This window comes from Ruminococcus sp. YE71, assembly GCF_900119155.1.
Lineage (GTDB): Bacteria > Bacillota > Clostridia > Oscillospirales > Ruminococcaceae > YE71.
In genome coordinates this window covers 1-57671 of the sequence record NZ_FPIR01000011.1, presented here as the reverse complement: position 1 = coordinate 57671, position 57671 = coordinate 1, and the positions used below count along the sequence as shown (strand labels likewise).

General features: G+C 52.2%; 47 protein-coding genes and 1 pseudogene (1 of these 48 running past the window's edge). 30 read left to right on the top strand and 18 right to left on the bottom strand.

Annotation, left to right across the window (positions count from 1 at the left end; translation table 11 throughout):
* The 10 genes from BT142_RS11215 to BT142_RS11170 all read left to right on the top strand — a co-directional run.
* A protein-coding gene (locus BT142_RS11215; RefSeq protein WP_072418288.1) for an ABC transporter ATP-binding protein crosses the window boundary here: on the top strand, positions 1–84 show its end. The gene continues 867 nt to the left of window position 1, outside the view; the window shows 84 of its 951 coding nt (coding positions 868–951); its start codon lies off the left edge, out of view; its stop codon occupies positions 82–84.
* On the top strand, positions 84–788 hold the full coding sequence (locus BT142_RS11210; RefSeq protein ID WP_072418287.1) for an ABC transporter permease subunit: 705 nt from the start codon (positions 84–86) through the stop codon (positions 786–788). The genes BT142_RS11215 and BT142_RS11210 overlap by 1 nt, the downstream gene beginning before the upstream one ends.
* Positions 789–809: 21 nt before the next feature.
* Positions 810–2459: a GldG family protein gene (locus BT142_RS11205; RefSeq protein WP_072418286.1), complete on the top strand. Its 1650-nt coding sequence runs from the start codon at positions 810–812 to the stop codon at positions 2457–2459.
* A 7-nt stretch (positions 2460–2466) separates the two neighbouring features.
* Positions 2467–3969, top strand: coding sequence for a DUF4340 domain-containing protein (locus BT142_RS11200; protein ID WP_072418285.1), 1503 nt, complete (start codon positions 2467–2469; stop codon positions 3967–3969).
* Between the two features lie 238 nt (positions 3970–4207).
* Positions 4208–4471 (top strand): hypothetical protein, encoded by a 264-nt coding sequence (locus tag BT142_RS11195; RefSeq protein ID WP_072418284.1) that lies wholly within the window; start codon positions 4208–4210, stop codon positions 4469–4471.
* A gap of 177 nt (positions 4472–4648) precedes the next feature.
* Positions 4649–5227: a GNAT family N-acetyltransferase gene (locus BT142_RS11190; protein ID WP_072418283.1), complete on the top strand. Its 579-nt coding sequence runs from the start codon at positions 4649–4651 to the stop codon at positions 5225–5227.
* A 307-nt stretch (positions 5228–5534) separates the two neighbouring features.
* On the top strand, positions 5535–6869 hold the full coding sequence (locus BT142_RS11185; protein WP_278277308.1) for an MBOAT family O-acyltransferase: 1335 nt from the start codon (positions 5535–5537) through the stop codon (positions 6867–6869).
* Positions 6870–6881: 12 nt separating this feature from the next.
* On the top strand, positions 6882–9644 hold the full coding sequence (locus BT142_RS11180) for a DHHW family protein (protein ID WP_072418281.1): 2763 nt from the start codon (positions 6882–6884) through the stop codon (positions 9642–9644).
* Between the two features lie 89 nt (positions 9645–9733).
* Positions 9734–11503 (top strand): HAD-IIIC family phosphatase, encoded by a 1770-nt coding sequence (locus tag BT142_RS11175; RefSeq protein WP_072418280.1) that lies wholly within the window; start codon positions 9734–9736, stop codon positions 11501–11503.
* A 9-nt stretch (positions 11504–11512) separates the two neighbouring features.
* Positions 11513–11758 (top strand): acyl carrier protein, encoded by a 246-nt coding sequence (locus BT142_RS11170; protein ID WP_072418356.1) that lies wholly within the window; start codon positions 11513–11515, stop codon positions 11756–11758.
* Between the two features lie 76 nt (positions 11759–11834).
* Here BT142_RS11170 and BT142_RS11165 read toward each other — a convergent pair whose 3' ends face one another.
* The 4 genes from BT142_RS11165 to BT142_RS11150 form a co-directional block, all read right to left on the bottom strand.
* Positions 11835–12182 (bottom strand): hypothetical protein, encoded by a 348-nt coding sequence (locus BT142_RS11165; protein WP_072418279.1) that lies wholly within the window; start codon positions 12180–12182, stop codon positions 11835–11837.
* A gap of 20 nt (positions 12183–12202) precedes the next feature.
* On the bottom strand, positions 12203–15991 hold the full coding sequence (locus tag BT142_RS11160) for a hypothetical protein (protein ID WP_072418278.1): 3789 nt from the start codon (positions 15989–15991) through the stop codon (positions 12203–12205).
* A gap of 150 nt (positions 15992–16141) precedes the next feature.
* A complete protein-coding gene (locus tag BT142_RS11155) occupies positions 16142–17005 on the bottom strand; it encodes an SPL family radical SAM protein (protein ID WP_072418277.1) in 864 nt (287 codons plus the stop codon).
* A 39-nt stretch (positions 17006–17044) separates the two neighbouring features.
* A complete protein-coding gene (locus BT142_RS11150; protein WP_242871966.1) occupies positions 17045–18817 on the bottom strand; it encodes a glycoside hydrolase family 44 protein in 1773 nt (590 codons plus the stop codon).
* Positions 18818–18977: 160 nt separating this feature from the next.
* Here BT142_RS11150 and BT142_RS11145 point away from each other — a divergent pair, with 160 nt between their 5' ends.
* The 7 genes from BT142_RS11145 to BT142_RS11115 all read left to right on the top strand — a co-directional run bounded on the left by BT142_RS11145 (position 18978) and on the right by BT142_RS11115 (position 25617).
* Complete coding sequence (locus BT142_RS11145) at positions 18978–19898, top strand: LysR family transcriptional regulator (RefSeq protein WP_072418276.1); 921 nt, start codon at positions 18978–18980, stop codon at positions 19896–19898.
* A gap of 166 nt (positions 19899–20064) precedes the next feature.
* Positions 20065–20811, top strand: coding sequence for a phosphotransferase (locus BT142_RS11140; RefSeq protein ID WP_072418275.1), 747 nt, complete (start codon positions 20065–20067; stop codon positions 20809–20811).
* A gap of 19 nt (positions 20812–20830) precedes the next feature.
* Entirely contained in the window at positions 20831–21076 is a 246-nt protein-coding gene (locus tag BT142_RS11135; RefSeq protein WP_072418274.1) for a (2Fe-2S) ferredoxin domain-containing protein, read from the top strand.
* On the top strand, positions 21073–21333 hold the full coding sequence (locus BT142_RS11130; protein WP_072418273.1) for a (2Fe-2S) ferredoxin domain-containing protein: 261 nt from the start codon (positions 21073–21075) through the stop codon (positions 21331–21333). The genes BT142_RS11135 and BT142_RS11130 overlap by 4 nt, the downstream gene beginning before the upstream one ends.
* Entirely contained in the window at positions 21334–23010 is a 1677-nt protein-coding gene (locus BT142_RS11125; RefSeq protein WP_072418272.1) for a [Fe-Fe] hydrogenase large subunit C-terminal domain-containing protein, read from the top strand.
* Complete coding sequence (locus BT142_RS11120; protein ID WP_072418271.1) at positions 23003–24175, top strand: SpoIIE family protein phosphatase; 1173 nt, start codon at positions 23003–23005, stop codon at positions 24173–24175. Before BT142_RS11125 ends, BT142_RS11120 begins: the two co-directional genes overlap by 8 nt.
* A gap of 5 nt (positions 24176–24180) precedes the next feature.
* Positions 24181–25617 (top strand): 4Fe-4S dicluster domain-containing protein, encoded by a 1437-nt coding sequence (locus tag BT142_RS11115; RefSeq protein ID WP_072418270.1) that lies wholly within the window; start codon positions 24181–24183, stop codon positions 25615–25617.
* Positions 25618–25675: 58 nt separating this feature from the next.
* Here BT142_RS11115 and sigK read toward each other — a convergent pair whose 3' ends face one another.
* A complete protein-coding gene (sigK, locus tag BT142_RS11110; RefSeq protein ID WP_072418269.1) occupies positions 25676–26413 on the bottom strand; it encodes an RNA polymerase sporulation sigma factor SigK in 738 nt (245 codons plus the stop codon).
* 226 nt (positions 26414–26639) lie between these two features.
* Here sigK and cysK point away from each other — a divergent pair, with 226 nt between their 5' ends.
* From cysK to BT142_RS11085, 5 genes are read left to right on the top strand one after another with little or no spacing between them, the layout of a single operon-like run.
* Positions 26640–27617: a cysteine synthase A gene (gene cysK, locus BT142_RS11105; RefSeq protein WP_072418268.1), complete on the top strand. Its 978-nt coding sequence runs from the start codon at positions 26640–26642 to the stop codon at positions 27615–27617.
* 16 nt (positions 27618–27633) lie between these two features.
* Positions 27634–28968, top strand: coding sequence for a nitrogenase component 1 (locus BT142_RS11100; protein WP_072418267.1), 1335 nt, complete (start codon positions 27634–27636; stop codon positions 28966–28968).
* A gap of 15 nt (positions 28969–28983) precedes the next feature.
* Complete coding sequence (locus BT142_RS11095) at positions 28984–30504, top strand: nitrogenase component 1 (protein WP_072418266.1); 1521 nt, start codon at positions 28984–28986, stop codon at positions 30502–30504.
* Between the two features lie 14 nt (positions 30505–30518).
* Positions 30519–30893 carry a NifB/NifX family molybdenum-iron cluster-binding protein gene (locus BT142_RS11090; RefSeq protein ID WP_072418265.1) on the top strand — a complete coding sequence of 125 codons (375 nt, stop codon included), beginning with the start codon at positions 30519–30521 and terminating at the stop codon, positions 30891–30893.
* Between the two features lie 43 nt (positions 30894–30936).
* Positions 30937–32013 carry an ABC transporter substrate-binding protein gene (locus BT142_RS11085; RefSeq protein ID WP_072418264.1) on the top strand — a complete coding sequence of 359 codons (1077 nt, stop codon included), beginning with the start codon at positions 30937–30939 and terminating at the stop codon, positions 32011–32013.
* An 86-nt stretch (positions 32014–32099) separates the two neighbouring features.
* On the opposite strand, the gene metA is transcribed toward BT142_RS11085, so the two are convergent.
* Both metA and BT142_RS11075 read right to left on the bottom strand, forming a co-directional pair.
* Positions 32100–33002, bottom strand: coding sequence for a homoserine O-succinyltransferase (gene metA, locus BT142_RS11080; RefSeq protein WP_072418263.1), 903 nt, complete (start codon positions 33000–33002; stop codon positions 32100–32102).
* Positions 33002–33934 (bottom strand): LysR family transcriptional regulator, encoded by a 933-nt coding sequence (locus BT142_RS11075; protein WP_072418262.1) that lies wholly within the window; start codon positions 33932–33934, stop codon positions 33002–33004. The genes metA and BT142_RS11075 overlap by 1 nt, the downstream gene beginning before the upstream one ends.
* Before the next feature lie 466 nt (positions 33935–34400).
* Here BT142_RS11075 and BT142_RS11070 point away from each other — a divergent pair, with 466 nt between their 5' ends.
* Positions 34401–35441, top strand: a complete 1041-nt coding sequence (locus tag BT142_RS11070) for a GGDEF domain-containing protein (protein WP_072418261.1) — start codon at positions 34401–34403, stop codon at positions 35439–35441.
* A 501-nt stretch (positions 35442–35942) separates the two neighbouring features.
* Here the strand turns inward: BT142_RS11070 and metF are convergent.
* Positions 35943–36800: a methylenetetrahydrofolate reductase [NAD(P)H] gene (gene metF / locus BT142_RS11065; protein WP_072418260.1), complete on the bottom strand. Its 858-nt coding sequence runs from the start codon at positions 36798–36800 to the stop codon at positions 35943–35945.
* Positions 36801–36901: 101 nt separating this feature from the next.
* Positions 36902–37813, bottom strand: coding sequence for a LysR family transcriptional regulator (locus tag BT142_RS11060; RefSeq protein WP_072418259.1), 912 nt, complete (start codon positions 37811–37813; stop codon positions 36902–36904).
* A 453-nt stretch (positions 37814–38266) separates the two neighbouring features.
* On the opposite strand from BT142_RS11060, the gene BT142_RS11055 reads away from it, so the two are divergent.
* Positions 38267–39856 (top strand): LCP family protein, encoded by a 1590-nt coding sequence (locus BT142_RS11055; protein ID WP_072418258.1) that lies wholly within the window; start codon positions 38267–38269, stop codon positions 39854–39856.
* A 45-nt stretch (positions 39857–39901) separates the two neighbouring features.
* Here the strand turns inward: BT142_RS11055 and BT142_RS11050 are convergent, their stop codons facing one another.
* Together BT142_RS11050 and BT142_RS11045 are read right to left on the bottom strand one after the other, a co-directional pair.
* Positions 39902–40345, bottom strand: a complete 444-nt coding sequence (locus BT142_RS11050; RefSeq protein WP_072418257.1) for a nucleoside deaminase — start codon at positions 40343–40345, stop codon at positions 39902–39904.
* 54 nt (positions 40346–40399) lie between these two features.
* Complete coding sequence (locus tag BT142_RS11045; RefSeq protein WP_072418256.1) at positions 40400–41458, bottom strand: cadherin-like beta sandwich domain-containing protein; 1059 nt, start codon at positions 41456–41458, stop codon at positions 40400–40402.
* A 332-nt stretch (positions 41459–41790) separates the two neighbouring features.
* Between BT142_RS11045 and BT142_RS19875 the strand changes: the two genes are divergently transcribed.
* From BT142_RS19875 to BT142_RS11025, 5 genes are all read left to right on the top strand, one after another.
* On the top strand, positions 41791–41916 hold the full coding sequence (locus BT142_RS19875) for a hypothetical protein (protein WP_278277307.1): 126 nt from the start codon (positions 41791–41793) through the stop codon (positions 41914–41916).
* 279 nt (positions 41917–42195) lie between these two features.
* Entirely contained in the window at positions 42196–42390 is a 195-nt protein-coding gene (locus tag BT142_RS19105) for a hypothetical protein (RefSeq protein WP_072418255.1), read from the top strand.
* An 84-nt stretch (positions 42391–42474) separates the two neighbouring features.
* On the top strand, positions 42475–42852 hold the full coding sequence (locus BT142_RS11035; RefSeq protein WP_072418254.1) for a GntR family transcriptional regulator: 378 nt from the start codon (positions 42475–42477) through the stop codon (positions 42850–42852).
* Positions 42849–43790: an ABC transporter ATP-binding protein gene (locus tag BT142_RS11030; protein WP_084659440.1), complete on the top strand. Its 942-nt coding sequence runs from the start codon at positions 42849–42851 to the stop codon at positions 43788–43790. The genes BT142_RS11035 and BT142_RS11030 overlap by 4 nt, the downstream gene beginning before the upstream one ends.
* Positions 43759–45339: a hypothetical protein gene (locus BT142_RS11025; RefSeq protein WP_072418253.1), complete on the top strand. Its 1581-nt coding sequence runs from the start codon at positions 43759–43761 to the stop codon at positions 45337–45339. The genes BT142_RS11030 and BT142_RS11025 overlap by 32 nt, the downstream gene beginning before the upstream one ends.
* 69 nt (positions 45340–45408) lie before the next feature.
* Here BT142_RS11025 and BT142_RS11020 read toward each other — a convergent pair whose 3' ends face one another.
* Positions 45409–47829 carry a glycogen/starch/alpha-glucan phosphorylase gene (locus BT142_RS11020; RefSeq protein WP_072418252.1) on the bottom strand — a complete coding sequence of 807 codons (2421 nt, stop codon included), beginning with the start codon at positions 47827–47829 and terminating at the stop codon, positions 45409–45411.
* Between the two features lie 636 nt (positions 47830–48465).
* Positions 48466–49617, bottom strand: a complete 1152-nt coding sequence (locus tag BT142_RS11010; RefSeq protein WP_072418250.1) for a nucleotidyltransferase family protein — start codon at positions 49615–49617, stop codon at positions 48466–48468.
* Between the two features lie 175 nt (positions 49618–49792).
* Between BT142_RS11010 and BT142_RS11005 the strand changes: the two genes are divergently transcribed.
* Complete coding sequence (locus tag BT142_RS11005; RefSeq protein ID WP_072418249.1) at positions 49793–50989, top strand: acetate/propionate family kinase; 1197 nt, start codon at positions 49793–49795, stop codon at positions 50987–50989.
* Between the two features lie 138 nt (positions 50990–51127).
* Here the strand turns inward: BT142_RS11005 and BT142_RS11000 are convergent, their stop codons facing one another.
* The 5 genes and pseudogenes from BT142_RS11000 to BT142_RS10980 all read right to left on the bottom strand — a co-directional run.
* Positions 51128–51985 carry an S-4TM family putative pore-forming effector gene (locus BT142_RS11000; protein ID WP_072418248.1) on the bottom strand — a complete coding sequence of 286 codons (858 nt, stop codon included), beginning with the start codon at positions 51983–51985 and terminating at the stop codon, positions 51128–51130.
* Positions 51963–52646 (bottom strand): hypothetical protein, encoded by a 684-nt coding sequence (locus BT142_RS10995; protein ID WP_072418247.1) that lies wholly within the window; start codon positions 52644–52646, stop codon positions 51963–51965. Before BT142_RS10995 ends, BT142_RS11000 begins: the two co-directional genes overlap by 23 nt.
* Entirely contained in the window at positions 52643–53854 is a 1212-nt protein-coding gene (locus BT142_RS10990) for a nucleotidyltransferase domain-containing protein (RefSeq protein WP_072418246.1), read from the bottom strand. Before BT142_RS10990 ends, BT142_RS10995 begins: the two co-directional genes overlap by 4 nt.
* 140 nt (positions 53855–53994) lie before the next feature.
* Positions 53995–57267 carry a type ISP restriction/modification enzyme gene (locus BT142_RS10985; protein ID WP_072418245.1) on the bottom strand — a complete coding sequence of 1091 codons (3273 nt, stop codon included), beginning with the start codon at positions 57265–57267 and terminating at the stop codon, positions 53995–53997.
* A gap of 12 nt (positions 57268–57279) precedes the next feature.
* A pseudogene (locus tag BT142_RS10980) lies at positions 57280–57671 on the bottom strand (helicase); the annotation flags it as partial.

Below are 57671 nucleotides of genomic sequence, written 5' to 3'. Positions count from 1 at the left end.
GAACTGAAGAGCGCCGAGCTGAGCCTTGAGGATATATTCCTGAAGCTCACTCTCGGCAGTACGGAACCAGAGGAGGCAAAATAATGGGCGCGATTTTCAGGCGCGAGGTACAGAGCTATTTCACCTCGCCGATAGGTTACATTTTTCTTGCCGCTTTCTATCTGTTCTCGGCATTTTTCTTCACAAGCACATCCATACAGTCGGGCAGCACAGACATGAAAGGTATGTTCGGCAACCTGATGATGATACTCGTCGTGCTCATACCGATACTCACCATGCGCACGATGGCTGACGACAAGCGCACCAAGACCGACCAGTGCCTGCTGACCGCCCCCGTAAGTCTCGGCGGCATCGTTGCGGGCAAATTTCTCGCGGCTCTGCTGGTATTCACCTGCGCAGTCGCAGTGACCGTGGTCTATGCGGTCATCGTTGCAGGCTTCGGCGAAGTCGAGTGGATGGTCATCATCGGAAACATACTCGGACTTGAACTTTACGGCGCGGCGTTCATCGCCATAGGCATCTTTTGCAGCAGCCTTACCGAAAGCCAGGTCGTAGCGGCAGTTGTGAGCTTCATCACGATTCTCGCCGTGAACATCCTTTCCGTTATCGGTTCGCTCCTTCCGTGGGCACCCGTACAGAAGCTGCTGAACACCCTCTCCTTCTACGAGAGATACACGGGCTTCACATACGGCCTGTTCGACCTTTCCAACGTGCTGTTCTTCATCAGCGCGTGTGTAATATTCCTGTTCCTTGCGGTGCGTGTCCTCGACAAACGCCGCTGGGCATAACGCAAAGGAGGCTGATATCCAATGGAAGAAAAGGAAAAGGATAAGCTTTCCGAAGCGGAGGAGACTGTTTCTCCCGACACCCAAAAAGCTAAGAAAGACCACAAGAAGCTCAGGCACGGCACTATGGCGACAGTCACCACCATCATTTTCGTGGCGGCAGTCGTTCTCGTGAACATCATCGCAGGTATCATCTTCAAGAAATACCCCCTGAGCCTTGACCTTACAAAGAACTCGAAGTACAGCATCTCCGAAGAGTCGGAGAAGTATGTAAAAGACATCAGCGCTGACGTTACCATCAAGGTATTCGCGAAGGAAGAGAATTTCACCGCCGTCAACGACTACACCAAGCAGGCGAACGAGGTAATAAAGCGCTACTGCGAGTACAACAGCCGCATCAAGGCAGAGTACATCGACATCGACTCCAACCCCGACATCGTCAGCGAGTACTCCGATTACACCATCGGCAACTACAGCATCATTGTTGAATCGCCCTCTCTCGACGACAACGGCAATCAGATGTATGACGACAATGACAAGCCCCTCAAAAAGATACGTCAGGTATCCCTGCTCGACCTCATCACCCTCACAGATGAATTTGAGCAGCAGACTCAGGGCTACGGCATGAGCGGCAGCGACTACCTCACCCAGTACGCGGGCGGCGACGAGACTACCGCCTTTATGCTGGCAGTGCAGAACAACGTCGTTCAGGCTTCGACCGCAGATCAGGCGTTCGTTTCGGCACTGATGGCAGTTACCGATCCCAACCCTATGACCGTATGCGTCCTCACGGGCAGAAGCGAGCTTGCACCGCTCAGCTACCTTAAAAAGCTGCTCCAGGCTAACGGCTACACGGTCACCGAGATCAACATCACCACCGACGACATCCCCGCAAACGCGGATATGTGCATCATACCCGCTCCGCAGAACGACTACATGGAGTCCGAGATAAAGAAGGTCGATGACTTCGTGGCAAACGACGGAAAGATGGGCAAGCAGCTCATCTACATCGCGAACTACGCTCAGCAGGAGACCCCGAATATCGACGAATTCCTGGAGGAATACTACATCAAATTCGACAAGGGCGTTGCCTTTGAAACAGACCAGAGCCACTTCACCATGAGCGGTTCGGGCCAGATCTACACCATCGCCGACAACATCTCGGGAACATTTGCAGACGGCATCGACACCAAAAAGTCCCAGCTGCTGCTCGCTTATCCGAGACCTATCAAGATAATCTCCGAAGAAAGCGGCAAGCAGAAGGTCGAAGCGCTCGTCACCTCTACCGATCAGGGCTGCATCATGGACACCGAAACGGGCAAGGCGCTCGAAAACGGCAAGCAGACCTTCGCGGCACTTTCCTCGAAGGCGAGCTTTGAGGACGGCGGAGCTGTGTACTCGAACATTCTTGTGCTGGGCTCTTCCGAAATGGTATCCGACCAGTTCCTCATGTTCAACCAGTTCCAGAACCGCACCTACATCCTCAGCCTTATCAACGGCATGACAGGCAAGACCAGCACAGGCATGACCATCGAACCGAAGGTCATCAGCGCCAACATCTTCGACATCACAGCCGAGCAGATACGCAACCTGAAGATCATCTTCATCGGCGTTATCCCTGCGGTGACGCTCATCACGGGTCTTGTTATCTGGCTGAGAAGAAAGAACAGGTGATCGGCGCATGAACGAAAAAGTAAAGGGACTCGTCATCGGCACTGTCGTGCTGGCGGCACTCGGCGGCACCCTCGGCATCCTGAAACTCACGGGTGCAGACAAGGTCCCTGCCGACGACAGCTCCTCGTCCAAGGCGGCAACCACCAGTTCGCACGTTGACGAGAGCGTTCAGCTCATAAACGTGGCAAGCACCGACATAGCCGAGATAGACGTTACCAACACAAACGGCACTTTCACCTACATGGGACCCTCCGAGAGCGGAAAGACCTCGGCTTCGATAACCGAGCTGAAAGGCCTTGAAGCCGCTGCCCGCAAGGTCAGCGATATCGGCGAAGACACCGCTCAGCTCACCGCCTACAAGCTGGTGGAGAGCGGCGCATCCGACCTCGGAAAGTACGGTCTCGCAGAGCCCGAAGCGGAGTTCCTCGTGAAGTTCGCAGACGGCACCGAGCGCACCTTCCTCATCGGCATCAACGCCCACCAGAACCGCTACCGCTATCTCTGCGAGAAGGGTTCGGACGACGTCTACATGGTGATGGAATCCACCATCTCCGCATTCCTCGGCCGCAAGGAAGACCTGCTCAATACTACCCTGCTGGTCAAGCCCGAGGCTTCAAATGAGGAGGACACCTTCGGCAAGCTGACCGTCCACAGAAAAGACCTCGACTACGACATCGTGTTCGAGAACGACGACGGCAAGAGCGAACGCTCCAACAGCAATATGCCTTCGGCTCAGGTCATGACCGAGCCCATCTTCTCCTACCTCAACGGCACCACTTCCACGGATGTCATCTACTCGCTCTACGGTCTGACCGCTATGGAAGCGACCGTGATATTCCCCACCGACGAGCAGAAGGCAGAGTACGGTCTTGACGCCCCCTCCACAGTCGTGACTTTCACGGGCGAGGGCTACGACTACAAGCTCTGCATCGGAAACGAATACCACGACGTGAACGAAGAGGGCAGCGAACAGTCCGCCGCGGCGGCTTACTACTGCACCTTCGAGGGCGTCGAGGGCAAGGACTGCATCTGGAAGATAGACGCGACTGCGCTTCCCTGGGTAGATCTTGACCCCATCAATGTCATCACCACGCTCATGACCTGGAATATGGTCGTTGACGTGAACGAGGTGAAGATAACGGGCGACGGCGGCGCGGACTTCAAACTCACTTCCTCGGGCGAGGGCGACAGCCGGGAACTGACCGCTGTGACCTGCGACGGCAAGGACGTGAGCGTCGATCTGTTCAAGTCGCTGTATCAGTACCTGCTCACCTGCCCGACCAATCAGGAGATATACTTCAAGGATGTCAGCGGCGACCCGTATCTCACCATCGAGATAAACTGCGGAAACTACACCGACAAGATAGAGCTCTTCAAGGATACCGAAAGACGCTCGGTAGTCAAGCTCAACGGCAGAGTTTCCTACCGCATCCAGTCCAAGTGGGCTGACAGACTTATCAAGAACATCGAGGCGGTAAAAACAGGCGGCACCGTAGAAGAGGATTACTGATTTTTTTGAAATGGCACGTCTCATTCCGACATTTTCCGCACAATAAAGGTGTTATAATGAATTTGTTCGGTAAAACACACAAAAAATGAAAATTTAGCGATAATTTATAAAAAAGGCTTTTCAAACGCCAAATAATATGTTATAATTGTTTTATCGGATATTGAACGATCTACGGCGGTGATCGCTGCACTGCCGCTCAGAAGGAATATATATCAGCGAAGAAAAGAGGCATTACACGATGGCAGAAGAAATGAAGTTTTTCACTTACAAGGGCAAGCCCCTCGTAAGAAAGGATAATACCATCTATTTCGGCAATATGTACGATGACTATGTGGTAATGATCGAGATCAAGAGCACATCGAAGCAGGGCAAGCTCGAGGTGGCGGATAAGCTCAAGCTCCGCCGCATGGCGACCACCATGCCCCCCAAGATCGACAAGACCGCTGATGTGACCAGCCTTTACGAGGCTCTCGACATCGCGTGCGCATGGCTCAAGGCATAATTAAAGCAACTGAGAAAAAATTTTCCCTCTCTGTGTTAAAGCCGGTACTCATATAGAAGCATTAAGCCATAGTATTTCTGATTGAAAGTCAGAAGTACTATGGCGTTTCTATTGACAACGCGACAATGGGGTGATATAATTGTTAATAACATAAATAGGAATATGACGGAGGAAACTATGTTAAAAGATTATGAGATAGATAAACCAATTCTTGAAACTGATAGACTGATTATTCGTACACTTAACGAAAACGATGTGCCTGATTTAAAAGAGTGGCTTGGGAGAGATGAGATCTATACATATTGGGGCAGAAAAGCAAGCAAGAATGAGAAAAATCCCGAGCTTATGTTTATTGATGCCCGCCCCTGGGTAAAAAGAAAACCTTCTCCTGATTTTGATTGGGGAATCGTATTGAAGGGATCCAATAAAGTGGTAGGCATGATTGCAGTATTTAATATCCAAAATGCCAGAATGGGTGATATAGGATACAGAGTTAATCCGGAGTACTGGAATATAGGAATTACTACAGAAGCTTTAAAGGAAGTGGTACGGTTTATATTTGAGAACACGGAAATAGACCGTTTGAATGGGCGTGCGGATGTAAGAAACATTGCCTCAAATAAGGTTATGGAAAAATGTGGTTTTATAAAAGAAGGAACCGTTCGCCAAGGAAAAATGGTTTCTGTTTATTGCGATTATAATATTTATGGTATGCTTAGAGAAGATTATGAGGGCTTGCAAGGTATAAATAGTTAGGTAAATTCTGATTTACCTAAGCAGTCAAATAAATACATTGCCCCGAAGCAATTATGAAATGCTTCGGGGCAAAACTTCTGTATGGGTATCAGTCATAAACAGTGAGGGATTTTTTTTGTACAAAAAGTAGATTGACAAAATATGCCCTTAGTGATATACTATATAATGTATCTTTATAGAGAAATATAGGGAAGTATGAATTTTTAATGTAAGGGGCATACTACGAATGGTTTTTGCTGACAACTTATTCTTATATCTGTTTTTACCGTTATGTCTTGCACTGTACTTCATCTGTCCGAAAATACAGATGAAAAACAATGTGCTTATCATATTTTCACTGCTGTTCTACGCATGGGGCGAACAGCTTTATGTACTGCTTCTGCTGGCAAGCTCGCTGATAAACTACGCGGCAGGTCTTGCACTCGCAAAGCACCGCGACACGAAAACGGGCAAGCAATATCTCGCGCTCTCCCTCGTGGTAAACATCGGACTGCTCGCGGCGTTCAAGTATTCGGGATTCATCGCCGAGAACCTGAACCTCATCCCGTTCGTGAACCTCCCCGTGCCGAAAATGCATATGCCGATAGGCATATCCTTCTTCACCTTCCAGAATATATCCTACACTCTCGACTGCTGGTGGGACAAGACCCCCGCCCAGAGGAGCTTCAGAAAATACCTGCTGTACATCTCCATGTTCCCTCAGCTGGTGGCAGGACCTATCGTCCGCTATTCGGTCATCGCGGAGGAGATAGACAACAGACACGCCACCACCGAGGACATCTCGGCAGGCTTCTCGCGCCTTATCCTCGGCATAGCCAAGAAGGTCATAATCGCGAACAACATCAACTCCGCCGTTACCGCCTGCTTCGGTCAGGCTTCCGACGGCTACAAGGCTGCTGACAGCCTGACTCTGCTCGGCGCATGGTACGGTGCGACCCTCGTTGCGCTGTGGTACTACTTCGACTTCTCGGGCTACTCCGACATCGCGATAGGCATGGGACGCATCTTCGGCTTCCATTTCGACGAGAACTTCAACTACCCGTTCGTCTGCCGCACCATCGGCGAATTCTGGCAGAGATGGCACATCTCGCTGGGTTCCTTCTTCCGCGACTACCTGCTCTACGTGCCGATATTCGGCAAGCGCAGAAAGTACGGCGGACTGTTCCTGGTATGGTTCTGCACGGGTCTCTGGCACGGCGCCAGCTGGAATTTCGTGCTGTGGGGTCTCTACTACGGTATGTTCGTATTCATCGAGACGCTCATCGGCAAGAAAAAGCTCAAGAAAATGCCGAAAGTCGCCGCGCATATCTACACCAAGCTGGTCATCGTGGTGGGCTTCGGTATCTTCTACTTCGAGAATATGCCTGCCATGGGCAAGTTCTTCAAAGCGCTGGTGGGTATCGGCGGCGTTTCAAACTCCGTTACCAACCGCATCTTCATGCAGTATATCTTCCTGTTCGCGGCGGCGGTGCTCTTCACCTTCCCGATAAGGCAGATTGTACAGAAGCAGGTCGAGGGCAACCCCTCGCGCGAGACTGCGGTCGCGGCTGTGGGCATCGTGTGCAACGCCGCACTGCTGCTGCTCTCCACCGTGCTGCTGCTCAATACCACGAACAATCCCTTCCTTTACTTCAGATTCTGACGAGGTGACTTTATGGACGAAAAGAATAACATCTCAGCCGATGAGCTGCTCGATTCGGTCACCGAGGTCGAAATGGAGCTGAAAGATCACCGCGCTGACGACGATTTTGAAAGAATGCTTGCCGAACTCAACGGCGAGACCTATATCCCCCGCCCCCGTCCCGAGCCTGAACCTGTGGAAGAGACCGCAGCCGAGCCCGAGACGGAGCCCGAGACTGCTCCCGAAGAGGCGCCCGTGGCCGAGACTGCGGAAACTGCGCAGGAGACCTCGGAAAAAACCTCGGAAGAGGCAGAGACCACGGCTCGGGAATTTCCGAAGCCACTGGAGCAGACTACCGAGTATGAACCCGTTTTCGACGGGCTGACAAGCGCCCTCTCCGAGAACGGCACTCCCCTGCCCCCCGAAGAAACTCAGCAGAAACAGCCGCAGGAACATCACGCGGCTCACAGACCCCGCCGCAACGACGAGGAACGCTCACGCAAGAATTTCCAGCGCGAGATGAAAGAACGCGCCGAAGCCGAAGAACGCAGACGCATGGCGGCTATCGAAAAGGAACGCGCCGAGCGTGAGGCAAAGATGATCGAGAAGATCGCTCAGATGTGGAGAGATCCTCAGCTCAGCGACGGCGGCAGAATGGAGCTCAACATCAAGACAGAAGAACGCAAGCAGATACGCATCACCATTCCTCCCGAAGCGTATAATCAGGGCAAGACTAAGGAAGCCGCGACTGCCGTACAAAGACAGGCAGCCGATGAAACTCCTGCCGTTGAGCCCAAAACGCTGGAGATGCCGAAACTGACCCCCCAGCAAAGAACGGAAGTCCAGATGGCTGCCCGTTCGGGGGGCAGACCTGCTGCGCCCAAAAACGCATCTGCTCCCGCTCCGCAGAACAGACCGCCGAAAAGACCTGCACAGAACGCTCCTCAGGGCGGCAAACGTCCTCCCGTAAGGCCGAACGCTCCCGACGGGGCAGCGTCATGGGCTGCGATAGGCGCGGCGGCAGGAACTGCGGCAGCAGCAGGAACGGCAGCGGCGGCGGAAAAAACCGCATCAGCGGCAAAACGTGCGGCAGTACCTGCTTCGGCAGCTGTCATCGGTCAGGCTGCGGCAAGACCGAACAGCACCCGCAAGCCTTCACAGCCCGCTCGCAGACAGCCCGAAAAGCCCGTTCAGGCAGAACAGCCAAAGGCTTCCGAAGCGGCACTCTCCTCAGATGAGATCAGACGCAAACAGCTCTCGATAGTGAATGTTATCGTGTGCTGCACTATATTCTTCGGGCTCGGGATATTCCTGCTCTTCTGCAACAGAGAGTCGGGATTCATCAGCTCGGAAAACCGCAACCTCGCCGAAAAGCCGAAGCTCACACTTGAGTCGGTGCTCGACGGCAGCTACTTCACCGACATCACCAAATGGTACACCGACACCATCCCCGGACGTGAGGACTTAAAGCCCGTATCGTCGAAATTCACCAACCTGTTCGGCATCCATCTGGGCGACGTAAAGATCTCAAACGGCGGTCTTGCTCCCACCAAGAAGGAGACACTTGACCCCGAAAAGGCGGTCACCACCACCGAAGTCACGATTAATACCGACTTCTCCAACAAGAAGGACAAGACCACCACCACAAAGAAAAAGGACAAGAAGACCACCACCGAAAAGCTCGCGGAAGTTCCCGAGAACCTTGACGACGGCGAGTGGATAGGCAGCGTTGTCGTAACGGGCAAGGGCAAGGACGTAAGAGCCATGAGCGCATTCAACGGAATGTTCAGCTCGGGCGAGTTCTACGCGCAGACCATCAACAAGTACAAGGCGCAGCTCGGCAATTCGGTCAACGTCTACACCATGAATATGCCCTCCGCAGGCGCCTACTATATGCCGAAGAACCTTGCCGACCAGTTCACCTCGCAGCACGACTGCATCACCAACATCGGCAACAACCTGAACGGCATCGTGAACGTTGACGTCTACGACGCGCTGGAAAAACACTCGAAGGAGTATATCTACTCGCGCACCGACCACCACTGGCAGCCACTTGGCGCTTACTACGCGGCACAGGTGTTCGCTGAGAAGGCGAAGTTCGACTTCCCCGAGATAACCTCCTACGAGGAGTGCAGGATAGAGAACTTCGTCGGCACCATGTACGCCTACAGCGACTACGACGAGGAACTGAACCAGAATCCCGATACCTTCATCTACCACAAGCCCAACAACCTCGGCTCGCTGGACATCTACAACTACGACGAGTGGTTCGGCAGCAAGGTGGGCGGCATGATGTTCCACGAGTATGCTTCGGGCGTGAACTGCTACTCCTGCATACTCGGCTCGGATGACGTTATCGTCGAGATCGACACCAACATCCACAACGGCAGAAACCTTGTCATCATCAAGGACAGCTTCGGAAACGCGCTCGTACCGTACCTGACACACGGCTTCGAGAAGATCTACGTTATCGACTTCCGCTACTTCCAGCTCAACGCCATCAACTTCATCGAGGACGTTGACTGCACCGACCTGCTGTTCGCGGTATCCATCGGCGCGGCTCACACCGAGAGCCACATCAACATGATCGGAAACATCCGCATCCAGAATTATTCCGACCCTGCCGATACCACATCCTCACAGGGCGAACCCGAGGTGATCGTTCCCGATCAGGGCGACCCGACCACCACCACAACGGCCGCAGAGACCGAACAGCAGCCCGAAGAGACCTCCGAAAATTACGACGGCGGCTACGGCTACGATGACGGCGGATACAACGACTACAACACCTGGTAAAATGACATTTTTAGCCTATCCGTGAAGTTCTTTTGCGGATAGGCTATGCTTGCTGAAAAGGCGATATTTTCCCATAAGGAGAGAAACGAATGAAAGAGCTTGAATACCCCTTTGACGCGCAGTTTATACTGAAAAAACGCCGCAGCCTGAAGCGTGAGCTTCTTGCGGACGGCAGCGAGCGCATCAAAAAGCGCATCGCGGTGCTTGGCGGCTCGACGGCTGACGACATCGTGTCGGCGGCAGAGCTTTTCCTGCTGAACTACGGCATCGAGACCGAATTCTGGGTGAGCGAGTACAACAAATACTACGAGGACGGCGTGTTCGGCAACCCCGAACTTGACGAGTTCAAGCCCGACATCGTGTGGGTCTGCACTTCCTCGGTGAACCTCAAACTCCGCTCCGACCCTTCCCTTTCCGCAGACGAGGCCAAGAGCCGCATCGCAGCCGAGCTTGACCGCTACAGACTGCTGTGGGACAAGCTGAAACGCTTCGGCTGCCCGATAATCCAGAACAATTTCGACGCGCCGTTCTACGCGCTGATGGGCAGCATGGACAGCTGGGATGTCCGCGGCGCAGGCTACGCCGTCAACGCCCTCAACATGGGCTTCGCGGAAGCCGCTCAGAACGGCGACATCCTGCTGCTCGACCTGAACCGCACCGCCGCCGAGTACGGTCTCGACCGCTGGTACGACAGGAGCAGCTACTATATGTTCAAATATATGTGCGCACGCGACGCCATGCCGAACATCGCCTACAAGCTGGCGCTCATCATCAAATCCATCTTCGGCAAGAACCGCAAGCTGATGGCGCTCGACCTCGACAACACCATGTGGGGCGGCATCGTCGGCGACGACGGCGTGGACGGACTGGAGATAGGTCAGGAAACGGGCACGGCACAGAGCTACTACGAGTTCCAGCAGTACGTCAAGGACCTCGCGAAGCTGGGAGCGGTGCTGACCGTCTGCTCGAAGAACGAGGAGGAGAACGCCATCGCGGGTCTGAGCCACCCCGAGGGCGCCGTGACACCTGCGGATTTCGCGCTCATCAAGGCGAACTGGGAGCCGAAAGACCGCAACCTGCTGGAGACCGTTCAGCAGCTCGACCTGCTGCCCTCGGCGATAGTTTTCGCGGACGACAACCCTGCCGAGCGTGCGATAGTCCGCCGCACCATCCCCGAAGCGGCTGTTCCCGAACTTGACGGCGACCGACCCGAGAGCTACATCCAGACCATCAGCGCAGGCGGTCACTTCGAGCCCACCGCCATCAGCGCCGACGACCTTGCCCGCAACGAGATGTACAAGCGCAACGCCAAACGCGCCGCACTCGCCGCAAACGCAGGCGACTACGGCGAATACCTCGCAAGCCTTGAGATGAAGGCGGAGATATGCGCGTTCAAAGACCTGTACCTCAAACGCATCGCACAGCTGACCAACAAGTCGAATCAGTTCAACCTGACCACCCGCCGCTTCACAGCCGAACAGCTCGAAGGCTTCGCCGCGTCCGACAGCCACATCACCCTCTACGGCAAGCTGACCGACAACTGCGGCGACAACGGCGTGGTCTCGGTGGTCGTGGGCGAGATCGAGGGCGACACGATGGAGATAACCCTGTGGCTTATGAGCTGCCGCGTGCTGAAGCGCGAGATGGAGCTTGCGATGCTCGACGTGCTGGTGCGCCGCGCCAAGGAAAAGGGCGTAAAGCGCATCGTGGGCGTGTACCTGCCGACCGCGAAGAACAAGATGGTCGAGCGGCTCTACCCCGACGTGTTCGGGTTCAGCGAGCTGGGCGAGGGCAGGTACGAGCTCCTCACCGAGGGCTACGAATATAAAACCAAATACATTGACATAACGGAGGACTGAACAATGGCACTGAACACAAAGGACATTTACAAGAGACTGAACGAGGTTTTTCAGGACGTTTTCGATGACGACAGCATCCGTGTGACTCCCGACACGACCGCCGACGACATCGAGGACTGGGATTCGATGGAGCACATCAATCTCATCGGCGCGGTGGAGAACGAGTTCGGGCTCCGCTTCAAGATGGGCGAGGTATCGGGCATGAAAAACGTTGGCGAGATGGCATCCATCATCGCTAAGCGCGGTACAAAGTAATAAGCCGAAAAAAGCTGCCGAAGCGAAAAGCTCCGACAGCTTTTTTAATTGCTCAAAACAGTGCAGCCGTCCCGTTTCAGTACAGCCTGTGGAAATAGTACGCAAAGTCGGTGAGGAAACACACACATATCGCAAACAGCGGCAGTACATTGAACAGCACGAGCCCGATGTACCCCTTGCCTATCAGCCCGCGGCGGCGAAGCCTGCGGAACAGCGTCACAGAGACCAGAGTCGCGGCTATCGGGATGCCTATCAGCTGTAAGGGAACGAGGTAGTTCCGCTCCCAGATGGCGTAGCTGCTGCTGATATATATCGCCCCGTCGATGCTCGCGCTGTAATAGAACATCAGCCAGAAACACCAGTAATGCAGCATCAGCGCGGCGATGACATCGGCCATCGTGAAAATAACTCTTTTTTGTTTCATATTGCGCTCCTTTCTCTTTCTCACTTCTCCCAACGGTTCTTGAAGCGCTCCGCTTCGTTCTTGATGGAGGTGCCGTTGCTCTTGAGGTACTCGTTGACAGCCGCCACCACGATGAGGATGATACCTGCCACGAGCAGATATACCCACCATTCAGCCCTGCCGAAGAACGACTGGGTGATGTAGAGCGTGAGCCCGAGGAATGCCGAACCCGATACCGCGAACCACTTGCCGTTCTTCTTTGCGAAGGAGACAAGCAGGATGATGAGAGTGGTTATCAGCACGAACAGGGTGTTCGCAAGGCTCTGATTCATCAGCGCGTCGAGCAGCAGGAAGCCGAACGCCGAAACGTGCGCCGCAAAGGTCAGCCTGGATGCGAAGCTCTCGTTCTCGCGCCAGATGAAGCGGACGATGACGCCGAATGCAAGCATCGGAAGGAGGTTTATCTTCGCGTTGACCGCCGCTTCGTCGGAGATGAGGAAAGGTCTTGTGTAGACGAGACAGCAGAGCAATCCCGAAGCTATCGTCATCATAACGCGGTTAGTCTTGTCGGTGTGACCCGAACGGATGAAGTTCCCAAAGAACGCCGCCGCAAGCATCAGCGAGATGCTGTAAACTGCGCGTTCGTTCACGCCCGATGCGCAGGAAAGCGCCATGAACGGAGTTATCATAATGCCGAGGGAAGCCGTGTCGAGCCTGAGTCTGCCCTTTTCGCCGCTCGGATAGAGCTGCTCACGGTAGAGCAGACGTCCGCAGGCGAGCACAGCCGCCATGCAGCAGGTGATTATCAGGATAACCAGGTCGTAATTTGCGCCCGTGTCGGCGGAGATATAGCTGCCCAGCGACACGCCCGAACGCAGGAACGCCGCTATCGGGAATATGGAAATGAGCACGTTGTTCTGGTTCTGGCAGAGGATGTACAGCCCGACCGCCATAGCCATCACGCATACAGCCGCGAGAAGCGCTGCGGAGCTGTACTTGTCGGTAAGCGACCACTGCATGAACAGTCCCGCCGCCAGACTCCAGGCGTACTGGGAATGAGCGTAACCCTTAAAGTCCTCGGAGTGCTTTGCGAGGCAGGTGAATGCCGCCGCCGCGATAAGCACGACTACCGAAGCGGTCAGCATCGAGAGGGACATGGATTCGCTGTAGCTGTGGGTGATGCGGAAAATATCATCGAGGAAGCTGACAGACATAAGCAGCGTGAAAGGCGCCGCGATCCTGTGTACGATAAGGTGTCTGCCCTCGTTCTTCTGACAGCCCTGCCATACCAGCATAGCCGTCAGCAGCAGCGTTGCGAGAAGTGCGGTGAAAAGCTCGCTGTAGCTTTCGGATTCCAAAAGCGCACATCTGTACATCACGGAACCGAAGGCCATGATCGGCAGCAGAAAGTCGGAGAATCGGGTGCGCAGTCTGTGTACGCGGTCGAAGCCGATAAGGATGACTGCCAGCGCGAAGGTGATGTAGAGTATCTGTCCGATCGCCGAGCCGATAGCAAGGTCGAGGTTCCCGAACAGCGAACCTGCCGCGAAGCATATCGTCACGGGGAAGAACAGGCGCATCAGCAGTATCTGACGTCTGCGCTTCGGCTTGTATTCAAAGATGAATGTCAGCGCCGCGATACCCGACATGAGGAACGGAGCCGCCGCCATGCATTCGCTGTCGATGAGTCCCAAGCCTGTCAGGAATATCAGGATGGTGAATCCGAAGTCGGATACCACCGTGCGGATGTCTGCACCCAGCAGACCCGCGAATCTGAAGCCGAGTGCCATCACGAAGATGATACCCGCGAAAATGAGCATGGAAAGCTCTCTGCTAATTTCGGATACCGCCGACAGATCGGGGACTGCGCTCATACTCAGCGCAAAAGCCGTGAAAGGCACTATAAGCAGGTGTTTCATGACCTTAGCCATAGTGTTCCCGTTCTGCGAGAGCATCAGCATAAGCACCGCCGTGAGAAGGAACGCACAGGCGGAGATGATATAGCCCTTCGTACCGCCTGCCATGAGTGCGGCAAGACCGCAGGAGAAAAGGCTTACGGGGAACACGGCGTCGGAAACCGCCGTGCGCAGTCTGCCGACATTCGCAAAGGCGAAGGACATAGCGAAGCTTATGAGCATCATCGGGAGCAGTGCCCCGAGCACTCTGCTCTGTGTGTCGGGATAATCGAGCGACTTCACGATGGCTGCCGAAACAGTCCATGCCGAGAGGAGGGCACTCAGCGGGAGCAGGTGCTTTGCGATCTTCGAGGCCGCGCTCTCCTTGCGCCCGAAGGTGTGTACCGTGAAAAGTGCGGTGAGCATCAGCGCGATAGCCATATCGCACAGGAAGCTCGTGAACTTGTCGTTGGTACGGTATACGATAAGCGCCGTAAACAGCGCGAGAATATCGCCCCAGTCGGAGAAGCCCGAACGGATGACGGGGATGTACCGCCAAACAAGCGCCATCACGAACATGATAAATGCGAACATCATCGTGCGGTCGTTTGCGCCTGTGTCAACTATCATGCAGGTCATCTCTGCGATGATGATGATTCGTCCGACTGCGTGTGCAGCCTTGAGGTAGATATTGTCGAGCACACTGCCGTAGTACATCGCCTGTGCGAACCACACCAGTGCGGTCAGCAGTTCGGGGAGTTCCCATCTGCCTGCCAGATCGACCATCATGAAAGGCAGAGCCGTCATAGCGTAGACGCTTGCAGTCACGACGGTGAATATCCTCAACGGGTCGCCTTTTTCCTTGGCGAACTTCGTGTTCTCGCTGTAGAGCAGGTATATCGGGACTGCCGCGATAACGTTGAGCGCGAACGCCCACCAGCGCCTGTCCTCGATGACCTGAACGCTCATGAGGGTGAACGAGACAAGTCCGCTGTAAAGAGCCGCGTGTACGAAGCCGCCCATCTTATACAGCTTCGCGGCGTGTGCGAGGAACAGCGTTATCAGCAGGGTGGCAAGGCTGTACAGCAGCCAGAAGCCGTCACCGCTGACCGACAGCCATTCGCCCACGAGCCCGAAGTATCCCATCGTCACGAAAGTAACGCCGACGAATACCGAACCCAGCAGGTAGAAAGCCATCGAGGTGTTCCTGAGTTTAAGTTTCTTGTGTGCGAAGGCACAGCAGCCGAAGAAGAACAGACTCATGAGCGCTATCACTCCGACTCTGCCCCAGTTGTTCATATCGAGCCATGCCGCCTTCGAGAATACCATTCCCGCGAGGATGACAAGGGCAGCGCCTATGCCGAGAAGCACAGACGCAGGGTTGCGTTCCTTTTTCGGCTTCGGGGGCTGAACAGACTGTACGGGACGTACAGGAACATATGCGGGCTGCTGAGCGGCTCCTGCCGTCTGAGCAGCGGCAGGCTGATACGCCTGCGGAGGAACGTTCTGAACGGGGGCGTTCTGCGGTCTCTGAGGGAACGGCGGAACGGGTGCGGACTGCGGTGCGGTCTGAGGTGCAGGCGGCACTGCTCTCTGAGCGGCTACCCTCTGAACGCCGTCGTTTCTCAGCCTGTCGGGAACGGGCGGACCGTAAAGGTCGGAAGGCTTCGGAGCGACAGGCGGTCCTATCAGCACCGAACGTCTGCCCTGTTCTGGGCGGTAGCCTTCGGCGCCCTGCATCTGCCTGTTCGGCTGAACGGGTTCGCCGCGCATCGCCGCGACAAGCGTCATCAGCTCGTAGCGGTCTATCCTTCCCTGAGCGAAAAGCTGGTCAACGAACAGCTTGTATTTTTTCAGCTTAGCCGAGCGGCTTATCAGAAGAGGTATAAGTATCAGGGGCGAAATGACCCATGCAACAGCTAATAGTACAGTCATACCTCAGCATCTCCTTCCGTCACGCGGCAGCGTAATACCGCGGTCTTTGATTTGTTAAATAAATTATAACATATATCCGCGTCGGTTTCAAGATGCCGTATGTAATTTTTTCGCAGACGTTTGTCATGCAGATGCAGTGACAAATGTCATTCAGAAAAAGCTCAGCTGTTCGTATCTGTCGGGCAGGTCGGAGATGTAGGCAAAGCATTCCTCGGGGGAATGGATGATGCCGTACCTGTCGCAGGTCTCATGGAACCTGCGCATCAGCCTGTAGCTGTTGCCGCTCGCGACCTCGTATGAGTCGCCGTACCGCATCATATACTGCCTGCTCAGCCCCTGAAAATGCCTGTCGAGCGCCCGATAGAAGTACTCCCTGCTCCCCTCACGCAGGGTCATGCCTATCCCGAAGCAGACGATGCCCTTCACCCCCACGTCAAGGCAGTACTCCATCAGCCTGTCGAAATTCCCGTCGGTATCGGTGAGGAACGGCAGGAAGGGGCTCATCCACACCACCGTCGGAATCCCACGCTTTTGGAACGCTTTGAGCACCTCGTAACGCCTGCTCGTCGGGCAGACGTTCGGTTCGATGATACGGCTCAGGTCATCGTCGGCGATGGTCAGAGTCATTTGCAGAACACTTTTCCCCTTGCTGTTGATGCTGTCGAACAGGTCGATGTCACGCAGCACGCGGTCTGACTTGGTGATGACCGCCGCCCCGAACTCGTACCTGTCGATGAGCTCAAGACACCTTCGCATCAGCATCAGCTTTTCCTCGCAGGGCTGGTAAGGGTCGCACATCGAGCCCGTGCCGATGACGATCTTTCGGCGCTTTGTGCGCAGTATCTCCTCAAGCAGTTCGGGAGCGTTGACCTTCACGCCCACATCTTCAAAATCATGCTCGAAATTATAGCACCTGCTCCTGCTGTCGCAGTAGATACAGCCATGGGTGCAGCCGCGGTAGATATTCATACCGTTGTGAGCCGTCAGAAGCGACTTTGCTTTTACATAGTGCATACCCTGTCCGCTCCCCTTTCCGAAACTGCCGATGTCTTTTTACTTTTTGCGCTTTCTGACCGCGAATACTGCGGCGGCGGCAACTGCAAGAGCACCTGCGCCTGCCAGCACGGGCGTAAAGTTGCGCTTTACCTCCTTTGTCTCTGCCTGCCCTGCGGGAACGCTCTCCGAAGCGGATGTCAGCGCATCCTTGTTCTTCGCGATGACGAGCAGCGAAACAGTCCTCGGCTGCATTTCGAGGGTGACGCTGCTGCCGTCCAGCTTCACGGCAGGATTCGTGTCGGACATATCGAACACCTTCGCCGCCATGTCGTTGATGCCGTAGAGATGCACATAGCCGTACTCTTCGCCGAGGCTGATGTTGGCGGTAGTCGTTTCGGCAAAGGACTTGTTTGTGACCACCACGCGCAGAACATCGGTGTTGTCGCCGTCTATCGCGGCATAGGCAGTCGAAGTCTCAATATCGTCACTGACGCAGGAAACGAGGGTGTCGCCGAAGCCGCTCCCCTGCCCGTCGTAGTTGGTGTAGAGGTCGATGCCTGCCAGCTGATACTGCGCGTCCATCGAGAACAGGTTCGCACAGTAGACTTCGTTCTGCGCAAAAATACCCAGCGCGTCGGCCTCCATAACAGCGCCCGTCACGTCGTAAGCGCCCTGAAAATCATACTCGGTTATGGCTATCTTCGTACCGGGATAGTAGGTGTCCACCGACTGTTTCAGCGCAGGAAGTATCGGCAGGAACTCCGCGCCCGTGTCGGTTATCCAGCTGTCCTCGGTGTAGGTGTCGTCCCACATACTGCGTGTGGCATTGAGCTTGTTTTTCACGCAGTCGGGGTCGTTGTAGTGCTGGCAGTAGCGCTCACCGCAGGCGCCCTTCGCCTCGGTATAGAAATGCACGTCGAGAACGTCGAGCAGGCGTGTGCCGCACTCGTCCTCCGCCTTCTTCATCTCTTCCAGATAGTAGTCGATGAACCAGCGGTATTCGGGGTGGTCGGCGCGGATGATGTTCCAGTCCTCAGCCCCCGCGAAGTTCGTGAAGGCACCGTAGCCGAACAGCGCAGGCCCGAAGATATCGGCGTTCGGGTCGATGGCCTTGACCGCCTTTGACATGGTGACCGATTTCTCGACTATCTCCGCGCAGGAAGTCCTGTCGGGGTGGATGCGCGAATGGGTAGTGCTCCACAAACCTGGCTCGTTGTCGAGGGAATAGCCCCTGATACCGCCGTTCTGCGAGTCGCCAAGCGTCTGCACCAGATAGTTTACGAACTCATCCATGTAGACAGTGCCGTCGTTCAGGTCGGGAGTCAGAGTGAAATCCGAGCCCTTGACCATCTCCACCTTGTTCCACCTGTCGGAAGGTGCTTTCTCGGAAGCCGATACCTCGCCGTTCGTGTCCGCCGCCACGTATCCTGCCAGCTGTAGGGTCATCAGCGGATACGCGCCCTTTTTCTTGCAGACGTCCGCCAGCTGAAGGGCTATGCATCCCGGCTTGTCCCTCAGCGACTCGTCCACACTCTGCTGAAAATACCCGTCGGAGTTATTCTTCCAGTCAGAGCCAGCGTTTGAAGCGTTGTTCTCCCAGTTGTAGGCGGTGTAGCGGTTGCCGCCCGCACGCACCGACTTCATCAGGGTGTCGTTGTTCATGAGCTCGGCGTTCGTGCCGTAGATGTACGGCGAGATGGCCTTGCGGTCTTTCGAGGCATCGACGGTGATGTTGACCGTGCTGCCCGAAGTGTCTGCGCTCGCCTGAAAAGCGAACAGCGAAACGGCTATGAGTGCCGCAGCCACAGCGGCAAGTTTTCTGTTTAACATGATAATTCTTCCTTGTCCCAAAGTATCGCGGACAGCCTTCCTGTCCCGAGTCAATTATAACACACAGCTGTCTTTTTTTCAAGAATAATGGTCACAGATATTGAAAAAAAGTGATTAATATGTTATAATGTATACAATCATAATATAGGGGGATGACGGGATGAACGTTCTTCACATGAAATACGCACTTGAGGTCGCACGGTCGGGCTCGATAAACAAGGCGGCAGAGACGCTCCTCATCGCTCAGCCGAACCTCAGCCGCGCTATCAAAGAGCTTGAAGGCAGTCTCGGGATAACCATCTTCGAGCGGACGACCCGAGGGATGACCCCGACCCCCGAGGGCGAGGCTTTCCTCAATTACGCCGCCAATATCCAGAAGCAGATAGACGAGGTCGAGAATATCTACAAGGGCAGTTTCGTGCAGAAACAGCGCTTTTCGGTGTGCGTGCCGAGGGCTACCTATATCTCCGAGGGGTTCGCGAATTTCACGCAGAAGATAGGCAGCGACCCCGTGGAGATATTCTACCGCGAGACCAACGCCTCGAACACCATAAAGAACGTCCTGTCCTCGGAATACAAGCTCGGTATCGTCAGGTATGCTTCCCACTTCGACAAGTACTTCAAGTCGATGTTCACCGACAAGGGGCTGGAGTATGAGCTCATCTCGGAGTTCAGGTTCATGCTGGTCATGAGCAGGAGAAGCCCCCTCGCAGAGCTTGACGAGATACACTTCACCGACCTTGAAAAATACATCGAGATAGCCCACGCCGACCCCTATGTGCCATTCATGTCAATGGCCGAGGTCAGACGGGAGGAGCTGCCCGACAATATCCGCCGCAGGATATTCGTGTTCGAGCGCGGAAGTCAGTTCGACCTGCTCACCGACAATGAGGAGACCTTCATGTGGGTGTCCCCCCTGACCGACAAAATGCTCGAACGCTACGACCTTGTGGAAAAACCCTGCGCCGATAACGACAAGCTATACCGCGACGTTTTGATCCACCGCAACGACCACAATCTCTCAAAGCTCGAAAAGCTGTTCATCACCGAGGTGTGCATGAGCAAGCGCAAATATCTCTGATAAATTTATCAAAACCGCACGATATGTGCGGTTTTTTTATTGCAATTTCATATATAGCCATTGATAATACTATATATAAAATTTATAATTCCATGTTATGGACGATTGTGGTATAATTGTTATCGGAAAAACAACTTACACGATACTTTCAGGAGGTAGGAAGATTATGAAGCTCGACAGAGTGATAGCAGTCAGAAACAACAAGACCGTTTACCGTGACGGTGACAAATGCATCAAGGTGTTCAACGAGAACTTCTCGAAGGCTATGGTGCTCAACGAGGCGCTCAATCAGGCAAGGGTCGAAGAGACAGGACTTTCGATGCCGAAGATCCACGAGGTCACCACCATCGACGGCAAGTGGGCGATCGTATCCGACTACATCAAGGGCAAGACCCTTGCGCAGATCATTTCGGAAGAGCCCGAGAACGCCGAGAAATGGATCAAATTCTTCGTAGAGCAGCAGCTCATCATCCACTCCAAGACCTGCCCCATGCTGAGCAAGCTCAAGGACAAAATGAACTCGAAGATCTCACAGGCCGAGCTTGCGGCTACCGTCCGCTACGACCTTCACACCCGTCTTGAGGGTATGCCCAAGCACAACAAGCTCTGCCACGGCGACTTCAACACCTCGAACGTCATCATCGCCGAGGACGGCACCCCCTTCATCATCGACTGGGCACACGCAACTCAGGGCAACGCTTCGGCTGACGCGGCAAGATCGTACCTCTGCTTCTGGCTGGACGGCGATATCGGCGGCGCTGACATCTACCTCGACCTGTTCTGCTCGATGAGCGGCACCGACATGAAGTACGTTCAGTCCTGGATGCCGATAGTTGCGGCTTCGCAGTCGGTCAAGGGCAACGCCAAGGAGCGCGAGTTCCTGCTGGGCTGGGTAAACGTAGTCGATCAGTGATAACAAGGAGGGCACGAAAATGAAAGTCGTAGTTTGTATTGGTTCGTCATGTCACCTGAAGGGTTCGAGAAACATCGTCAGCGAGTTCCAGAATCTCATCGCAAAGTATGAGCTGGGCGACCTCGTTTCTCTCGGCGGAACATTCTGCATGGGCAGATGCCAGGAGGGCGTGTGCGTCACTGTTGACGGCGAGTTCTACTCTGTCACCCCCGAAAGCGCACGCGAATTCTTCGAGACGGTGATCCTTACGGGAGCACGCAAATGACCGTCGTACAGATATGCGTCGGTTCGTCCTGCCACCTCAAAGGCTCTGAGGAGCTGGTAAAAAGGATCGAGGCCGAGATCGCCGCTCACGGTCTTGAGGATGAGGTGCTGATAACGGGCGGCTTCTGCCTCGGGAAATGCAACCGCGAGGGCGTTACGGTCAAGGTCGATGAGGATGTGTTCACGGGCGTGACCGAACAGAATTTCAGTGAGTTTTTCAAGGAGAGAGTTTTGTCGAAAGCAAAGGCAGGTATTTAAATGTCGGATTTTCTCACGCTCAAAAAATCGAACTGCAAGAACTGCTACAAGTGCATAAGGCAGTGCCCCGTGAAGTCGATACGTTTTTCGGCGAATCAGGCGCACATCATCGGCAACGAGTGCATACTCTGCGGTCAGTGCTTCGTAGTCTGTCCCCAGAATGCAAAAGAGATAAAAGACCAGACCGAGAAGGCTAAGGTGCTGATACAGCGCGGAGACCCCGTAGTCGCGAGTATTGCCCCCTCTTTCATCGCAAATTACAGCGGTATCGGCATCGAAGCCATCGACTCTGCTCTGAAAAAGCTCGGCTTTCACTCGGCTGAGGAAACTGCGGTGGGCGCGGCGATAGTCAAGAACGAATATGAGCGTATCCTGCACGAAGAACAGCGTGACATACTCATCTCCTCCTGCTGTCATTCGGTAAATCTGCTGATACAGAAGTACTTCCCGAAAGCGCTCCCGTATCTTGCGGATGTGGTGTCACCGATGCAGGCGCACAGCATGGAGATAAAGAAACGCATACCGAATGCGAAGGTGGTGTTCATAGGACCCTGCATCTCGAAAATGGACGAGGCGGAACACTATGAAGGCTACATAGACGCGGTGCTGACCTTTGAACAGCTGTCAAGATGGCTCGCATCCGAAGGCATTGAACCGCAGAAAGAAATAATACCGAAAGAAAAGAGCCGCACAAGGCTCTTCCCCACCGCAGGCGGCATACTCAGGTCCATGTCGCTTGACGAGCAGGGGTATTCATATATCGCGGCGGACGGCATCGACAACTGCATAAGCGCACTCCGCGACATCGAGAACGGCGGCATCCACAAGTGCTTTATCGAGATGTCCGCCTGCGCCGGGAGCTGTGTCGGCGGCCCTGCGATGGAGAAGTACCGCAAGAGCACCGTCCGAGACATCATCGCCGTTACGGGCTACGCGGGCGTGAAGGACTTCGACACAGCGGAGCACGACAGCGTTGAACTGCACAAGAGCTATACCTTTATAGAACGCCGCGCCGCTCAGCCCACCGAGTACGAGCTGATAGAGATACTCCACCAGATGGGAAAATTCAAGCCCGAGCAGGAGCTCAACTGCGGTACCTGCGGCTACAATACCTGCCGAGAAAAGGCGGCGGCGATATTCCAGGGCAAGGCGGAAGTTTCCATGTGCCTGCCGTTCCTGAAGGACAAGGCGGAGAGCTTCTCCGACACAATCGTAAGGAACACCCCCAACGCACTCATCGTGCTCAACGACAAGCTGGAAGTCCAGCAGATCAATTCAGCCGCCATGAAGATAATGAATCTCCGCCACGGCTCGGATATTCTGGGCGATCAGGTGGTGCGCATACTCGACCCCGCCATCTTCATCAAGGTGCAGAAATCGGGGGTGGGCGTGTACAACAGCAAGACCTTCCTCGCCGAGTATCAGAAGTACGTCGAGCAGACGGTCGTTCCCGATAAGGAGAGCAGGATGCTCATCTGCATCATGCGCGACGTTACCGATGAGGAACGTAGCCGCGAACGCAAGGAAGAGATAAGCCGCCGCACCGTCGAGATCGCCGACAAGGTGGTCGATAAACAGATGCGGATAGTTCAGGAGATAGCTTCGCTCCTCGGTGAGACTGCCGCCGAGACAAAGATAGCACTCACAAAGCTCAAGGAGTCGATAAGTGATGAATGACCTCTGCGCAGATATAGGCTACAAAAGCATCTCACATTTCGGCGAACAGCTCTGCGGCGACCATGTGGACGTTGTGGAACAGGACGACGGCTCGTCGGTCATCGTGCTTGCCGACGGACTGGGCAGCGGCGTTAAGGCGAGCATCCTCTCGACCCTCACCTCGAAGATAATCTCTACCATGCTCGCGGCAGGTCTCCCGCTGGAGGAATGCGTCGAGACCATCGCGGCTACGCTTCCCATCTGCCATGAACGAGGTGTGGCGTATTCGACATTCACCATCATCCATCTGATGAACAACGAGTCTGCCGAGCTGATACAGTACGACAACCCCCACATCATCTTCATCAGAGACCTTGCCGTGACCGATTACCCAAAAACCGAAATGACCATCGGCGGCAAGCGGATATTCAAGACCGTGCTGAAACTGCGTGAGAACGACGTGTTCGTGGCGATGAGCGACGGATGCCCCCACGCAGGTCTCGGCCGTGTGTACAACTTCGGCTGGAAGCGTGAGGATATCGCGGAGTTCATGGAAGCGGCGGCGGCAGGCGGATATACCGCCAAGAACCTCGCCACCATGCTCATCGACGAGTGCAGCAGGCTTTACGGCGGCGAACCCGGCGATGACGCCACATCCTGCGTGGTCAAGATACGCAAGCGCGAGCCGATGAACATCCTCTTCGGTCCTCCCGCAAACAAGGACGACTGTTCAAGAATGATGAGCCTGTTCTTCTCGAAGGAGGGCAAGCACATAATCTGCGGCGGAACGACTTCTTCGATAGCCGCCAAATGGCTCGGCACCACCGTGACCGCAAGCCTTGACTTCACGCGGAGCGATGTTCCGCCTATCGCCTACATCGACGGCGTTGACCTTGTGACCGAGGGCGTTATCACGGTCAACAAGGTGCTCGAATACGCCAACGACTATCTCGGCGAAAACAGGTTCTACGAGGAGTGGAACTACCAGCGCGACGGCGCTTCCCTCATCAGCAGACTGCTGTTCGAGGAAGCCACCGATATAAATTTCTACGTCGGCAGAGCGGTCAACCCCGCTCACCAGAACCCCGAACTGCCGATAAACTTCTCGATAAAGATGAATCTCGTCGAGGAGCTTTCCAAATGTCTGAAAAATATGGGAAAACGAATAAAGGTCAGCTATTTCTGAGGTGTATGATGAAGAATAAACGAGTTTTCGATACCAAGGTGCAGTATCTGAAATACAAGGTACTTCGTGAGGTCGCAAGACGGGCATGGGACGACACCCTGCTCGAAAGCCTGCTCGATATCCCAAAGACCATAGTGCCCGGCAAGACCCCCTCTATGCGGTGCTGTGTCTACAAGGAGCGTGCCATCCTCGCGGAGAGGGTGAAGCTCGCGATGGGTATCGGCAAGTCGGAACAGAGCATTATCGAGGTCATCGACATCGCCTGCGACGAATGTCCTGCCGCAGGCTACGAAGTGACCGACTCCTGCCGCGGCTGCCTTGCACACCGCTGTGAGGATGTCTGTCCGAGAGGGGCTATCTCCTTCGGACACGACCACAGGGCGCATATCGACAAGAGCAAGTGCGTTGAATGCGGACGCTGCTCGAAGGTCTGCCCCTACTCGGCGATAGTCAACCGCAAGCGTCCCTGTCAGAACGCCTGCAAGGTCAAGGCTATCACCATCAACGAGGAACAGACCGCCGCCATCGACCGCGACAAGTGCATTTCCTGCGGCGCCTGCGTTTACCAGTGCCCCTTCGGCGCGATAACCGACAAGTCTTTCATACTCGACGTTATCGACCTTATCAAGAAAAGCCGCGAGAACGGCAGCAGGATATACGCCGTGGTCGCCCCCTCGATATCGAGCCAGTTCACTTATGCAAAGCTCGGTCAGGTGGTCAGCGGACTGAAACAGCTCGGCTTCCACGCGGTGGTCGAAGCGGCTCTCGGCGCCGATATGGTCGCACTCGAAGAGTCGAAGGAACTTGCCGAAAAAGACTTCCTGACCAGTTCGTGCTGCCCCGCCTTCGTGGCATATATTAAGTCGGCTTTCCCCGAGCTTGAAGAGCACATCTCCCACAACCCCTCGCCTATGGCGGCTCTCGCAAAGTACATAAAGGACACCCACGAGAACGCAAAGATAGTTTTCATCGGGCCCTGCACGGCAAAGAAAGCCGAGATACAGCGCAAGGAAGTACGCCCCTACGTTGACGCGGTGCTGACCTTCGAGGAATTGCAGGCGCTGTTCGACAGCAGGGACATCGAGCTGACCTCCCTTGAAGAGGACGTGCTCGACAACGCTTCCTACTTCGGCAGGATATTCGCACGAAGCGGCGGACTGTCGGACGCGGTGGCGGAAGCTGTCGCAGAACAGGGTCTCGTGCCGGAAGTGAACCCGAGCGTTTGCAGCGGCATCGAGGAATGCCGTACCGCCCTGATGAAGAAAAAGCGCGGAGTTCTCGCCGAGAATTTCATCGAGGGAATGGCCTGCACAGGCGGATGTATCGGCGGAGCGGGCTGTCTCACCCACGAGGAGAAAAACAAGTCGCAGGTAGACAGCTATGGCAGAGAAGCCCTTGAAAAAACAATCTCCGAAGCGGTCGCTATCCTGAATTTAAAGTGACTGCGATAAGACATACTTAAGACTCGCCGTACAGGAACACCCTGTACGGCGTTGTCATTTACAGTCCGAAAAGCCCCTCGCCGAGTTCGCTGCGCAGCTTTTCGAGGGCGCGTTTCTCTATCCGCGAGACATACGAACGCGAGATGCCGAGATGTTCTGCGGTCTCGCGCTGGGGCAGAGGCGCTTTCCCGTCCAGTCCGTAGCGCATACGTATCACCTCGCGCTCACGCTCGTCAAGGACGGTCTCCACCTTCCCGAGCATCGTCCGAATAGCGGTCTCAAGCCCCACCTTCTCGTCCACGGGCATACTGTCGTCGGCAAGGATGTCGATTAGAGTCAGGCAGTTGCCGTTCTTGTCAACGTCCACCGACTCGTCGATGCTGACCTCTGCCGCGAGCTTTTTCGTGGCGCGGAAGTGCATGAGTATCTCGTTTGAAACGCACCTCGCCCCGTAGGTCGCGAACCTGCACCCCTTTGAATAGTCGAACGTCCCCACCGCCTTTATCAGCCCTATCGTGCCGATGGAGATAAGGTCATCGGCGTCGTCCGAGCCGTTCGGAGTGTACTTTTTCACGATGTGAGCCACAAGCCTTAGATTGTGGCTGATGAGCTTGTCGCGAGCCTTGCTGTCGCCTGCCGCCATACGCTCAAAGCACTCACGCTCCTCCTTCGCCGACAGCGGCTTCGGGAACTTCCCCGCACTCTCGAAATGAAGCGCGAACGGCAGAAGATTTTCGGTCAGGAGCTTTATCAGAAGTCCGAACATATCATCACCCCACAGTTGTTTTTTTCGCATACTGTCATCATATGCGGCTCGTTACGGATAAAGACCTGACAGCCGTCATGCCCCTGCTTTGTACGCATCACAAGGCCGGGGCGCTTTATAGCTTTTTTCTTTACCTTCAGCGTTCAGTTATAGGTTTTGCAGATAATCAACTCTAATAAAAATGAATTAGACAACCATCTGCCGATATTATATAATATAGTAGTACTTAAATCAAATGTACAAGGAGTGAAAAGCTATGATAAAAGCGGCACAGATACTTACCGACCTAATCGGAAACACACCGCTTCTGAAAGCAAACCGTTTCCTTGCGGAACAGGGACTTGAAGCCGAGCTTTACTTTAAACTGGAGTACTTCAATCCCGCAGGTTCTGTCAAGGACAGGATAGCATACGCAATGATAATCGACGCCGAGGAAAAGGGCGTGCTGAAAGAAGGCTCGACAATAATCGAACCCACATCGGGAAACACGGGCGTGGGACTCGCTTTCGTAGGCGCATCGAGAGGATATAATGTGATACTGACCATGCCCGACACCATGAGCATCGAAAGGCGCACCCTCGTGACCGCCCTCGGCGCACAGGTCATCCTGACCCCGGGTGCGGCAGGCATGAAAGGTGCCGTCAGAAAAGCCGAAGCGCTGAACGCTCAGATAGAGAACAGCGTGATCCTCCAGCAGTTTGAGAACCCTGCCAACGCGAGGGCTCACGAACTCACCACCGCTGATGAGATATGGCGCGACACCGACGGTCAGGTGGATATAATCGTCGCAGGCGCAGGCACGGGCGGTACCGTCACGGGTCTTGCAAGAGGTCTGAAGGCGAAGAAGCCCTCGGTCTACGCGGCGGCAGTTGAGCCGAACGAGTCGGCAGTCCTCTCGGGCGGAAAGTCGGGACCCCACAAGATACAGGGCATCGGTCCGGGATTCGTCCCGAAGGTGCTGGACGAGAGCGTGATAGACGAGGTCATCAGGATACGCAGCGACGAGGCGATAGACACCTCGCGTCTGCTCGGCAGAAAGGAAGGTCTGCTCGTGGGGATCTCCTCGGGAGCGGCGGCATATGCGGCAGTTCAGCTGGCTAAGCGCCCCGAAAACAAGGGCAAGGTCATAGTCGCGGTGCTTCCCGACACGGGCGAAAGATACCTCTCCACCGAGCTGTACAGATACCCCGACGAGACGCACTTCGAGAAGAAGTCCGCCGCCGAAAAAGCATGAAGGGAGCTGAGTCAGAATGTCAGAACAAATTGAACAGCCCCGCACGACCTGTGCGCAGGGCGGTGCTCTCGCGACGATTAACGCGCTCCCCCATGTGATAGCCATTTCCCATGCGGCTGAGGGCTGCGCGGGAAACCTCACCAACCCCATCTCGTTCTGTTCGGGCTACAACGGCGAGGGCTACTGCGGCGGCACTCAGATACCCACCAGCGCCATCCGCGAAAAGCACGTCGTTTTCGGCGGTGCCGACAGGCTCAGAGAGGAGATAAAATCCGCACAGGAACTTCTCGACGCCGAGCTTTTCGTGGTGACGACAGGATGTATGACCGAGATGATAGGCGACGACGTTCAGGCGGTCGTGAGGGAATTCGAGGACGCGGAGACCCCCGTGACGGCGGTCAACACCCCGAGTTTCAGCGGCGACGCCTACGCGGGCTACGAGATAGTCCTTGACGGCATCTTCAACGGCTTCGTTCAGCCTGCCGAGAAAAAAGACCCGAAGCTCGTGAATATCTTCGGCATCGTTCCGAACTTCGACCCCTTTTTCAGGGGCGACCTGACCGAGATAAAACGCCTGCTGGAACGGCTGGGGCTGAAGGTCAACACCTTCTTCACCCCCGACCAGACCTTCGAGAACGTGCGCAGTTCCTCGGCAGCGTCGCTGAACATACACTTCTCGCACGTATGGGGCACGGGCTTCGTGAAGAATTTCGAGAAGAAGTTCGGCACGCCGTACTTCACTGCCGACCTGCCGATAGGCGCATACGCCACGGAAAAGTTCCTGCGCGGGCTGGCAAAGCACATCAAGATAAGCAAGAAACTGCTCGATAAGGTCATCGAGGAGGAGAAGGAGAGCTACTACCGCTACTTCGCGAAAACAGTGGATGTCATCACGAATTCGCAGTTTTTCTACTACTCGGCGGTGGTCGCGAATTCCAACTACGCGCTTCCCCTCGCAGGGTTCCTGTCGGAGGAGCTGGGCTGGCACGTTGAGGATGTCATCATCACCGACATCCTCTCGAAAAACAGGAAAGCCGCAGCCGAGGAGGCTTTTCGCAGCACAGGTCTCGGCGCCGAACTGCTGTTCGAGCCGAACGCAAAGAATATAGAATGGCACCTCTCGAAAAAGCATTTCCGCGACCGCGGCGACAGATATTTCGACGCACATTCGCCGTTCTACCTGGTGGGCAGCAGCATCGACAAATACGCCGCCGACACGCTGGGGGCGCTGACTCTTGCTGTCAGCTATCCCGTGCGCAGCAGGCTCATCGCAAACAGGGGCTATGCAGGCTTCCGCGGCGGACTGACGCTGCTCGAAGACCTCATCAGCGTTCCCCTTTCGGGAAGATAAGGAGGGATAAACAGCATGGAAAACTATTTTAAAAGCAGTATCCCACCCACAAGAGAGGAGCGCATGGAGACTTCCGACGCCTTTCACGGTTCGAGCTGTGAGCTTGTTGACTGCTCACGCTGCGGCTGTCTGAAAGGCAAGGACAGACGATTCTGGCAGTCCAGCAGCGCCTGTCAGATGTCCCTGTCGATAATCATGAGCAGCACGATAGAGAACTCCGTCATCATCATGCACGGCCCCATCGGCTGCGGCACCGCCCTGCACACCCTCATCCCTTCGACCAATTTCGGCAAGTCGGCAAGAGGGCTCCCTGTAAAGCCCTTCAACTGGCTCTCCACCAACCTCACCGACACAGAGATAATCACGGGCAGCGAAAAGAAGCTGAAAGAGACCATCGAGTATGCCGACCGCACCTTCCGTCCCGAGATCATCTTCGTGATCTCCACCTGTGCGCCGAACATCATGGGCGACGACATCGAACAGATAATCAACGACGAGCAGAAGGTGGTCTCCTCACAGCTGACCGCCGTACACTGTCCCGGATTCCGTTCGAGGGTGGTGTCGAGCGCCTACGACGCGTTCTACCACTCGCTGTTCAGGCACATCAAGTTTGAGCCTATACCCTACAAGGACTACGTTCCCGCAAGCGAGGCCGACGGGCTCTCGCTCATCCGCGCCGACGCCTACGAGTACAAACGCGCCCACAACGTTAACCTGATGTCGCTGGAGTCCTCGGGCGCTCCCGACGAACAGGAGCTGACCCGTCTGCTGAACCTGCTCGACCTTAACGTGAACGTCATGGCGGAGTACGCCAACAGCGACAAGATAAGGTTCTTCTCGGAGGCGGCGCTGAACGTCAGCCTCTGCGAGATGCACGATGACTACATACTCAGCTATCTGCGCGACAAGTACGGCATCCCCTCTTTCGTGAAGATGCCCCTCGGCATCAGGGCGACGAAGGAATGGCTCATCGGAATCGGCGCGCATTTCGGACTGGAAGAACGTGCGAAGCGCCTTGCCGACAGCGAGGAACAGCTACTCCTCAAAGCCCTTGAGCCGCTGAAAGAGAAGATAAAGGGCAAGCGCATCCTGATAACGGGCGGCAGCGTGAGGTCGGCTAACGAAGCGTATCTCTTACAGGAGCTGGGGCTTGAGATAGTCGGGCTGGTTGGATACCTGTACGACACCAACGCCGACCCCGTCTTTGACGAGCTCTCGGACAGACTGCCCGAGCTGTCGGTCATCGTCAGCGACCAGCCCTTCGAGTATGTCAACCAGATACGAAAGCTCGATCCCGACATCGTGCTCGTCCATGCAGGCTACAACGCCGTCCCCTCGAAGCTGGGCTTCAACACCATACCAGAGTTTGATGTGGGTAGCTCATATTTCGGGTTCAGCGGCGTGTATCAGGTCGCGAAAAAACTCGCATTCGCACTGGACAGCGGCTCGTTCTTCAAGCATCTCGGCGAGAATTACGAATCGCCCTACAAGCGCGGATGGTACGATCGCGACCCGTTCAGCTACCACAAAAAATGAAGCGGAGGTGAGGTATGTCATACAGGATAGCAGCTGCGTCCTCGGACGGTATCCGCATAGATACCGCCTACGGACAGGCTGAACAGTTCCGCATCTACGAGGTGGACGACGCAGGCATCACCCTCGCCGAGATACGCCCCGCGGAAGTGAAAAGCACGCCGCATCCCCACGAAGGATGCAGCGGAAACGGCGGCGGATGCTCCGAACACACAGGCACGGAGCCCGTGAGCGACTGCAAATGCGTGCTCTGCAAGAGCTTCGGCAGAAAGGTCATAAAGTACCTTGAACGAAACGGCATCTACGCCTTTGACATCGAGTGCGATATCGAAACAGCACTGAAAAAGATAACCGCATACCTTGAAAGGGTGGAGTTTCACCGAAGGGTCTGAAACGCCGCCCCGTATGCGAGACTAAAATATGGGAGGAATAATCATGAAAAGGAAAAACAGGATAATAGGAGCATTTACGGCGCTTGTATGTGCGGTGAGCATAATGGCATCATGCTCGGCTTCGACTGCCGATGAAAACAGCAGCGGCGGGGCAGCAAAAGACAGCCCGAAGGGCACTTCCGCTTCGAACGGCGACTTCAAGTACGGTCACATCCAGATACCCGGCAAGGACGGCTCGCTTTGCAGTGCGCCTATCTACATCGCCTACGAAAAGGGCTTCTTTGCGGAGCAGGGCTTTGACGTTGAGCTTATCTCGGCGGATTTCGAGACACGAAAGATCGGTCTGAACAACGGCACCATCCCGATAGTAAACGGCGACTTCCAGTTCTTCCCGTCCATCGAGAACGGCATCGACGTAAAGGTGGTGGACGGTCTTCACGAGGGATGCATCAAGTTCGCCGTCAGACCCGATTCGGACATCTACACCGTCAACGACCTTAAGGGCAAGAAGATTGCCGTTGACGAGATAGGCGGAACCCCTCACCAGACTGCGAGCCTCTGGCTCGAAAACGCGGGCATCTCGGCAGACCCTGCCGACGGCGAGGTGACTTTCCTGCCCTACTCGGACGGCAACCTTGAGTTCGAGGCCCTCCAGAACGGCGAAGTTGATGTGGCAGCCGTATGGGATCCCCTCGGTTCGGTCAAGGAAAAGGCAGGCGAGGTAAGGATCATTTTCGACCTCAGCACCGATGATTTCTTCAAGGATCACTTCTGCTGCTTCCTCTACGCTTCCAACAAGCTGATAAAGGAAGATCCGCAGCAGATTGCAGACCTTCTGAAAGCCTACAGAAAGGCTCAGGAATGGATCTACGAGAACCCCGAGGAAGCGGTGGACATCATTACCGAAAAGAAGCATTCGGCTATCGAGGACAAGGAGCTGGCAGTCCAGCTGATAAAGAGCTACGGCTACCCCTCCGCATCCGAGCACGGGTCTGAATGGGATGCAAAGGTGCAGGAGAACGTTCAGTACTTCGTGAACGGACTTTCGCAGATAGGCTACCTGCAAAGCGACCCGAAGGACTTCGCCAAAGAGCTGTACTACAAAGTTGATGTGAGCTGATCGCTCTCAGATCAATACAGAAAAAAGGTCGGGCAGTACCATACACAGGTTCGGTACTGCCCGATCTTTTTTCGTGGTGTATATTCTCAGAATTCGTAAGGTGTGACCTGATATACGAAGTAATTCAGCCAGTTCGAGAACAGCAGACCCGATGCCGAGATCCACCTGCTCACAGGTTCCTGCGAAGGGTCGTCATCGGGGAAATAATTCGCGGGTATCTCAGGGGCGAGCCCTTTTCCGAGGTCGCGTTCGTATTCCTCCGCAAGCCTGTGAAGGTCGTACTCGGGATGGCCGTTGACGAAGATGTTCTTGCCGTCATCGGTGACGAGATACGGCCCTGCCTCCTCCGACTCCGCGATTATCGTGAGCCCGTCGGCGATGAGAATATCCTCCCTCCTGACGCCCGTGTGACGCGAATGGGGCGCGAAGAAATACCTGTCGAAACCTCTCACGAGCTCGTTGTTCACATCATTCACTTTGTGTCTGTAGATGCCCGACAGTTTTCTGTCAAGCTCGTACTTCGGCACGCCGTAGTGATAGTACAGCCCTGCCTGCGCTGCCCAGCACAGATACAGCGTCGAGGTGACGTGTATCCTGCTCCATTCGAGGATGGAAGTGAACTCGTTCCAGTAATCCACGTCCTCATATTCCAGCTTTTCGACGGGTGCGCCCGTGATTATCAGCCCGTCAAAATACTTGTTCTCTATCTGATAGAAGGGCTGGTAGTTTTTCAGAAGGTAGCTCATCGAGGTGTTCTTGTACTGATGGGTCACGAGCCGTATGAAGGTCACCTCTATCTGCAAAGGCGAGTTTGAGAGCAGGCGAAGGAGCTGATGCTCGGTCTCCTGCTTTTTGGGCATGAGGTTCAGCACCGCTATTTTCAGCTCGCGGATGTCCTGATGCGATGCGCGTTCTTCGGTCATCGCGAATATGTTCTCTTTTTTCAGCTTCTCTATCACGGGAAGCGATTCTTTCAGTCTTATCGGCATTATGATTCCTCCTTCACAGTGCTGAGATATTTTTTTATCTCATCTATATAGTGCCCGCCCATTTCGCTGAGCACGCTGTATTTCTTGGTTATGTAGCCTATCTCCATTATGCTGTTGGGGTTTTCGTCGTCGTCGCGGAAGGGCACCACCACACAGCTCTCGCCGTTGAGCTCCTCCGAGATTATCCCCGAACAGAGGGTGTAGCCGTTCAGACCTATCATCAGGTTCAGCATCGTTGCGCGGTCGCTGGCCTTGATGGTACGGGGGTAGATGTTCTCACTGAGTATCTCCTCCGCGAAAAAACTGCCGTCACCGCCGCTCTGCCTGAACGAAAGGCAGGGATACGGCTCAAGCTGTGCAAGGCTGATGGAACTTTCGTGCGCGAGGGGATGCTCTTTCCAGAGGTAAACGTAGGCACGGCATTTTATCAGCTCGTGAAAGATGAGCTCGTGCTCGCCGAGCAGTTTCGTAATCGCGCGGCGGTTGAGGTTGTTCATGTAGAGTATGCCTATCTCGCTCCTGAGACGAGCCACGTCGTTGATGACGTTCATGGTCTCGGTCTCGAAGATGGCGAACTCGTACTCCGAGATATCGAACCGCTTCGCCATCTCGACGAACGCCTTGACCGCAAAGGAGTAGTGCTGTGTCGAGACGCTGAACCTGCGGCGCAGCGTGGATTTATCCGCATAGCTCTCCTGCAACAGCCTCAGCTGGTCGTAGATGCCTTTTGCGCGTTCGATGAAATCGCCGCCCTCGGCTGTGGGTATCACGCCCTTGTGGGTGCGCAGGAAGATGCTGATGCCTATCTCCGATTCAAGGTCTTTTATCGCCCCCGTGAGGGTCGGCTGCGATATGAACAGCTTCTCAGAAGCCTTGTTCATCGAACCGCACTCCGCGATAGTTATCGCATAGCAGAGCTGCTGTATCGTCATTTTATCACTCCGTTAAAAAAGCGGAAGCGACCATACTCATCACTTCCGCTGCCTGTTATTATCGATGTTTAGCGTTTTCACTCATGTGAAAACAGCGCAGGATAAAGCAGACAAGAAGCGTTTTACCATGCGCATAAGCATTATTCTGTTTTCAGCAGATATGTTTTTCATAACAATACGCTCCTATAGCTTTTTTCTAATTGTAACATATCATATATGAATTGTCAAGCATCTCGGTTATCGTTTTTGATTAGCGCCATCAATAGCCGATCCCGATACCCCACTCGTGTTTTTTACCAAAAAGAAGCCTCACATTCGCAATTTTTGAACAAAATATCTCAAAATCCGATTGACTGTTATGTTAAAATGTGGTATAATAACATTATAGCCCATGCTGCCGCATGGACTCACGCAATTTCTCCACGCTGTATAAAGTATAAGTAAAAACCATATTTAAAGGTGTGCTATGAAAAGAATACTTGACATGATATCGGTCCTCACAATGAAGATCAATGACGACAGCAAGCGTCAGCGCCACAAGAATATCGCGATGTCGGTCATTGTCTGCATTTCCGCAGGCATCATGCTTGTGATGAACATAATTAAGCATTCAACGCTCATGACCATTACCTCAATAATACTTGTGACAGGTTTTGCGTTCACGGGCATACTGGCAGGCGTTCTGAAAAAGATCCGCGCCTCTACCATCATCATGGCGCTTCTGCTGACGGGAGTTTTCACCGTCTTCCCCATTTCGGGCGGAAATGAGGGCTTTGCCGTTTTATGGGTGCTGCTCATACCGCTGTTCAGCATTAGTCTCTTCGGTCTCAGTATAGGCGTCGGAATGAACCTGTATTTCACGATACTCGTGCTGGTGCTGTTCTATTCACCGCTCAGCTCGAATATCGCCGACCTTTACACCGACAATTTCATCCACCGTTTTCCGATACTGTTCATCGCCGATTCGGTGACGGCACAGTATATGGCGCTCAGCACCGAGTACTACTACAAGGTAACGCGGCGGCAGGTCTACATGGACGACATGACAGGCGCTTTCAACCGAAAGTACTTCATCGAACTGCTGGAAGACCCGAAGGTCGTGAAGGAAGACCTCTGCATTTCGGTCATCGACGTGAACGGGCTGAAAGGCACTAATGACACCCTCGGTCACGCGGCAGGCGATGAGATGATATGTTCCGTTCCCGAATTTGCGAGAAAGGCATTCGGCAAGGACGTGACTATCGCACGTATGGGCGGCGACGAGTTCGCTATACTCACCTACGGCAAAAAGGACAAGGTCGCAGACAAGATAAAGAAGATGAAAGAATACGCCGAAAAACACAAAGGCGAGCTGATAAATGAAGTATTCATCTCCGCGGGAACTGCCTGCCGTGCGGATTTCGGCAGCCTGACCCCCGAGGGTCTCTATCAGGCAGCCGACAAGTTCATGTACGAGGACAAGACCGCTTTCTACAAACAGAGAGGGCATGACCGCCGTCACCGCTGAATCCATTAAACCTATCAAGGCACTTTTGTCATTTGCAGACAGAAGTGCCTTTGCTTTTTCTCAAAAATGTCAAAACCGTCACTTTAAAATTCACCGAAGAGTCATACAGACGGTGTGTACATCTTCATCAACCGTTCCGCCGCCGAACAGCTCTACCCGTAAATCGAGTGCAGACCCGAATCCTGTCTGATGTTCTCGACAGATGACGTGAATTTTTTAAGGGACCTCTCGGAACTCTGCGAGTCCTCATACAACGAAAATGAAGCGTAAACCACCATCGAACGTCTTTTTGGCAAGGAGCGCACCAATAAGAAGAATTACAAACTTCCCTACCTGCACAAATTAAGGAAGAAACACCCACAAGCCAAAAAGTATTAAAAGTCTTTGGAAGGGGGTCCAGGGGAGAACCTTTCTTCAGAAAAGTTTCCCCCGTTCAAGACCCGTACTCATAAAATAAAAGAAAGAAAGGCACTCGCGTCGGGATGACGGAGTGCCTTTTTGTTATATAAGGTTGTGGACGGCGTCGAAGATCCTGTGAGCTATGAAGGGGTCATTCATTGTATATAGGTGTATGCCGTCCACGCCCTCAGCTGCGAGGTCGTTTATCTGATCGACTGCGTAAGCTATGCCTGCGTCGCGGAGTGCAAGGCGGTCGTCGCCGTAGCGGTCGAGCACCTTCACGAACTTTTTCGGCAGTTCGACTCCGCAGAGTTTCACCATGCGTTCGATCTGACGTTTGTTGGTGACGGGCATGATGCCTGCTTCGATGGGGATGTTTATGCCTGCGAGCTGTGTTTTCTCGCGGAAGTCGTAGAAGTGCCTGTTGTCGAGAAAAAGCTGAGTTATCAGGTGGTCAACTCCGCACTCGACCTTATGTTTCAGGTGCCGTATATCGTCAACGGCGTTCCTGCTTTCGGGATGCACTTCGGGGTAGCACGCCCCCACGATGTTCAGGTCGTAATTCTCGCGGATAAAGGTCACGAGCTCATCCGCGTGACGGAAATCTCCCTTCACCTCGGCGCCCTCCGGGATGTCGCCCCTGAGTGCCAGCACGTTCTCGATGCCGTTCTCGGTGATGCTGTCGAGTATCTCCGCCGCCTCATCCTTTGTCAGGTCGATGCAGGGCAGATGCGCAACGCTCGTGGTACTGTACTTTGAAACTATGTCAGACGCTATGCTTATGGTCTTGCTTCCGTTCTTTCCGCCGCCTGCGCCGTAGGTCACGCTGATGAAATCGGGCTCGATATCCGTCAGCTTATCGAGAGTATCGTAGATAACGCTCTCATCCGCGCTTGGCTTAGGCGGAAATATTTCCAGTGAAAAGACCTTTTTTCTGTTGAAGATATCAGCCGTTTTCATTTCCCATTCCTCCGATATGTTTTGTGCCTTATTATTATAACATATCTTCCGTGAATGTGTTAATACCGATTTTTCATGATCTGCCATAGCCTGAAGCTATATCACGAACTGTAATTTTCGATGTACTCGGTCAGGTGTTCGAGGTAGCGGCGTGTCATGGCGTTCATGGGGCGGTCGGTGGTGGTTATGTAGCCGATGTCCATGCGCTCATCGCTTTCGAGAGGGATAGCCACGATGTTCTCGCCGTTGAGGTCGGCGCTGAGTATGCCCGACGAGATGGTGTAGCCGTCAAGTCCTATCAGCAGATTGAACAGGGTCGCACGGTCGGAGACCACGATGTTCTTCGGGCTCTCCTCGGTGATGTGCAGCTCCTCCGCGAAATAGAAGGAATTCTTCACACCCTGGTCGTAGGTCAGCCGCGGGAAGTCACGCAGGTCGCTGAGGGTGACGCTCTTTTTCCCGACGAGGGGATTGTCCTTGCTCACGAAAACGTGGGGCAGTGCGGTGAACAGCTTCTCGAAGCGGATGTCCTCACTTTGCAGGATGTGCCTGATGACCTCGCGGTTGAAACTGCTCAGGAACAGTATGCCGATGTCGCTTCGGTGGGTGCGGATGTCCTCGATTATCTCGGCGGTCTTGAGCTCGCGCAGAGTGAACTCATACCTGCTCCTGCCGTACTCACGCACAAGCTCAACAAAGGCGTTGACCACGAAGGCGTAGTGCTGTGCGGACACCGCGAACACCCGTCTCGGCGGCGGCGCGGACTTGTACTCGTTCTCGAGAAGCTCGGTCTGCTCGACTATCTGCCGCGCATAGGAAAGGAACTTCGTGCCGTCCTCCGACAGGTACACGCCCCTGTTGCTTCGGTTGAAGATGGTTATGCCCATCTCCTTTTCAAGCTCGGCGACAGACTTTGAAAGGCTCGGCTGAGCGATGAAAAGTCTCTGTGCCGCCATGGTTATCGAGCCCGTCTCGGCTATCTCGATAATGTATCTCAACTGCTGTAATGTCATAGGTCCCCATCTCCTGAAATCATCTGCCGAACAGGGCATTTACCTCGCTCAGCTTCGGCGGGTCCGAGAAAGCCGTCCCTCAGCAGGAACGAATGCGTCTGCGGCACCTGACCGTGCATATATACCTCGCACTTTCGCATGATGTCATCTCCTTTTCCCCGAAAAAGTCCGCCGATGATATTATTGTAACACATCGCGTCCCATAAATCAAGTGGGCAGGAGCCCCTCGGCATTCGGGAACGAATATCGCACCCGAATGCCCGTTTTCTGCGTAAAACTGGGAAATAAATAAAAAGCTGACGATAAATGTTTTCAAATTTGTCGAAATTGCAAGTTGTTTTTTTGGACAAATTGGGGTATAATATTAATACTACTGCTATAATGATGCAGTATATACATTAGAATATATCACATATAATATATATAATACACATCCGAAAGGAGGATGGCAGCTTGTCAGAAAGAAATGACCTGCCCGCGAACGAAGGCAGCAGCCCGAAAAAGCCTGCTCCCGAAGCCGCGGACAGTACAAAGCCCAAACGCTCTCCGCAGCCCTCAGGCGAAAAACGGTCTGCGTCAGGGAACGGTCAGTCTTCGCCGAACGTACAAAAGCGTCCGCCGCAGAAAAGACCGTCGGGCTCAGACAGCAGCGGCAGACCTCACAGCGGTCAGCGTCCCCACAGCAGCGGTTCGTCACACTCGTCGCACCACAGAAGCAAGGACGGCGCTCCCGTAAAGAAAAGACCCCCGCAGAGCGGTCATCAGACGCATCACAGAACAGGCTCCGCCGCTCATCACAGCGACAATCCAAAACAGAACAAGCCAAAGAACGACCTTGACTTCGGAAAACACTCCACAGACAAAAAAACTCAGCCCGAGACCCAAAATAGCGGCAAGAAAGGCGGCTTCACCAAGAAGCAGGCGCTGACAGTCGCGGCACTGATACTTATCCTGCTGCTGATACTCGCACTCGTCGTGGTGCTGATACTGTGGCACTACTTCGGACTGTTCGACCGAGATCATAAGGACAGAACGACCTCCGAGGCTATGGTTTACTCAGATGTTGATTTCTCACGCCCCGATACTCTCGATAAGGTCTCCGAGGACCAGAAGCTCAAGGAACTGACCGCTCAGGCTGAGAAAATCTCCAACAAGGATGTTATGAATATCCTGCTGATAGGCGAAGACCTGAGAGATACCGCCGAGGAGAGTACGGGAAATACCGACGTTATGATGATAATATCCGTCAATACCAAGGATAAGACCATCACACAGACCTCGGTCATGAGAGACTGCTATGTGGGCTTCGAGGACGAAAACGGCTACTGGTGGTACTCGCGCATCAATGCGGCGTATCATTACGGCGGCATAAAGCTGACCAGATCCACCATCGAGAACTACCTCAACGTCAAGATAGACAGATATGTGCTCGTGAACTTCAACGTGTTCATCGACATCGTTGACACGCTGGGCGGCTTGGATATGTACGTTTCCGATGATGAAGCGAACGGCTACCCCGACGCTGACCCCAACGGCGACAATACACGCGGTATGCAGAACCCTCTCGACGAGCAGAACAAGTACCTGCACAACAAGAAGGGTACCGACTACATCAAGAAGGGCGGAGATCTCCACCTCAACGGCAACCAGGCTCTCGCTTACGCGAGACTCAGACACGTCGGCAACTCCGACTGGGAGCGTACCGAACGTCAGCGCAAGGTCATCGCAGAGATGATAAAGAAATCGCGCTCGATGTCGCTGGTGGATATGGACAGACTCGCAAACAAGATATTCCCCCAGATAAAAACAGATGTCACCAGTACGGAAATGGCACAGCTGCTCATAGATATGCTGGACTACCGCAACTACAAGATACAGGAGCTCAGAGTTCCCGCCGACGATACCTACACCAATCAGGTAATCAACGGAATGGACGTTCTGAGCGTTGACTTCCCGACCAATGCGCAGATGTTCAAGAAGCTTGTTTACGGCTCCATCGAACTTGACGACAGCAGCAAGGAAAAGAAGCAGAATATCGAGTGATAAAAAAAATCCCGAAAGAGTGCTGAATGCTCTTTCGGGATTTTTTCAGTAATTCTTTTTTTCGGGCAGGGACGCGTACTCGCGGAAAAGCTCAAGGCACTCCGCACGGTCAAGCTCCTCGGAGATATCGAAGGGCTCGCTGAAAAACTTCTTGTCCCGAAAGCCGATCTCCTCTGTGTCCGAGATATTGCAGCCGTAGTACACCTTCGAGATGTTCGCCCACAGCACCGCACCCGCGCACATCGGGCAGGGCTGAGCCGTCGTGTACAGCTCGCAGCCCGTCAGGTCGAAAGTCCCGAGGGTCTTGCAGGCTTCCTTTATCGCCATTATCTCGCCGTGGCAGGTGGGGTCGTTCTGCCTTATGACCTCGTTGTGACCCCTGCCGACGATGCGTCCGTCCTTCACGATGACGCACCCGAAAGGACCGCCGTGACCCTCGCGGATGCCGTACCTTGCCTCTTCGACCGCCGCCTTCATATATCCATTCATAAGTCCACTCCCTCAGCAAAACACCGCATGAGCCTCAGACCCTGCGGTGTATGGTTATTTCAGTTTGTTCTTCGAGCGTGTGCGGATGCGTACTGCCAGAAGTGCCGCCAGCAGCACGATGACCGCCATCGCCGCGATGAGTATGGGCATCAGCTTGTCGTGCATGGTCTCGGGCTCCTGAGCCTCCGACGAGGTGTTCCGACCCTTTGGACGGGGCGACACGGAATTCGCCGCCGACTGTATAGCCGCTTCGTTTCCCGAGCCCGTAAGGGACACGGTCTCAGCCTCCGACCCGTCAGTGCTGTCGGTCAGAGCTTCGGTTTCGCTCTCCACGCTGCCGTTTTCGGACAGTCTGATGATGTTGACGGTGTACACGTTTGAAACAGCCCCGTCAGGGGTAGTCACGGTGATAGTCCTGAGGGTGCTGCCGTCAGCCAGATACTCCGAACCCTCGAACCATATAGTATCGTACTTTCCGAGAGGCTCGGCATCGATGCCGACGTAATCCACCTCATGCGGCAGCGTCACGGTATAATCGTATATGCCCGGCGAAAACGCGGGTACAAGCTGTCCCTCGCTCACGGTCAGCGTTGCAAGGGTAGCTTTGAGCGCGTCGGGCAGCGAGCTGTCATCCGCGACCTGACTCACATCGCTGTCATCGGCAACGCCCGAAACCTCAGCGGCGGCGCTCGCCGAGATACCTCCGCCCAGCATTATGCCGTCGGGAGACATCACCGAACCGTTGGTCAGCGTAATCTGCGAACTGCCTGGGCGCAGAGCCCTGAAGGTCAGCGTAACGGTCAGCTCCGAAGACGGTGACTGCGGAAAAGCCGTGAGCGTGACGATACCGCCGCCCCCGCTTGCGTACTGCGATCTCACGAACTCGATATCCTGTTCGGAATAGCCGAGGGTGCCGTGTATCGTACCGATATTCCCGTCAGCCGAAAATGTCACCTCTACCGTGAACTCGCCGCCCCTGCCGATACTGTCGGGGACAGAAAGCAGGGCGTAAGCATCGGCATGAGCGCACAGCGGAAGCCCGAAGATTATCAGCGCCGCCGCCATCACAAAAAACGCTATACCGCGTTTTATGCCATTACTCAGATCAGTCATATCATTAATCCTTTTTTAAAGCAGCACGCCTTTTCCGACGTGCGGTGCGAAAAAATGTTTACTCTGTAATTATAATACTTTTTACCCATCAAGTCAATAAGGTGCGATATTTTGTTACAGAACGTACAATTTTCTTTGGTAAAATCATCTTATCAAAGAGTGGATTTTTGTGCTAAATGCCGAAATTTTTGATACCCCATTGACAAATCCGACATGAAGTCGTATACTGTAAGTGTACTACAACACATAGTACACTTAACACATACGATACATACAGAGTTATGTGTAAGACAAAACAAAGGAGATACCATTACGAAAGGAGGATAGAGAAAATGACAGCAAGAAAAACAAAAATAACCATCGCGGCGGCACTGACCGCAGCGGCGATAGCAGGCTGCGCAGGCTACATTTCGTACAAAAATACAAAACACGAACAGTATATGCAGTTCTACGATTAGACGGTAACGCCTGTCACCGAGAAATATTCCAAAACAGATAACGGCAATTCTTTCGGTGATTATTACGACATCGAAAAGACCGAACTTCTCACGGGTCAGATAGAGATACGTCCCCACGAAAAAGAGAATGAGGTCATCATTGATTTCCGCGGCGATCTTGCTCCCGAAGGTCAGGACCGCTCAGGGCTGTACCGCTACATCGGCGCAGGCACTGACGATTATTACCTCGAACTGTGCTGCGCCATAAACACAAAAGGCGAAAAACGCTACACCTGCTTCATGAGCACCGCAAGCGGGAACAACCCTGTGGATTTCGAGATAGACAAAAAAGGAAATTTCAGGTACACGGACGATTTCAGGCAGGACGCGGTCGAAAGCGCAGAGAAAAACAAAGACAAGATCTTGCAGCTGAAAACCGATTTTGAAAAAGAGGTACTCGGAGACACACAGGTCGGCGCGAAAAGCATGGCCTGAGAACGAAAGGAGATCCTCGATATTTAAGACAGGACAAAAGAAAAGAGGCAGCAACAAAAAAACGGACGAAAGGAGCGATATTACTTGATAACCATAGATATTACGGGTCGCACACCCATATACGAACAGATATGCAAATCGGTGTGCGGCGAGATAGCACGGGGCGTGTATAAAGAAAACGACCGCATCCCCGCAGCACGCGCACTCGCCAAAGAACTCGGACTTAACCCGAATACAGTCGCCAAAGCCTACAGCATCCTTGAACGCGACGGGATAATATATTCCGTGGCAGGTAAGGGCTGCTTCGTTGCGAAGCACGAGGGCAAGGCGGACAAACGCCTGACAGAAGACTTCGAGAGAAAAACAAAAGAAGCTCTGTCGGCAGGCGTTCCAAAACAGACGCTCATAGATATAGTAGAGAGCGCAGCGGCAGAAGCCGAAAAAGGAGGTAACGAACAATGATAGAGATTGAGAACGCTTCGATGCTGTTCCAAAACAAGGGTCTGATGGCTAAGGGCGAACCCTTCCGCGCGGTGGATAAGGTCTCGATAACGATACCCGACGGCTGCGTATACGGCTTTCTCGGCTCGAACGGCGCAGGCAAATCGACTCTGATGAGAATGATGTGCGGCGTTTATAAAATGAACGAGGGCAGCATAAAGCTCGATGGCAGAGAGGTCTACGACGACCCCCAGGCAAAATCGAACATATTCTTCGTAAACGACGAAACGGTGCAGTACACCCCCTTCACACTCAACGGGCTCGCGAGATACTACAAGAGCTACTACCCAACCTTCTCGGACGAGGTGTTCGGAAGGCTCTCGGCAAAGCTGAACCTTCCACTCGACAAGCGGCTCAGCGAATTCTCGAAGGGCATGAAGCGTCAGGCTGTCGTCATCATCGGACTCAGCTGCATGACAAAGTACCTGATGCTGGACGAAGCCTTTGACGGACTTGACCCCGCTATGCGCAAGGTGGTCAAGAACATGATAGTTGACGAGATGCTCGACCGCGACGCTACGCTCATCGTGTCGAGCCACAATATCGCCGAGATAAACGAGCTCTGCGACCGCGCGATGCTGATACACAAGGGACAGCTAATCTTCTCGGGCGAGCTTGACGAGATCTCGGGCGGATTCAGAAAGGTGCAGCTTGCAAGAAAGAACCTGCCTGTAACGAGAGAGGAGCTTGAAGCGAGCGGCGTTACTGTAATGCAGTGCAGCGTTTCAGGCAGCGTTACACAGGCGGTCATAAAGGGAACAGAAGAAGAAATAATGCGTAAGCTCAAAGGGATAAAGACAGACCTTACAGAGATAATACCGCTTACGTTAGAGGAGATTTTCATATACGAACTGGAGGCGAGAGGCTATGGCAGCGAATGTGTTCCAAACGATAAATAAGGCGGCTTTAGCTGAGGTGCGGACGCACAAGAAATTCTTTATTGTAACAAATATACTGCTTGCAACGGGAGCTTTGATGTATGCTCTGATGAGCGGCTTTTATTCGCAGTATGACTACCTTGACCAGCTGGAAAATCAGGTGGCAGAAGGGTTCTCGCCCTCGTGGTTCGGCTTTGCACTTATAGCGGCAGGCTCGCTCATGGGCATTTTCGGAGCGGTAGGCATTTTCCGTGACATGACGAATCAGCAGATCTGCGACGTTCAGCACTCGCTTCCTATGAGTGCGAATCAGCGCTACTTCTCAAAGCTTTTGGCTATGTGCTATTCACATATTCTTCCCGTCATAGTTTACACAGGCATCGCAATGCTTTACGGCGGCATACTTTGCGCTACACACGGTGTTGACGGCAGCGTGAACCTGCAAATATTCATGGGAGCTCTTACAGCTGCATTATTCACTGACGCTATCACGATAGTCTGCACCTGCTGCTGCGGTGCGTTTGCAGAAAGCATTTACTTCACTGTGATAATGATGTTCTGCACCTCGGTTCTTCCGATATTCATTTTCCACCTGCTTGTAGAAAATTTTGCAGGACTTGATATGTTCGATATTCCGCACTTTGTCGGTATATGGACATACTCGTTCGTAGCACTTGCAGAAGATTCAAGCTTTATATTCTACACAGTTATAAACAGTCTTGTTTCTGTCGCAGTAATGGCAGCAACGGTGTTTATCTACCGCAGGCGTGACGCAAGCTCGGTAGGCGCTCCGATAGTAAGCCGCTTCTTCTTTGAGCTGCTGCTTGTCATGGGCGTGTTCACCGTTTACAGCATGGTGCTGTTCAATTTAGACGGCGTTTACGGACTTGTTGTTGTGGCGATAATCTACATTGTTATCCACATCATCGTCACCCGTGCAAAGCTCACCCTCCGCAGCTTTATGGTATGGCTGCTCAAATATGCGGCTACCTCGGCGGTGTTCGTTATCTTCATGGGTATAGCTTATGTAACAAACGGCTTCGGACTTGTTAAGAGTCTTCCTATGAGAAACCTTGATAAAGCTCTGCTTGATATTTCGGTCTATTATAATGAAAATGGAGAATATCAACGCTTTGAGTTCGTAAGCTACGACTGTGAGAAATGGGCAGAGATCCATAGAAATGAGAAAAATCTCAGTGAAGAACTGCTTGACCTCTCCACTCTTTCTGACGCTCAGATACGTGAGGCTTCAAGGCTGATACAGGACGCCTACGTTTCAAAGCCCAAGAGCTTCGATGATTATCTGCATATGCTCTGGAACGGTGATTTTTACAGCAGGGTAAACTATGATGATACCCATGATGTTTATCTGAGTATCAGCACCGTTGAATCTACAGCCGGTGATCCTGATCACGCTTATGATTTCAAAAACGGCGTAAAGTATTGCGAGTACATCCGTCACAGCCAGACAATGACATTTAGCAATGAAGAGTGCAAGGAATTAGCTCAGAAGCTTCGAGACCTTGGCTATCTGAATGAAATTAACCTTAACGATGTAGTGATCGATTAAAATAAAGAGCCGCCTGCTCCCGAAAAGGAGCAGACGGCTTTTTATATCGTTATGCTATTTTCGCAAATATCACTTCTGGAGCTTCCAGATGTAGCGTGCATACTCGTCTACCGAGCGGTCTGCCGAGAAGATGCCTGCGCCTGCGATGTTCGCAAGGCTCATCTTTGCCCAGCCGCTTGTGTTGGTGTAGCACTCGCTTGCTCTGCGCTGTGCAGCCTGATAGCTGTCGAAGTCTGCGAACGCCATGTAGGTGTCCTGAGTCTTGAGGGAGTTCGCGATCTCCATGAAGCGCTCGCCGTTGATGCCGCTTGTGAGCATATCAACAGCACCCTTGAGCACGCCGTTGTAGTTGTAAACGTCGATAGGTCTGTAGCCGGGCTTAGCTCTCTCAACTTCCTCAACGTTCATACCGAACAGCAGGATGTTGTCAGCGCCCACCTGCTCGAAGATCTCAACGTTCGCGCCGTCGAGAGTACCGAGGGTAACAGCACCGTTTATCATCAGCTTCATGTTGCCTGTACCCGAAGCCTCGGTACCAGCCAGCGAGATCTGCTCGGAGATATCAGCCGCGGGCATGAGGATCTCGGACAGGGATACGCAGTAGTCTTCCATGAAGATAACGTTCAGCTTCTCATTGAGCTTGGGATCCTTCTTGAGCTCCTGGGAGATGTTCCAGATGAGCTTGATGATCTGCTTAGCCATATAGTATCCCGGAGCAGCCTTTGCCGCGAAGATGTAGGTCTTGGGCACGAAGGGTGCATCGGGGTTAGCCTTGAGGTAGTTGTACTCAGCGATGATGTTGAGTGCATTGAGCTGCTGACGCTTGTACTCGTGGAGTCTCTTTACCTGAACGTCGAAGATGGAGTCGGTATTGAGAGCAACGCCGTAGCGGTTCTTCACGTACTTAGCGAAGCGCTCCTTATTGTCATGCTTGATCTTTGTGAGCTGTTCGAGAACTGCCTTATCGTCAGCGAACTCTCTGAACTTCGCAAGCTCGGAAGCATCTCTGAGGAAGCCGTCGCCGATAGTATCGCGGAGCAGCTGAGTCAGACCCTCGTTGGACTGATAGAGCCATCTTCTGTAAGCGATACCGTTGGTAACGTTAGTGAACTTCTCGGGAGTGTAAGCGTACTCGTCCTTGAAGGTCTCGCGCTTGATGATCTCGGAGTGGATCTTTGCAACGCCGTTTACGTGGTGGCTTGCGTGAACGCAGAGGGTAGCCATCTTGACCATGTTGTTCTCAACGATGGACATATGAGTTACCTTAGCGGAGTCATGATACATCTCGTCGAGCTTGCGGCAGTATCTCTCGTTGATCTCGATGATGATGGAGTAGATACGCGGAACGACGCTCTTCAGGAGGTTGCACTCCCACTTCTCAAGAGCCTCGGGCATAACGGTGTGGTTGGTGTAAGCGAAAGTTCTGGTAACGATATCCCAAGCGGTATCCCAGTCGTATCCGCACTCATCGAGCATTATTCTCATGAGCTCGGGGATAGCGAGGGTCGGGTGAGTATCGTTGATGTGGATAGCCACCTTGTCAGCGAGGTTGTCGAGGGTACCGTAAACGCTCAGGTGAGTTCTTACGATATCGCCGATGGACGCTGCGGACATGAAGTACTGCTGACGCAGACGAAGGCTCTTGCCCTCTGCGTGGTTATCGTTCGGGTAGAGAACCTTGGTGATAGCCTGCGACATGATATTTCTGCCGAGAGCCTTGAGGTAGTTACCCTTGATGAAGTCATCCATACCGAAGGAAGCAACGTCAGCCTTCCAGAGTCTGAGCTTTGAAACAGCGCTGCTGCCGTAGCCCGAAACGTACATATCGTAAGGGATAGCGGTAACAACGGTGCTGTCGGTGAGCTCAACGGTGTGGAAGCCGTTCTCCCAGGACTCTCTGAGGTTGCCGTCGAAGTGTACCTGTACAGCCTCGGTAGGAACAGCAACGAGGAGTGCGGAACCGCCGGGCAGCCAGTTATCGGGGAGCTCGGTCTGCCAGCCCTCTTCGAGCTTCTGCTTGAAGATGCCGTACTCATAGAGGATGGAGTAGCCTGTTGCGTGGTAGCCGTCAGCTGCCAGAGCGTCGAGGTAGCAGGCAGCGAGTCTGCCGAGACCGCCGTTGCCGAGACCTGCGTCGGGCTCCTGCTCGTAGATGGAGTTGATGGAGATGCCGAAATCCTTGAGCATACCTACAGTCTCATCCACCATTTCGAGGTTATAGATACTGGTCTTGAGGCTTCTGCCCATCAGGAATTCCATCGAGAGGTAGTACACCTTCTTCTTTCCTTCCGAGCGGTTCTTTACGGTGAAGTGTCTTCTCTTCGCCTTCAGAATGCCGACTACGATGCGTGTGAGAGCCTCATAGACCTGCTGGTCGGTAGCCTCATCGGGCGTAGTCTGAAAATCGTTGTGCAGCACGTCCACGAACTTCTTTTTGAGCTCCTCTTTCGAGATAGTCTTGGGCGCTGCCGCCTTGGTTGCTTTTGCCATGAAAGTTCCTCCTAATAATCTAACAATGTATTTTACAGTCATTTTTTGACAAAACACTTTTTGTATTATAACACAAAATCACCGATATTTCATCAATATTTCGTGAATCAGTAACATCTTATAACAAAAGTTTCTGCGTTATATCGCGTGATATGTATGTTTTTCACAGAGTTTTGCGCCTAAAATCATCATTTAGCTGATTTTTTCTGCAATTTTCGTAGATTTGTACGATTTGTGAACAGGGTTTTCGGTCATATTCACAATTTTCGGGTGGGGGGTTTGGTGGTTTTGGCCTGTTTCTTGGGAGTTATTGTTTTTTTTTTTGGGGGGGGTTGGGGTGGGGTTGCCGCTCTTGACGAGCAGCTTAGGGGTTTGACTCGAATCGCTTCGCTCTCTCGTCAAAATAAAATCGGCAAATCGGGTGTTCTTGGTGGTGTTGAGTGGGTTTTTCATTTGGCGCCTTTTTGGACGTTGTTCTGGGGATTTGCCGATTTTATGTTTGGACTGTTCGTTTGTGCGCTTTGGGTTCTGAGCGACCTCTCGGGGCGGGGACTCTGTCCCCGCGCCCCTGCTGAGGGGACCCTTTGAAAAGGGTCTCCCCCAGACCCCCTCCTAAACTTTTTGAGTCTCTGGCGTTCACGCTTCGGTGGTGGGGGTCTTTGTTATTTTTCTTGTGTATTCGTTATCGAAATTGCGCTTTTTTCTGCACATTTGCTGCAATCTTACCGCTCGGTTCTCTATCGCTATTATCTTCGCTGCTTCCACCGAACTTCCTTCAAGCTCCCTCAGCGACACCGACTTCGGCACGCCTTCCACTCTTCTCAGTACCTCCGCACCCCTGTCATTGAACGCAAGCACCCTCACATACGGCGGCTCGATGAAATCTTCCCTCGTGACTCCCAGCGCCAGATGCAGCGCACTTCGCCTTATCCTCGCAAGCGTAAAGTTTGCCGACTTTACATCCTGCAAAAACTCCCCAAGCGTCGGTTTCGGGTCGCGCCTCGCCTTGATGATGCGGTCTGCGAGCGGTTCGTTCACCTCGGGCAGCCGCAGAAGCGTATCCCTGTCGGCGGTCAGCAGCCCGTACAGCAGGATGTCATCCGCCCCCGACGGCTCCGAAAGCTCCCTCGGCACGCACCCCTCGGGCACGAACCCCGCGATGTCCTCACCCGCCGCCAGAAGCCGACGTAGATTGCTGCCGCTCGCGCCCTCCGTGCTGTCGTGAGCCGCACCCTCGCGGCGCACGGGCAGTATTTCCGCGGAAATGCCGTTCCGCACGAGCGCCCTGACGTACTCCACCGCCAGCGTACTGTTCGGACTCGCGATGACCGCCGCCGCTTCCCCGCCGAAACGTTCGGCGGCAGCCGCGTGCAGAGCCGCAGGGTAGGTCATGCCCTTCGTCGTCAGCCTGCGGACTTCCTCGCTGTCCGAAAGCTCATCCACCGCCGAAGCCGCCATTCGGATAAGGTCGGCGCTGTCAGTCTCGCTGCCGAATGCGAGGGCGTCTATCCCCACCCGACCGAGCAGCCTTATCGCAGCGTCGGCAAAAAAAGCCGCCATCGAACAGGAATAGGGCGCAGGCAGCTCGATGACGAGGTCTGCGCCGTGTCTCACAGCCATCTCCGCACGCTCGTGCTTCGGGCAGACCGCCGTTTCTCCGCGCTGAACAACATCACCGCTCATGGCAACGACGATGTGAGTCGCCCCCAGTTCACGAGTCCGCCGAAGCAGATATTCATGCCCCTTGTGGAACGGGTCGAACTCGGCTACGATGCCTGCTACGTACATTTTTCCACCTACTCTCCAAATTATTCATGAGCGGTACGTATGCCAATTGTGCAAAAACCTCAAATTTGCAAATACCTCTTGCCAAAACCGCCGTTTATTGATATAATTATAGTATATGTGATTTCCGACGCTTTGTCAAGGGAGATCAAATCTTAATGTAAAGGATGTTTAACATATGAAAATTCTGGTTGTAAACGCAGGTTCGTCCTCGCTCAAGTATCAGCTTCTCGACATGGACGGCGAAAAGGTGATCGCAAAGGGCAACGCTGACCGCATCGGTATCGGCGGACACATCGCTCACAAGACCGGCGACGGCAGAGCTTTTGAAGCAGACTGCGAATTCCCGACCCACACCGAGGCTTTTGAGAAGCTCGTTGAGGTACTCACCACAGGCGACGCTAAGGTCATCGACTCCATGAGCGAGATCGGCGCAGTCGGCCACCGCATAGTACAGGGCGCTGAGGTGTTCAAGGAGACCTGCCTTGCTACCGACGAAGTTATCGACAAGATCGACGCCCTCGCAGAGCTCGCACCCGTACACAACCACCCCCACGCTCTCGCACTCCGTGCCTGCAAGAAGGTACTGCCCGAGGGCGTTCCGCAGGTCGTTGTATTCGACACCGCATTCCACGCTACCATGCCGAAGAAGGCTTTCCTGTTCGGTCTGCCTTACGAGGACTATGAGGAGCTTCACGTAAGAAAGTACGGTTTCCACGGCACTTCCCACCGTTTTGTTTCGGCAGAGCTGGCTAAGCTGCTGGGCAAGAAGCCCGAGGATCTGAAGATCGTATCCTGCCACCTCGGCAACGGTTCTTCGATCACCGCAGTTGACGGCGGCAAGAGCGTTGACACCTCGATGGGCTTCACTCCCCTTGACGGTCTGACCATGGGCACACGCTGCGGCGCAGTTGACCCGTCGGCTATCGAGTTCGTTCAGAAGAAGCGCGGTCTGAACCCTGACGAGATGACCAACTACATGAACAAGAAGTCGGGATTCCTCGGAGTTTCGGGCGTTTCCTCTGACAACAGAGACGTTACCGTGGCTGCTGCCGAGGGCAACGAGAGAGCTGCTATCGTAAACGAGATGTTCGGCTATCAGATCAAGAAGTACATCGGTTCGTACGCTGCTGCTATGGGCGGTGTTGATGCTGTTCTGTTCACAGGCGGTATCGGCGAGAACGATGCACCGACAAGAGAGCGTGCTTGTGAGGGACTTGAGTTCCTCGGCATCAAGCTGGACAAGGAGCGCAATAAGGTAAGAGGCGAGGCTTGCCGCATTTCCGCTGACGACAGCAAGGTCGAGGTTTGGGTAGTACCGACCAATGAAGAGCTGCTTATCGCACGCGACACTCTCGCACTGGTAACCAAGTAAGAAATACCAACAAAAGCCGAACGAAAAAGGATTGCGCTCATATAGAAGTTTTATTCCAACAACTATAAGCAAGACCTTTACAGCAGGCTATTAAACAAAACAGGCAGAGCTTCTATTTCGAAGTTCTGCCTGTTTTCATTATGATGTTTCTTCATACGATGAAGAGTATCGCTTAGCTTTTAGTTTATGAATAATGTTTATTTCAAGAACTGGTATTTCTCGTCTTCCATTAATTAGTTCTTGTAACTCCTTTACAGTTTCAGCTGTTAATTCTCTTTCAGCGTGACTTTGGATAGCTTCTATCTTAATGGATGTTTTGTGATAAGAATAGTGTTCAATAATTCTTTCAACAACTTTCAGTATTATTCCGATTGCACAAACAATAATACTTAGTGCATCAGATTTGAATAAGGCAAACATAGTGACAAAAAACGAAATAAGTATAAACAAAATAATAGATAAAAGAATCATGCGATTTTTAACCATCTTTTTATTCCACCAAATATTCTGTTTTTGACATTCAAATTGAGCTTGACGATCAGCTACAGGATTTTTAAACTCATACCAGTTCTTTACACCTGGTGGTTTGTCACGACCAGTATTATGAATGTGGATATCCGCTTCTTTTTTGTACCTATTATATGTGGCTAAGGCGATTTCTCTAAGCTTCTGTTTATGAATATTTGTATAACTATCTTCGTCTATCATTAAAACATAAGAATCAAAATAATTGCGCAGAGAAGCAGCGTTCTTTAGCTTACTATTAAAAATGCAAGCAGTTACAAATGCAAAAACTTCTAATACCGCAGGTATCCCGTTACTGAAAAGCTCTGGAGCTGAATCAGGAACAAATATCATCGCAGCAGACGCTATACATAATACCCAACTCAAATAATTGAACTTTTCCGCCGAATTGAAATACCTTCTTGAAGCATACTGAATCTTCAATAACAGGTCTTCATTTTGACGATTGCTAATGATTTGACTGTTTATCATACTCTTTTATCGCCTCACATAATCTCGAATAGTCTTTTTGTGCAATGGAAAACATATAGTCATCGCTTATAAATGGATATATAAATCTTCCATGACACTTTCTTGTAATCAAACCTGATTCACATGGGCAAGGTAAATGACCTTTGTATTTCCTTTGTGATATGGCATGAAGCAGTTTAACGCATTTGACAAGATCATTCTCATGAAAAATTTGCTGATATGTCTCTATTACACCATCAAGATCGTGTCCTCTATCTCCAAATGGGAACTCTCCAAATCTAGTGTAATACTCATAAGAAAAGTAGTATGGTTCAACTATGTTTTTCATCCATTGCAATAGACTATACCCATTATAGAAGCACAAAGCTATGTATGCTTCTGTTTCTAAACAAAGCTCGCCATCTGGATATCGGTGAATATATGTTTTATCAATATGATTCCCGATATCCCACACGTCGGGTAATTCTTCATTGTTTAGCGGAATAAGAATTTTGAGTTCATATTCATTATCTACAGTGAAATTATTGTAGGAACGATTAATTTGTACTTTTCCAGAAAGAATAATTGATGTATTTTTATCAGTATTTTCTTCCTTCAGGCCGCCATATGATGTAAGAAGTTCATCAATCTGCGGTTTGATATGATTATAGTCTATTCTCATGAGCAATGATAAGGCTTTGAAGCTGTTGAAGCATTGATAGGTGTTGCAATACGAGCCTTTCTGTATTTTTTGATGATCGGATTGTTAGGATCATAATTTGCAAAACTATTCTCCAAGACAACACCAAATTGATTGTCGTCTTTCTGAGTCAGCACTTCAAAAAGGTCTGTTTTAATAGCTGTAACCCATTTAAAAAAGCTCTTAGGTATTCTTGCATCATCGTTCCATTTATTCGCAAGATTATCATCGGGATCAGCGGGATTCGGGACACTCCATTTTCCGCTTTTATAGGATAATACTGGAGAATTATCATACCGCAAAGCATATTGTTCAAAAGTCATTTCGGTTTGGTGAATGCACATCTCAAGTCTATTCAGCACATATTCCAGCAACTCAAATACAGAACAATTCTTTTTTTCGTAGTTAGATGCGATTCGAGTAGCCATTGTCGTTATCAATGCAGAAATCGGTTTAATCTCGTCACCATCAGAAAGATTGGAATAATATGCATCGCGCTGATATTTCAAAATCTGTATAACCCTTTGTAGAGCAGAGCGTCTTATCTCATTTGGTAATTCCTCAGCAGTAGCACTTTCAAATATGCCACGTTCTATGTATTTGGGAGCATACATTAAGAACGGAGCGTTAATTTCATCAAACCACTTTTTAAAGCCTTTGGGATTATTTGAAATCCAACGATAGCTTTTTTCAGAATTCTGCCGTGGAATTGCAATGCTTGTATCAACAATTTGTGGACTCAACCCTTTTGTAATGAGTGCTGCTTTTTCAGAATCGGTATCGCTTACTGCCGGAACTAAATCAATTGAAAAGCTAACACCATTGATATCAGCATACTCAATAGTAAAGCATTCCTCCCACTTCACAAGCTTTCCGCCATAAGTATCATTACCTTTCAGTGTGTCTTCAATTAGGTTTCTCAAACCACTCGGGGTGTAATCTGACTTTGTTCCAGTAACCTGACAAATACAATCAAGATCATAGCTTGGACTATCAGCCTTCTTTGCAGGACGAGTAACCGTTCCTAATGCAAATGAGCCCTGTGGATATATGGTTGCCTCAATACCATGTTCATCTAAGAACGCAGCAAGGGCTTCATATTTGCTTTGAGCATTCTTAAATAGTGTTGGCGAAATATCCATTTTTTCAACAACTGACAGGAAATCCTTCTGACGTTCAGAAATGTTCATAATAGAATCCTCCATTAGATTTTAGCACTCTTGTGCGTCGAGTGCTAATCTTAGTATAGCACTTATCGAGAAAAATGTCAATAGTCGTTATATAAAAAGTACAGATACTCCACATGAGGTATCTGTACTTTTTGCATTATTCAGAACTCCACAACCTGATCAATCTCCGCCATAAGCTCCTCGGTGAGCCTGAGAGCTGCGATGATCTTCTTGTAATGCTCAATGTCCTCAGCGGAGAGCGCAGTCTTCTTGCGGTCTTTGAGCCACTTCTGCAACGGCTGGTAACCGCCTATGTACTGCTCCCACTGTGCCTGCGGTACGTTGTCGAAATACTGTGTCTTGCTGATGTACACCCTGCCGTTTTTGTATTCGGGCTTGACGACCTCGTTTGTGCCGTCACCGATAAAGCTGTACGGTTCGGTATCGAACTCGGTCTGCATCAGGTGGCATTTTCTCAGCTTGCCGCCGATCTCGACCAGTTTCCAGAAGGTTTCCTGATCTGTTGGGTATGGCACACGGGGAAAGTCGATTTTCAGGAACTCTTTGTATTTCTCACGGTAATTTGGCGAATGAAGAATAGCATAGATATAATCAAGTAAATCAATCGGAGTGAAAACAGATTTATCTTGTGATTCTGTTGCAAAAGGTAAACCAAGTTTTTCTTCAATCAGATGCACAATGTCCATTTTCAGATTAGGCTGCTTTGTTTCTTTTCCAAATTCAGTATCATATAAGAATATCGGACAAACAATAGGTATGCCTTTGTTGCTGTAATGGAAACGGTTATCTACTAAACAAGTGCTGACACTTACATGAGACCAATTATCTGTAATAGCTTGACGTGGAATTATAAGAGCTATATTGTCCTTTAACATATGTTTCATCACTTCTGTTCTTGGTCTCCACAATATCCTATTATCAAAATATGTATACTTATCATCAAATGGTCTATAAGAAATTTTGCAAATTAGTTCTTTGGTTAATTCAATGGTCTTTGCATTCTTTATTACGAAATCAGCATAGTTCTTTCCTAAATGAAAAATCTCATTCAGCGACTCCTCATTATATTCCATTTTCGATAATCTTGACAATCTATCACATAATAAATCTGCGTTTTCATCATAAGCAAAACTATCGCCCATTGAAACAATGCCTGTTACATTATGGATAAATAAATCACTAAGGCTAAATCCTAATTCATATGTTTCCGAATTACTGCTATCCTTTTGAACAAAAAAGTAATATGGTTCGATTGGTTCTATCTTTGAATATGTCACATTACCACTGCTTAGGATTTCGTATTTTGTGTTTCTTGCGCCGAATACATCACTGTGATAAACTTCTGTACTATTCCTTTTTGAGGTGGATTTCTTGATGAATATATTAACTGAAACTCCCTGCATAATATCAAATACATTTTCGTCCCTTTCTCCATTTGGAGCGATTTCCTTACGCATTACATTGCCATGAAGATCAACGATATAAATTACATCAAAAGTTTCCAATAAGTGATGTCTCATACATCTAAATGTTGGATTGTCCAAAAAGGCGTGATTATTGATGAATGCAAGAATGCCATTGCCATGTTCAGAGATTATTTTCTCACACAGCCTTATAAACTTTACATAATCATCGTTAAGCCAATGCTTACGCTCATTAAAGTATACTCCGTCTATGTATTTATAATCATTTATCAGGTTTGCGATAAACTCATTATTGTTTGATGATATACCGGAGTATGGCGGATTACCAATAATCACGTTAATGCCATTATTCTTCTTCGCCTGATTCGCTTCAATAGACTCAAACGCCAGCGGATCGTTATCAAACAGCGTCATCTGAAAATCGTCCTTGCCCGCTTCTTCCAGCGAATTGGTCAGGAACACATTCAGACGGTGGTCACCGCCGAAATCATAGCCCGTATCTTTCAGCACCATAGCGAGCTTCATGTGAGCTACGGCATAGGGAGCCATCATCAGCTCAAAGCCATTCAGACGTGGCAGCAGGTGCTTTGGAACATACTCGTTCCATGCCTTCTTGATCTGCTCCTCACTCTCACCCTTGTGCTTGGCTCTGAAATTATCATATATTTGCAGAATGGTCTGACGCAGGAATGTTCCCGTTCCTGTTGCGGGATCAAGTATCTGAACGGCAGGTACTTCCTTTGTGTCTTCGGTCATGCCCTGACCTCTGATCTTTTCACGCATATATTTCACGGTCTTGGTTTCTTCCGATGCCAGACCGTCTGCAAGTCCGAACTCCGTTTTCAGAATACTGTCAACCGCCCTGACAATGAAATTGACAACAGGCTGCGGCGTATAGTAAACGCCCCTCTGCACCTTCTGTGCCTTGTCGTATGCGGTCAGAAATTCCTCATAGAAATGGATAACAGGGTCTTCACGACCGCCGCCCGTCTGACGGTTGAAGTCGGCAAGTATCAGGTCGGTGTTAGTGTGCGTGAGTATCTCCACAACATTCGCAACTTCCAGCTCGTCAAAGGTCAGGTGTCGCTCACTGCTCTCGCCAAGACATTCCTCCATGAGTCTTTTCAGGAACGGATTAGTGTTCGGAATGCAGGCGATAGCTTCTTTCACGTTGAAGCTGTCCTGCGTCTTATCCATGCACCTTGCCGAGAACAAGCCGTAAACAACGGTCTGAGCGTACATATCTGCAAACTGCTGCTTGGTCATATCGTGGATAAGATTGTCCTTGAAATCCTTGAACAGCTTATGCACATATCCGTCATGCGTTTCGACAGCGTAAATGTCAAGAATACGGTCACGGATAGCCTGAGCCTCCGCCGCCAGCTTTACAGTAAGCGAAGCGGAGTCCCTGATAACCTGATGATATGCTGTCACAAACGCCGATGACCACTGTTCATACCATGCCTGCGTGTCTGTAACATCTTTCACCCATGACAAATGCCCGATGCGATCTTCAAAAGTTCGTATCTGCGTGAAGTCCTCAACCGCAGGCGCACAGGAGATCATTTTTATCTGCGGAAGTCCTGCGATCTTATCCTCAAAATGTGCGATACCGATAGTGCGGTTATTATCCGTCCCCCAGAAACAAAGGAACAGAAGGTCTTTCTGCGACCATACAGCGTGTTCAGCGGCATTTCTTCTCTTTGGGATAAGTCCTGACAGTATCTTACGGAGTGCCGACACTTCAAACTTGTTGCTGTCGAACTCTACGCAGAAGATGCCCCATTTCTGCTCGTCGCAAAACGGCTGTAACTGGCGGAGATTCTTGATTTTCGCAAAAGCATCAGGTTTCAAACCAATGTCAGCAGCATCAAAATCGTATGTAATATCGTCGATCTCATCAAAATCATCAAGGTCGATGTTCCAGTTCAGTTCCTCGGTGAAGTATATGATAAGATCATCTACGCTCTTTATATTTCTGATATCCATATCTGTTACCCCTTATATCATCTGAAGCCATGTAACCAACTTGGCTTTTTTGCCCATAGGCGCTTGTATTGCTTTCAGATAATTCTTCTTAATGTAATTCTCTATCACTTTGCGTATCTCGGAGAACTGCTCCTCATTAGCGTTAAAGGCTCTGCTCTCTTCACGCTCGCACTTGATAGCAGTCCATATCTCATGCAGATCTTCCGTGACCTGATTAGTTTCCGGATCAACCACATACCAACGGTAAATACCGTCGCCGTCCGACCATGAGCCGTCAGCTCTCTTGGTAGGCAGTTCATAGCAGAAGAAATATCCCTTCCGTGTTGACGCCATTTTACCGCTGTACATCTTTCTTGGCAGCTCCTTGACCTGTTCAAGATAGTCGGGATTATCTGCTAAGAGCT

Coding starts and splice junctions, on each gene's coding strand:
- BT142_RS11210 (WP_072418287.1), top strand. CDS start 84: ATGGGCGCGATTTTCAGGCGCGAGGTACAGAGCTATTTCACCTCGCCG.
- BT142_RS11205 (WP_072418286.1), top strand. CDS start 810: ATGGAAGAAAAGGAAAAGGATAAGCTTTCCGAAGCGGAGGAGACTGTT.
- BT142_RS11200 (WP_072418285.1), top strand. CDS start 2,467: ATGAACGAAAAAGTAAAGGGACTCGTCATCGGCACTGTCGTGCTGGCG.
- BT142_RS11195 (WP_072418284.1), top strand. CDS start 4,208: ATGGCAGAAGAAATGAAGTTTTTCACTTACAAGGGCAAGCCCCTCGTA.
- BT142_RS11190 (WP_072418283.1), top strand. CDS start 4,649: ATGTTAAAAGATTATGAGATAGATAAACCAATTCTTGAAACTGATAGA.
- BT142_RS11185 (WP_278277308.1), top strand. CDS start 5,535: ATGAAAAACAATGTGCTTATCATATTTTCACTGCTGTTCTACGCATGG.
- BT142_RS11180 (WP_072418281.1), top strand. CDS start 6,882: ATGGACGAAAAGAATAACATCTCAGCCGATGAGCTGCTCGATTCGGTC.
- BT142_RS11175 (WP_072418280.1), top strand. CDS start 9,734: ATGAAAGAGCTTGAATACCCCTTTGACGCGCAGTTTATACTGAAAAAA.
- BT142_RS11165 (WP_072418279.1), bottom strand. CDS start 12,182: ATGAAACAAAAAAGAGTTATTTTCACGATGGCCGATGTCATCGCCGCG.
- BT142_RS11160 (WP_072418278.1), bottom strand. CDS start 15,991: ATGACTGTACTATTAGCTGTTGCATGGGTCATTTCGCCCCTGATACTT.
- BT142_RS11155 (WP_072418277.1), bottom strand. CDS start 17,005: ATGCACTATGTAAAAGCAAAGTCGCTTCTGACGGCTCACAACGGTATG.
- BT142_RS11150 (WP_242871966.1), bottom strand. CDS start 18,817: ATGTTAAACAGAAAACTTGCCGCTGTGGCTGCGGCACTCATAGCCGTT.
- BT142_RS11145 (WP_072418276.1), top strand. CDS start 18,978: ATGAACGTTCTTCACATGAAATACGCACTTGAGGTCGCACGGTCGGGC.
- BT142_RS11140 (WP_072418275.1), top strand. CDS start 20,065: ATGAAGCTCGACAGAGTGATAGCAGTCAGAAACAACAAGACCGTTTAC.
- BT142_RS11135 (WP_072418274.1), top strand. CDS start 20,831: ATGAAAGTCGTAGTTTGTATTGGTTCGTCATGTCACCTGAAGGGTTCG.
- BT142_RS11130 (WP_072418273.1), top strand. CDS start 21,073: ATGACCGTCGTACAGATATGCGTCGGTTCGTCCTGCCACCTCAAAGGC.
- BT142_RS11125 (WP_072418272.1), top strand. CDS start 21,334: ATGTCGGATTTTCTCACGCTCAAAAAATCGAACTGCAAGAACTGCTAC.
- BT142_RS11120 (WP_072418271.1), top strand. CDS start 23,003: ATGAATGACCTCTGCGCAGATATAGGCTACAAAAGCATCTCACATTTC.
- BT142_RS11115 (WP_072418270.1), top strand. CDS start 24,181: ATGATGAAGAATAAACGAGTTTTCGATACCAAGGTGCAGTATCTGAAA.
- sigK (WP_072418269.1), bottom strand. CDS start 26,413: ATGCGAAAAAAACAACTGTGGGGTGATGATATGTTCGGACTTCTGATA.
- cysK (WP_072418268.1), top strand. CDS start 26,640: ATGATAAAAGCGGCACAGATACTTACCGACCTAATCGGAAACACACCG.
- BT142_RS11100 (WP_072418267.1), top strand. CDS start 27,634: ATGTCAGAACAAATTGAACAGCCCCGCACGACCTGTGCGCAGGGCGGT.
- BT142_RS11095 (WP_072418266.1), top strand. CDS start 28,984: ATGGAAAACTATTTTAAAAGCAGTATCCCACCCACAAGAGAGGAGCGC.
- BT142_RS11090 (WP_072418265.1), top strand. CDS start 30,519: ATGTCATACAGGATAGCAGCTGCGTCCTCGGACGGTATCCGCATAGAT.
- BT142_RS11085 (WP_072418264.1), top strand. CDS start 30,937: ATGAAAAGGAAAAACAGGATAATAGGAGCATTTACGGCGCTTGTATGT.
- metA (WP_072418263.1), bottom strand. CDS start 33,002: ATGCCGATAAGACTGAAAGAATCGCTTCCCGTGATAGAGAAGCTGAAA.
- BT142_RS11075 (WP_072418262.1), bottom strand. CDS start 33,934: ATGACGATACAGCAGCTCTGCTATGCGATAACTATCGCGGAGTGCGGT.
- BT142_RS11070 (WP_072418261.1), top strand. CDS start 34,401: ATGAAAAGAATACTTGACATGATATCGGTCCTCACAATGAAGATCAAT.
- metF (WP_072418260.1), bottom strand. CDS start 36,800: ATGAAAACGGCTGATATCTTCAACAGAAAAAAGGTCTTTTCACTGGAA.
- BT142_RS11060 (WP_072418259.1), bottom strand. CDS start 37,813: ATGACATTACAGCAGTTGAGATACATTATCGAGATAGCCGAGACGGGC.
- BT142_RS11050 (WP_072418257.1), bottom strand. CDS start 40,345: ATGAATGGATATATGAAGGCGGCGGTCGAAGAGGCAAGGTACGGCATC.
- BT142_RS11045 (WP_072418256.1), bottom strand. CDS start 41,458: ATGACTGATCTGAGTAATGGCATAAAACGCGGTATAGCGTTTTTTGTG.
- BT142_RS19875 (WP_278277307.1), top strand. CDS start 41,791: ATGACAGCAAGAAAAACAAAAATAACCATCGCGGCGGCACTGACCGCA.
- BT142_RS19105 (WP_072418255.1), top strand. CDS start 42,196: ATGAGCACCGCAAGCGGGAACAACCCTGTGGATTTCGAGATAGACAAA.
- BT142_RS11030 (WP_084659440.1), top strand. CDS start 42,849: ATGATAGAGATTGAGAACGCTTCGATGCTGTTCCAAAACAAGGGTCTG.
- BT142_RS11025 (WP_072418253.1), top strand. CDS start 43,759: ATGGCAGCGAATGTGTTCCAAACGATAAATAAGGCGGCTTTAGCTGAG.
- BT142_RS11020 (WP_072418252.1), bottom strand. CDS start 47,829: ATGGCAAAAGCAACCAAGGCGGCAGCGCCCAAGACTATCTCGAAAGAG.
- BT142_RS11010 (WP_072418250.1), bottom strand. CDS start 49,617: ATGTACGTAGCAGGCATCGTAGCCGAGTTCGACCCGTTCCACAAGGGG.
- BT142_RS11005 (WP_072418249.1), top strand. CDS start 49,793: ATGAAAATTCTGGTTGTAAACGCAGGTTCGTCCTCGCTCAAGTATCAG.
- BT142_RS11000 (WP_072418248.1), bottom strand. CDS start 51,985: ATGATAAACAGTCAAATCATTAGCAATCGTCAAAATGAAGACCTGTTA.
- BT142_RS10995 (WP_072418247.1), bottom strand. CDS start 52,646: ATGAGAATAGACTATAATCATATCAAACCGCAGATTGATGAACTTCTT.
- BT142_RS10990 (WP_072418246.1), bottom strand. CDS start 53,854: ATGAACATTTCTGAACGTCAGAAGGATTTCCTGTCAGTTGTTGAAAAA.
- BT142_RS10985 (WP_072418245.1), bottom strand. CDS start 57,267: ATGGATATCAGAAATATAAAGAGCGTAGATGATCTTATCATATACTTC.